Source organism: Chryseobacterium sp. GW823-FHT05E08 (assembly GCF_058795655.1).
The window spans coordinates 576,715-634,385 of record NZ_JBXAHY010000002.1 but is presented as its reverse complement, the minus strand read 5'-3'; the positions used below and the strand labels follow the sequence as shown (position 1 = coordinate 634,385).

54 protein-coding genes (2 of these 54 only partly in view) are annotated in these 57,671 nt (G+C 34.1%); 32 read left to right on the top strand and 22 right to left on the bottom strand.

Annotation, left to right across the window (positions count from 1 at the left end; translation table 11 throughout):
- Together AC1Q7L_RS08875 and AC1Q7L_RS08870 are read left to right on the top strand one after the other, a co-directional pair.
- Positions 1-716, top strand: partial view of a lipocalin/fatty acid-binding family protein gene (locus AC1Q7L_RS08875; RefSeq protein ID WP_410691516.1) — the 3' portion only. It extends 103 nt beyond the left edge of the window; the window shows 716 of its 819 coding nt (coding positions 104-819); its start codon lies off the left edge, out of view; its stop codon occupies positions 714-716.
- A 102-nt stretch (positions 717-818) separates the two neighbouring features.
- Complete coding sequence (locus AC1Q7L_RS08870) at positions 819-2,348, top strand: hypothetical protein (RefSeq protein ID WP_492305117.1); 1,530 nt, start codon at positions 819-821, stop codon at positions 2,346-2,348.
- A 126-nt stretch (positions 2,349-2,474) separates the two neighbouring features.
- On the opposite strand, the gene AC1Q7L_RS08865 is transcribed toward AC1Q7L_RS08870, so the two are convergent.
- Positions 2,475-3,773, bottom strand: coding sequence for a M48 family metalloprotease (locus AC1Q7L_RS08865; RefSeq protein ID WP_492305116.1), 1,299 nt, complete (start codon positions 3,771-3,773; stop codon positions 2,475-2,477).
- Between the two features lie 86 nt (positions 3,774-3,859).
- Here AC1Q7L_RS08865 and AC1Q7L_RS08860 point away from each other — a divergent pair, with 86 nt between their 5' ends.
- On the top strand, positions 3,860-4,999 hold the full coding sequence (locus AC1Q7L_RS08860) for a serine hydrolase domain-containing protein (protein ID WP_492305115.1): 1,140 nt from the start codon (positions 3,860-3,862) through the stop codon (positions 4,997-4,999).
- A 24-nt stretch (positions 5,000-5,023) separates the two neighbouring features.
- Here the strand turns inward: AC1Q7L_RS08860 and AC1Q7L_RS08855 are convergent, their stop codons facing one another.
- From AC1Q7L_RS08855 to AC1Q7L_RS08845, 3 genes are all read right to left on the bottom strand, one after another.
- Entirely contained in the window at positions 5,024-6,301 is a 1,278-nt protein-coding gene (locus AC1Q7L_RS08855) for a Y-family DNA polymerase (RefSeq protein WP_492305114.1), read from the bottom strand.
- A 464-nt stretch (positions 6,302-6,765) separates the two neighbouring features.
- The gene (locus tag AC1Q7L_RS08850) at positions 6,766-7,218 is read right to left on the bottom strand and encodes a hypothetical protein (RefSeq protein WP_410691521.1); all 453 of its coding nucleotides are present in this window, start codon (positions 7,216-7,218) and stop codon (positions 6,766-6,768) included.
- A gap of 31 nt (positions 7,219-7,249) precedes the next feature.
- Positions 7,250-7,495: a hypothetical protein gene (locus AC1Q7L_RS08845; RefSeq protein ID WP_492305113.1), complete on the bottom strand. Its 246-nt coding sequence runs from the start codon at positions 7,493-7,495 to the stop codon at positions 7,250-7,252.
- A gap of 741 nt (positions 7,496-8,236) precedes the next feature.
- Between AC1Q7L_RS08845 and AC1Q7L_RS08840 the strand changes: the two genes are divergently transcribed.
- The 17 genes from AC1Q7L_RS08840 (at position 8,237) to AC1Q7L_RS08760 (ending at position 23,603) form a co-directional block, all read left to right on the top strand.
- Positions 8,237-8,620, top strand: a complete 384-nt coding sequence (locus AC1Q7L_RS08840; RefSeq protein WP_492305112.1) for a hypothetical protein — start codon at positions 8,237-8,239, stop codon at positions 8,618-8,620.
- A gap of 72 nt (positions 8,621-8,692) precedes the next feature.
- Positions 8,693-9,208, top strand: a complete 516-nt coding sequence (locus AC1Q7L_RS08835; protein ID WP_492305111.1) for a hypothetical protein — start codon at positions 8,693-8,695, stop codon at positions 9,206-9,208.
- Between the two features lie 243 nt (positions 9,209-9,451).
- Entirely contained in the window at positions 9,452-9,835 is a 384-nt protein-coding gene (locus tag AC1Q7L_RS08830) for a hypothetical protein (RefSeq protein WP_492305110.1), read from the top strand.
- Between the two features lie 72 nt (positions 9,836-9,907).
- On the top strand, positions 9,908-10,414 hold the full coding sequence (locus AC1Q7L_RS08825; protein WP_492305109.1) for a hypothetical protein: 507 nt from the start codon (positions 9,908-9,910) through the stop codon (positions 10,412-10,414).
- 145 nt (positions 10,415-10,559) lie between these two features.
- On the top strand, positions 10,560-11,060 hold the full coding sequence (locus AC1Q7L_RS08820; RefSeq protein ID WP_492305108.1) for a M15 family metallopeptidase: 501 nt from the start codon (positions 10,560-10,562) through the stop codon (positions 11,058-11,060).
- Between the two features lie 189 nt (positions 11,061-11,249).
- Positions 11,250-12,287 carry a patatin-like phospholipase family protein gene (locus AC1Q7L_RS08815; RefSeq protein WP_066753659.1) on the top strand — a complete coding sequence of 346 codons (1,038 nt, stop codon included), beginning with the start codon at positions 11,250-11,252 and terminating at the stop codon, positions 12,285-12,287.
- 74 nt (positions 12,288-12,361) lie between these two features.
- The gene (locus tag AC1Q7L_RS08810; protein WP_410691545.1) at positions 12,362-12,580 is read left to right on the top strand and encodes a hypothetical protein; all 219 of its coding nucleotides are present in this window, start codon (positions 12,362-12,364) and stop codon (positions 12,578-12,580) included.
- A gap of 183 nt (positions 12,581-12,763) precedes the next feature.
- Positions 12,764-12,934 carry a hypothetical protein gene (locus AC1Q7L_RS08805; protein WP_492305107.1) on the top strand — a complete coding sequence of 57 codons (171 nt, stop codon included), beginning with the start codon at positions 12,764-12,766 and terminating at the stop codon, positions 12,932-12,934.
- Positions 12,935-13,247: 313 nt separating this feature from the next.
- Positions 13,248-16,901, top strand: coding sequence for a hypothetical protein (locus tag AC1Q7L_RS08800; RefSeq protein ID WP_492305106.1), 3,654 nt, complete (start codon positions 13,248-13,250; stop codon positions 16,899-16,901).
- Positions 16,902-16,929: 28 nt separating this feature from the next.
- Positions 16,930-17,832 carry a hypothetical protein gene (locus AC1Q7L_RS08795; protein ID WP_492305105.1) on the top strand — a complete coding sequence of 301 codons (903 nt, stop codon included), beginning with the start codon at positions 16,930-16,932 and terminating at the stop codon, positions 17,830-17,832.
- 92 nt (positions 17,833-17,924) lie between these two features.
- Entirely contained in the window at positions 17,925-18,206 is a 282-nt protein-coding gene (locus AC1Q7L_RS08790) for a hypothetical protein (RefSeq protein WP_492305104.1), read from the top strand.
- A gap of 2 nt (positions 18,207-18,208) precedes the next feature.
- Positions 18,209-20,134 (top strand): hypothetical protein, encoded by a 1,926-nt coding sequence (locus tag AC1Q7L_RS08785; protein ID WP_492305103.1) that lies wholly within the window; start codon positions 18,209-18,211, stop codon positions 20,132-20,134.
- 24 nt (positions 20,135-20,158) lie between these two features.
- Entirely contained in the window at positions 20,159-20,479 is a 321-nt protein-coding gene (locus tag AC1Q7L_RS08780; protein ID WP_492329380.1) for a hypothetical protein, read from the top strand.
- Between the two features lie 171 nt (positions 20,480-20,650).
- Positions 20,651-21,085 (top strand): hypothetical protein, encoded by a 435-nt coding sequence (locus tag AC1Q7L_RS08775; RefSeq protein ID WP_492305101.1) that lies wholly within the window; start codon positions 20,651-20,653, stop codon positions 21,083-21,085.
- A 484-nt stretch (positions 21,086-21,569) separates the two neighbouring features.
- The gene (locus tag AC1Q7L_RS08770; protein WP_410691559.1) at positions 21,570-22,490 is read left to right on the top strand and encodes a helix-turn-helix transcriptional regulator; all 921 of its coding nucleotides are present in this window, start codon (positions 21,570-21,572) and stop codon (positions 22,488-22,490) included.
- A 132-nt stretch (positions 22,491-22,622) separates the two neighbouring features.
- Positions 22,623-23,168, top strand: a complete 546-nt coding sequence (locus tag AC1Q7L_RS08765; RefSeq protein ID WP_492305100.1) for an energy transducer TonB — start codon at positions 22,623-22,625, stop codon at positions 23,166-23,168.
- 3 nt (positions 23,169-23,171) lie between these two features.
- Positions 23,172-23,603 carry a nucleoside deaminase gene (locus AC1Q7L_RS08760; protein WP_066753674.1) on the top strand — a complete coding sequence of 144 codons (432 nt, stop codon included), beginning with the start codon at positions 23,172-23,174 and terminating at the stop codon, positions 23,601-23,603.
- Here the strand turns inward: AC1Q7L_RS08760 and AC1Q7L_RS08755 are convergent.
- The 5 genes from AC1Q7L_RS08755 to AC1Q7L_RS08735 form a co-directional block, all read right to left on the bottom strand.
- Complete coding sequence (locus AC1Q7L_RS08755) at positions 23,600-24,133, bottom strand: GNAT family N-acetyltransferase (RefSeq protein ID WP_492305099.1); 534 nt, start codon at positions 24,131-24,133, stop codon at positions 23,600-23,602. The genes AC1Q7L_RS08760 and AC1Q7L_RS08755 overlap by 4 nt on opposite strands.
- Positions 24,134-24,892 (bottom strand): type III pantothenate kinase, encoded by a 759-nt coding sequence (locus AC1Q7L_RS08750; RefSeq protein ID WP_410691564.1) that lies wholly within the window; start codon positions 24,890-24,892, stop codon positions 24,134-24,136.
- Positions 24,893-24,969: 77 nt separating this feature from the next.
- A complete protein-coding gene (locus AC1Q7L_RS08745; RefSeq protein ID WP_492305098.1) occupies positions 24,970-26,808 on the bottom strand; it encodes a M1 family metallopeptidase in 1,839 nt (612 codons plus the stop codon).
- Between the two features lie 196 nt (positions 26,809-27,004).
- The gene (locus AC1Q7L_RS08740) at positions 27,005-27,481 is read right to left on the bottom strand and encodes a DUF1572 domain-containing protein (protein WP_492305097.1); all 477 of its coding nucleotides are present in this window, start codon (positions 27,479-27,481) and stop codon (positions 27,005-27,007) included.
- 222 nt (positions 27,482-27,703) lie between these two features.
- Positions 27,704-29,392 (bottom strand): DUF6909 family protein, encoded by a 1,689-nt coding sequence (locus AC1Q7L_RS08735; protein WP_492305096.1) that lies wholly within the window; start codon positions 29,390-29,392, stop codon positions 27,704-27,706.
- A gap of 215 nt (positions 29,393-29,607) precedes the next feature.
- Between AC1Q7L_RS08735 and AC1Q7L_RS08730 the strand changes: the two genes are divergently transcribed.
- Positions 29,608-31,803, top strand: a complete 2,196-nt coding sequence (locus AC1Q7L_RS08730; protein WP_410691568.1) for a glutamine synthetase III family protein — start codon at positions 29,608-29,610, stop codon at positions 31,801-31,803.
- Between the two features lie 336 nt (positions 31,804-32,139).
- Positions 32,140-32,850: a C40 family peptidase gene (locus AC1Q7L_RS08725; RefSeq protein WP_410691569.1), complete on the top strand. Its 711-nt coding sequence runs from the start codon at positions 32,140-32,142 to the stop codon at positions 32,848-32,850.
- 158 nt (positions 32,851-33,008) lie between these two features.
- Here AC1Q7L_RS08725 and AC1Q7L_RS08720 read toward each other — a convergent pair whose 3' ends face one another.
- The 6 genes from AC1Q7L_RS08720 to AC1Q7L_RS08695 form a co-directional block, all read right to left on the bottom strand.
- The gene (locus AC1Q7L_RS08720) at positions 33,009-33,590 is read right to left on the bottom strand and encodes a pentapeptide repeat-containing protein (RefSeq protein WP_492305095.1); all 582 of its coding nucleotides are present in this window, start codon (positions 33,588-33,590) and stop codon (positions 33,009-33,011) included.
- A gap of 120 nt (positions 33,591-33,710) precedes the next feature.
- Entirely contained in the window at positions 33,711-34,940 is a 1,230-nt protein-coding gene (gene rodA / locus AC1Q7L_RS08715; protein ID WP_410691571.1) for a rod shape-determining protein RodA, read from the bottom strand.
- Positions 34,937-36,967, bottom strand: a complete 2,031-nt coding sequence (locus AC1Q7L_RS08710; RefSeq protein ID WP_410691572.1) for a peptidoglycan D,D-transpeptidase FtsI family protein — start codon at positions 36,965-36,967, stop codon at positions 34,937-34,939. The genes rodA and AC1Q7L_RS08710 overlap by 4 nt, the downstream gene beginning before the upstream one ends.
- On the bottom strand, positions 36,964-37,470 hold the full coding sequence (locus tag AC1Q7L_RS08705; RefSeq protein WP_072410297.1) for a rod shape-determining protein MreD: 507 nt from the start codon (positions 37,468-37,470) through the stop codon (positions 36,964-36,966). The genes AC1Q7L_RS08710 and AC1Q7L_RS08705 overlap by 4 nt, the downstream gene beginning before the upstream one ends.
- The gene (gene mreC, locus AC1Q7L_RS08700) at positions 37,463-38,317 is read right to left on the bottom strand and encodes a rod shape-determining protein MreC (RefSeq protein WP_066753700.1); all 855 of its coding nucleotides are present in this window, start codon (positions 38,315-38,317) and stop codon (positions 37,463-37,465) included. Before mreC ends, AC1Q7L_RS08705 begins: the two co-directional genes overlap by 8 nt.
- Positions 38,318-38,344: 27 nt before the next feature.
- A complete protein-coding gene (locus tag AC1Q7L_RS08695; RefSeq protein ID WP_054512301.1) occupies positions 38,345-39,370 on the bottom strand; it encodes a rod shape-determining protein in 1,026 nt (341 codons plus the stop codon).
- A 400-nt stretch (positions 39,371-39,770) separates the two neighbouring features.
- Here AC1Q7L_RS08695 and hemA point away from each other — a divergent pair, with 400 nt between their 5' ends.
- The 6 genes from hemA to hemE are packed head-to-tail and all read left to right on the top strand — an operon-like array spanning position 39,771 to position 45,000.
- Positions 39,771-41,045, top strand: a complete 1,275-nt coding sequence (hemA, locus tag AC1Q7L_RS08690) for a glutamyl-tRNA reductase (protein ID WP_492305094.1) — start codon at positions 39,771-39,773, stop codon at positions 41,043-41,045.
- Positions 41,032-41,943: a hydroxymethylbilane synthase gene (gene hemC / locus AC1Q7L_RS08685; RefSeq protein ID WP_066753704.1), complete on the top strand. Its 912-nt coding sequence runs from the start codon at positions 41,032-41,034 to the stop codon at positions 41,941-41,943. The genes hemA and hemC overlap by 14 nt, the downstream gene beginning before the upstream one ends.
- A 46-nt stretch (positions 41,944-41,989) precedes the next feature.
- Positions 41,990-42,571 carry a DUF1287 domain-containing protein gene (locus AC1Q7L_RS08680; protein ID WP_410691575.1) on the top strand — a complete coding sequence of 194 codons (582 nt, stop codon included), beginning with the start codon at positions 41,990-41,992 and terminating at the stop codon, positions 42,569-42,571.
- Between the two features lie 9 nt (positions 42,572-42,580).
- Complete coding sequence (locus AC1Q7L_RS08675) at positions 42,581-43,237, top strand: peptidoglycan recognition protein family protein (RefSeq protein ID WP_492305093.1); 657 nt, start codon at positions 42,581-42,583, stop codon at positions 43,235-43,237.
- Complete coding sequence (locus AC1Q7L_RS08670) at positions 43,237-43,920, top strand: uroporphyrinogen-III synthase (protein WP_492305092.1); 684 nt, start codon at positions 43,237-43,239, stop codon at positions 43,918-43,920. Before AC1Q7L_RS08675 ends, AC1Q7L_RS08670 begins: the two co-directional genes overlap by 1 nt.
- Before the next feature lie 48 nt (positions 43,921-43,968).
- Positions 43,969-45,000: a uroporphyrinogen decarboxylase gene (gene hemE / locus AC1Q7L_RS08665; RefSeq protein WP_492305091.1), complete on the top strand. Its 1,032-nt coding sequence runs from the start codon at positions 43,969-43,971 to the stop codon at positions 44,998-45,000.
- A gap of 102 nt (positions 45,001-45,102) precedes the next feature.
- Here hemE and AC1Q7L_RS08660 read toward each other — a convergent pair whose 3' ends face one another.
- The 7 genes from AC1Q7L_RS08660 to AC1Q7L_RS08630 all read right to left on the bottom strand — a co-directional run bounded on the left by AC1Q7L_RS08660 (position 45,103) and on the right by AC1Q7L_RS08630 (position 52,839).
- Positions 45,103-45,735: an NAD(P)H-dependent oxidoreductase gene (locus AC1Q7L_RS08660; protein ID WP_492305090.1), complete on the bottom strand. Its 633-nt coding sequence runs from the start codon at positions 45,733-45,735 to the stop codon at positions 45,103-45,105.
- Between the two features lie 141 nt (positions 45,736-45,876).
- Positions 45,877-46,695 (bottom strand): T9SS type A sorting domain-containing protein, encoded by an 819-nt coding sequence (locus AC1Q7L_RS08655; protein WP_492305089.1) that lies wholly within the window; start codon positions 46,693-46,695, stop codon positions 45,877-45,879.
- A gap of 176 nt (positions 46,696-46,871) precedes the next feature.
- A complete protein-coding gene (locus tag AC1Q7L_RS08650; protein WP_492305088.1) occupies positions 46,872-48,092 on the bottom strand; it encodes a cysteine desulfurase in 1,221 nt (406 codons plus the stop codon).
- A gap of 244 nt (positions 48,093-48,336) precedes the next feature.
- On the bottom strand, positions 48,337-48,975 hold the full coding sequence (locus AC1Q7L_RS08645; protein WP_492305087.1) for a 50S ribosomal protein L25/general stress protein Ctc: 639 nt from the start codon (positions 48,973-48,975) through the stop codon (positions 48,337-48,339).
- A 55-nt stretch (positions 48,976-49,030) separates the two neighbouring features.
- Positions 49,031-49,969 carry a ribose-phosphate pyrophosphokinase gene (locus tag AC1Q7L_RS08640; RefSeq protein ID WP_410691583.1) on the bottom strand — a complete coding sequence of 313 codons (939 nt, stop codon included), beginning with the start codon at positions 49,967-49,969 and terminating at the stop codon, positions 49,031-49,033.
- Between the two features lie 85 nt (positions 49,970-50,054).
- A complete protein-coding gene (locus AC1Q7L_RS08635) occupies positions 50,055-51,593 on the bottom strand; it encodes a G-D-S-L family lipolytic protein (RefSeq protein WP_492305086.1) in 1,539 nt (512 codons plus the stop codon).
- A 10-nt stretch (positions 51,594-51,603) separates the two neighbouring features.
- Positions 51,604-52,839, bottom strand: coding sequence for an OmpP1/FadL family transporter (locus tag AC1Q7L_RS08630; protein ID WP_410691585.1), 1,236 nt, complete (start codon positions 52,837-52,839; stop codon positions 51,604-51,606).
- Between the two features lie 276 nt (positions 52,840-53,115).
- Here AC1Q7L_RS08630 and AC1Q7L_RS08625 point away from each other — a divergent pair, with 276 nt between their 5' ends.
- The 4 genes from AC1Q7L_RS08625 to AC1Q7L_RS08610 all read left to right on the top strand — a co-directional run.
- On the top strand, positions 53,116-54,570 hold the full coding sequence (locus AC1Q7L_RS08625) for a PSP1 domain-containing protein (RefSeq protein ID WP_410691586.1): 1,455 nt from the start codon (positions 53,116-53,118) through the stop codon (positions 54,568-54,570).
- Positions 54,563-55,027 (top strand): gliding motility lipoprotein GldH, encoded by a 465-nt coding sequence (locus AC1Q7L_RS08620; protein ID WP_492305085.1) that lies wholly within the window; start codon positions 54,563-54,565, stop codon positions 55,025-55,027. Before AC1Q7L_RS08625 ends, AC1Q7L_RS08620 begins: the two co-directional genes overlap by 8 nt.
- Positions 55,028-55,033: 6 nt before the next feature.
- Positions 55,034-57,415, top strand: a complete 2,382-nt coding sequence (locus tag AC1Q7L_RS08615) for a penicillin-binding protein 1A (RefSeq protein ID WP_410691588.1) — start codon at positions 55,034-55,036, stop codon at positions 57,413-57,415.
- Positions 57,416-57,490: 75 nt separating this feature from the next.
- Positions 57,491-57,671: the 5' portion of a protein adenylyltransferase SelO gene (locus tag AC1Q7L_RS08610; protein ID WP_492305084.1), read on the top strand. 1,361 nt of this gene lie beyond the right edge of the window; 181 of the gene's 1,542 nt are visible here — the first part of the coding sequence; its start codon is at positions 57,491-57,493; its stop codon lies off the right edge, out of view.

Here is a 57,671-nt window from a genome sequence, read left to right as displayed (position 1 = left end):
TTCTTCCAACAAAATTTACCGAAATTACTCAGGATAACCAGACTTATGTGGTTACTTTTAAATATGACGGAACAAAATTAGTAGAATCAAACGATGTTGGCACCAACGAAAAAACTGTTTATACTTACAGTGGCGACAATATCGTAAAAACTCAGGATTTTGAGGGCACTGCGATAGTTTACACAAGAGAATTCACTTATACCAACGGAAGAGTTACTGCTGAAAAAATCACCAACAAACATTCAGGAGGAACGTTAGTTTATACAAAAAACTTCGAGTATTTGAGTGATAATCATGTAAAATATAATGAATATACATCGTCTACCTACAATCCCGGAACAGGAGTACATACAGATATAAAATCTACCCAGTATGACGTTTACATTTCCAACAATGGTAATCTTATTACCGGAACATCCAACTACGAAGGACATATAAGAAACTACACGTATACTTATGACGGGCAAAACAATCCTACCAAGAATATAAAAGGGTTTTTAAAGATAAACCTTCTGCTATCACCTGAGGGAGATGTTGCCGCCAACAACCTTTTAAAAGTGAGTAGTGTTTATAGTGGTCCGACCAACGGGCAAACCAGTAATACATCAGTGCACACCTATAATGATAACAATTTCCCTACAAAAACGGTTACGACTTATACAAGCACTCTATTCCCTACAAATTCTCATACATTTCTTACTGAGTACAATAAGTAAACTATTACATTTTTTAAAATACAGCCTTGATTTTTTTCAAGGCTTTTTATTTTTCTTAAACTTTACACTTAAATTATTACTTTTGAAATTCAAATTTCAACCATGAAAAAAATAACTTTATTAGTGTTTGGCCTTATCCAGACATTTTCATATTCTCAAACACAGGATTTAGCCTCTTTAGCTTCAGGAAAAAATATCGGAATGAATGCCTTGTTTGATACAAAAGACAATCTCTATGGCTATGTTTCTCTCTATTCCTACGGAAATACAGATAAAAAAATACAAAAGTTTGAATATGTAATTTTAGATAAAAACCTTAATCCTGTTGCCAATAAAGAATTTGAAGCAGGCCCTCTTGTTTCTAATTATTACGGATATGTGGATTTTAAGGGTCAGATTATTCTTCGTCCTTCAGATTTCCATTATCTACAGGCTTTTGCAAAAGATGTGACAGCTCCAGTCTCCATGGTCATTGATCCTAAAACAAATACCGTAAAACCAAAAGTGTATTACGATTATCAGGAAGATGGTAAATTTAAGGAAATCACTCAGCCTAAAAGTTTCAAGGAAGAAAGAAAAGAGAACCGTGCGGAGAAAAAAGAAAAAGGCTACAATTACGTTTCTGCCGTTGGAGAAATTAAAGAAGGAGGTTATCTTGCTGCTGAATACAATGATTATGGGAAATATATCAACAAAAACAGCCTGATTAAATTTGATGAAAATAAAAAAGAAATCTGGAGATACAGCTACAATACAAATGGTGATAAAAAGGTATTCTCTGATCTTACCGTTCTTGAAAGAGATGAAAATCGCCTGTACGGAATTCTGAGAAAAGTAAATGACGACGATAAAACGTTCTCCCTTTTGGTCATTGATATGAAAACCGGTAAAGAGCTTTCCAATAAGCCGATCACAGGACTTTCACCGGACACTATTTATAATATTGATGTTCTAAATTCCGGTACCGGAAGTATTGATAATGATAAAACTTTTGATGATAAAATTGTTTTGCTGGGTAGAAATTATGTTCCGAAAATCGACAGAGGTTTTGCAAGATTGATGGTTGATAAAAACAATTATAATGTAGATCTCAAAACCTTAAACTACAAACCGGATCTGTCCAATCATATTCCGAAGCTAAGTGCAGACGGAGGAGTAGAAAACGGATATTATCTGCAGACAAAGGATGTCTATTTCATGAGCGACGGAAGCGTGGGGATTCTTTCTGAAAAGTTTAAACCTGCCGGACAATACAATGCGCCTAAAACCACAGATTTAGTATATATAAATACAGATAAGGATTTTAAAGTAAAAGAAGTTCAGGTTTTTGAAAAAGAAAAATCAAAGTGGGTAAATAGCGATTATCTTTTTTCTCAGTATTTAAATGACGGTAAAGATGTTGTATTTTTCTTCCGGGATTATCAGAAAGATCAGGTAACGAAAGAGAAAAAATGGAATCTTTTCATTAATACAATTATTGATGGAAAATTCAAACAGGAAGTCGTTCCTATTTCAGAGAAAGACAATTACAGTGTAACACCATATGTTGCGAAAGAAGGCTATATTTTACTTCGAGAATATAATGAAAAGGAAAAATTCAATAAAATCCGTTTAGAAAGATTAAATTATTAATTGGGCTTGAAGCCAGGAAGTAAGGAGATGGAAGTTATTGAAAACATAGTTCCAACTATTGTATTTATGATAACTAACAGTAACATTCTACTTCATTAATAAACAATAAAAAATCCTGACTGACTGTCAGGATTCTTTATTTTGATAATAATCGGCGATATTTTTTATTTCATCCAGACTCAGATTCCACATAAAATTCAAAAACTGCTGATAGCTTTCACTTTGATTTTTTGGGTCTACTCTATCCAAGTATCGGTTTAAGTTATAATTTTTCCGAGCTTCATAAATTTTAGCGAAACATTTTCCGAGCCATTTTTTATAATATTCCTCTTCTTCTCCATCTTGTAAAAACTGAAGACTTGAATAAATTCCAACCCCATAATCTTCCGAGTAATAAAAATTGGGCAAGGTTTCCATTCTCGCTATTTTTTCAAGAACAGCGTAAGATTCTGAAGGTTTTCCATCTGCATTTTCAACTTTCAGTTCCGGAAATATTTTTTTAAGCCGATCAATTCTCAGGACAATTTCTGGATGTGATTTTAACGAATCTTTATTCAGTTTTTCTTTAAAATTATTATAATTATAAAGCGAAAAATCTTCTTTTTTCAGCCACTTCTCTTTAAATTCCTGCTTGGGAAGACCAAAATATTTTTTGTATGTTTCTACTTTTAATACTCTTGGCGAAATGGTATCGAAATCTTCCAGTCTTTTTAATGTATTAACAAATTCGGTTTTCTTAAAATCACTATTTTTAAAAATCACATAGCCTAAAGAATCGGCCTGCATTTCCTGTTTTCTATTTTCAACACCCTTTCTGTAAATTCTGTTTTTCAGCACATCAAAAGCCCTTTGATTGCGGTTTTCTTTGGTTGATTTAATATTCTGAACCACTGCTTTATCCATTTGATCCTGATCAATCATATTCAGAAAAACCTTCAGCGTATGTTCCGAAATTTTGTGCCCCAACTCATGGGAAATTACCGCCGCCAGCTGATCATCATTATTTAGCCAACTGAAAAGCCCCATATTGATCACAAAAGTTCCGTCTGCAAAGCAATAAGCATTTGGTGTGTTGTCTCTGGCAATAAGAATTTTTAAGTTTTGAGGAATTTGAGGGTTATTTTTTCTTAATCTTTCTATCAGGTTTTTTACTTTAGAATCAAATTCAGCATTAAAAACAAAACTTTTCTCCTTTACCTTTTTTTCAAACTCTTTGGAGAATTCTTTATAGATTTTTGATAATTCGGATCCCTTTTTTCCTGGAAAATCAGATTTGCTTTTTTTGCTTAGATTTTCAATATCTGAAGAAAAATTTCTGAGAAAATCTTTTCTCTTTACATAATCTGCGGTATCCATAGGTTTATATACCTGTCCAAAAGTCATTATGAAAAAGTAGAAAAATAAAAAGGAAATTAGTTTTTTCATCATATTTTGCATCAAATAATCACAAAAATAAATCATTCCGTTTCATATTTTCAAATTTATTTTAAATTTGTTGAAGACCAACTCACATGAAAGCACTAAAATACATCATTGGCGGAGCAGCCATTACAGTAGCAGCAGCCTATATTTTCGGATATGATTACTTATTCAGCGGGATTTCCAAAACGTATCTAAAAGGAAAAACGAGTGCTAATATTGATGACGGAAAACTTTTTCCGAGAAATCTTATTGCAACGGAAGAACCCAAACTTTGGGAAGAAGATCCTGAATACAACCAAAAAGAACTCCCTGAAAATATAGTTGAAGATTTAAAACGATCTCACACTGCCGCTTTTGTAGTTATTAAAAACGGTAAAATTCTTCACGAGCAGTATTGGGACGGTTATAATCAGCTTTCAAAAACCAATTCTTTTTCGATGGCTAAAGCTGTTACCGTGATGCTTTTGGGGAAAGCTTTAGAAGAAGGCAAAATTGAAAATATTGATGCTCAATTCTCTGATTTTTATGATGAATTTAAAACTAAAGAATTCGGAAATCATGTAACCCTTAAAAATCTTGCCCAAATGGAAGCCGGACTTGATTGGGATGAAGATTATGCCAATCCTTTTCTTCCAAATGCCAAAGCTTATTATGGAAGAAGTCTCAAAAAAGCTGTTTTTTCAAGAAAATTTAAAGAAGAACCGGGGCAACGATATGAATATCAAAGTGGTTCGACACAATTGCTAGGTTTTGCAGTGAGAAAAGCTATTAATCAATCCTTAGCCAGTTATTTATCTGAAAAATTCTGGATTCCACTTGGAATGGAACAAAATGCAGAATGGAGCGTTGACGACAGCGGAATGGAAAAAACCTACTGCTGCATTCATTCCAACGCGAGAGATTATGCAAAATTGGGTCAGTTATTTTTGGATGACGGAAAGGTTGATGATGTTCAATTATTAAATTTAGATTTTATTAATTTAATGAGAACTCCGACTCAGAAATCTAAAGAAATTTATGGAATGGGACTTTGGATCAATTATGACAATCCTATTAAACATTATTATTTCTTAGGACTTCAGGGTCAATACATTATTATGGTTCCCGAACATGATATGGTGATCGTAAGAACAGGGAGTTACAGCAATAATCCGAAAAATGACCGAGGAAGACCGGATCAGGCGAAATTTCTTGTGAATGAAACGGTGAAATTATTTCAAACAACATAACCTCATCACTTTTAAACTAAAGTTTTAGTGGAATCTAAAATTAGCTTCCGTTAAAGTATTATTTTTTAAGAAAGCTTCGTATTCAGGGGACAATTGCGCGCGTCCGAAAGTATTTTCTCCGCTCATACTTCCCAAACGAACTTTATCTTTTCCGTATTTTTTATTCATCGCGTCCATTGCTTTCATGACCGGTAAGTGTTGATTTTGAGTATCTTCTTCGAAAAGATTAATCAACCTCTGATCTTCAGGAACAAAATCATTAACGATAACTCCGGCTTTTTTATAATGGAAACCTTCTTTAAAAATAGCTTCAAAAAGTTCATTAACGACGCGGCCGATAATAATGGAAGAATTGGTAGGATTTGGAAGAACTTTGGTCATTGCATTTCTATATTCCGGCAAATCTTTTCTGAAACGATTCGTTTGAACAAAAACGGTAACCATTTTACAGCAGGTATTTTGTTTTCGCAATCTTTCAGAGCAATACATTCCGAAAGTTTCTACGCGTTCCCGTACGTCATCTTTTTTCATCAACATTTCCATGAAGCTTCTGGTAACGGCGATTGATTTTTTCGGAGAAGGAGAATCCAGTTCAAGCTGGCGAATTCCTTTTAATTCGTTGATCATTCTCACCCCATGAATTCCCATCACTTTTCGAACCCACATTTCGGGTTTTTGGAGGAGATCCCAAGCTTTGTAAACTCCGCTGTCATTCATTTTTATGGTAAGCTTTCGCCCGATTCCCCAAACGTCTCTGATGTTAAGCCATTTTAATGCTTTCTCAATTTTTTCCGGAGTATCCATAATATAAACGCCATTAAATTTATCGGGAAAATCTTTTACAATTCTGTTCGCAACCTTGCATAAGGTTTTGGTGGGAGCAACCCCGATGCTTACAGGAATATTTACATTTTTATGAATATCATTTCTGATCTCTAGACAATAATCATAAAGGTTAATGTATTTAAAGTTTTTTAGATCTAAAAACAGTTCATCTATACTATAAACTTCAAAATCCATTTTATCAACATACGAAGTGGCTACCTCAATAACCTCCTGACTTTTAAAATTATATAATTCAAATTTTGCAGAAAAACTTTTAACATCGTATCTCTTGAAAAGCTCTTTATACTTAAATGCAGGAGCAGCCATCGGAATTCCCAAATCTTTAGCTTCCTTACTTCGAGACACAACACAACCATCGTTGTTGGAAAGCACCACAACGGGCTTGTTTTCAAGTGAAGGATCCAAAGTTCTTTCACAGGAAACAAAGAAATTATTGCAATCTACTAAAGCGTACATGACTTAATAATGAACATTTGAATACACAAAATTATAACTTTTAAAATGGAATATTATGTTTAATTGAGACTTTAACATAAGATATAAATTATTAATTTTCAAAGTATTAAAAATTTAAAACACGTCAAGTTTTGTCGTGTTTACAATCTATCTTTGCTATTTTAAAATTCCAGAATAAACGCAATGTTTATGAATTACAATTTTGGAATATCTACAATTATGGAGAATTTTATTGTTTTCAAACCTGTGAATAAAAAATAATTATGATAAAGTTGAATAGTATGAAGCTGTACTTTTATAGAAAAACATCTTCATATAAGACTCCCTATTTTAAACCATATAATTTTTAAGGATATTATACTTATTATTTAAGCCTAAAAAAGCTCGCAATTTTTGCGAGCTTTTCCCATTTATGTTTAGTACTTATTAATTTCTTTATTTGTAACAATAATTAAAATAAAATCTTATTTAAAAAAAACATCATATATTCTTAGCCCAAAAACCCCTAAAGTATCTGATTTTACTTGAGAACTCCTATTATATTCATAAAAATGAGGTTTACCACCTACCTTTACTATCCATTTCTTTAAACTATAATCCGAATACATTGTATCCTTACAATTATTTACAAATGCATATTTATAATGAAATTCTTTAAGTGAATCCCTCTTTTCAAAAGTCTTTACAGATTTTTGTATAAGCTCATAAGAATAAGGTAATTTTCTATATGAAAATTCATTTTCTTGCTTACCAAAAATCCAAAATCTTGTTTCATTAATTGCAATACTGTAATCATTATTGTACAAAAAATTATATCCCATAAGCTCATTTTTCCCATCTAGCAAACATTCTTTTACATTTTGTTTTGATTGGATATTATCTTTTAAAGGCTTATGATTGCAAGCTATTGTAAGCATTAATAACATTAATTGACACTTTATTCTCATTTTATTTTTTTGATTCTTTATTAATTGTCGGATTATCCATACGAACATTTCTTGTTGCGCTGTGATCTATTTTTGTTTCTTCTCCTAAAAGAAGATTAATTGGATTATCATCATCTACAGCGCTTTGTTCCTCAATAGCTTTCTTTTCAGAATCATTCCCAATATAAGAATTATATATCTTATTTGATTCAGCACTACCATTCGCATGTATACTATGAACAATTTCATGCCCCAAAGCTTTTCTCATAAGATGATTATAGTTTTTTGTTTATTAAAAAGAAATGTATCTCAGAGTATAGAGATATTTATAATTTGATGACTATATCAAAGCCCTTTAGAAAATAAGGTCAAATTTAAGCCTATAGTATTAATTTTCATCGTATTAAGTTTTGCATGCAAAACTAATAATTTGATTATTAAAAACAATATTTTTTTATATTTTTTTTAACAAAATTTAATATTTATTAATACATGGAAATTTAAAAAAATTAGTTAGAGAAGTTTAAGTACAAAAATATATTTAGCACGGAATAATAACTCACAAATTTAATCTTCCTATGAAGTATCAATAATATTATCCTTACAATGTTATCACAAGGTACATTGAAATTCAATATTTTACAGTGCTAAATAAATTTAACTTGCGATTACATTTAACTTTTGATAACACGAAACAAAGAAATTATTGCAATCTACTAAAGCGTACATGACTTAATAATGAACATTTGAATACACAAAATTATAACTTTTAAAATGGAATATTATGTTTAATTGAGACTTTAACACAATATCTAAAATATTGATAAATAGCAAATTAATTAATTTAAAATACGTCAAGTTTTGTCGCACCTCCTATTTATACACCTTTCGCATCATGTGTAAAAAATTTAGGTTATTAATAATTTATTTAAAAAAATAACCGCAAAATATCACCATTTGATGAAAAATATATTAATTTTAGACTTATTAAACAAAATCAAAAATAATTATGAAAAAACAAATTTTATCGTTGGTACTATGCGGATTATGCATACTTTCCTGTTCAACTGAGAATATGGCAGTGAACAATGCTGAAAGTATGAAATCTGATGAAATGGTAAACTTCGACAAAGCCATGAAAAGTCTTATGAACCCGGAAAACTTATCTACTCCGGAAGAGAAAGCCAAAAATGGGAATTCTACAGAACTTAATGACAGAAGTAAAGAGATCCTTTATTTAGCTTCAAAAAAATTAATCTCTGCAAACGGAATTTCTGAACAGGAACTTGCTTCGAGAACTTCTAACAGCAGAGAACAAGCAATTTCGTTAGCCCAAAAGATATACTTCGAAAAATATAATGAGATTCAGAAAAAAATTAAATCTGAAAATTAATTTATCAATCACATCAAGCGTTTTTACATTAATTTAGAAAGTAAAACATCACTAATTATTAAATTTATTTACATGAAAAAACTAATATATTTTGTTGCATTATTTTTAGGTTTTACAAGTTTTGCGCAAGGTCCTTTGCATATTTACAATTATTCCAGTTATGATCTTATAGGCAGATTATTTACTAATGCACCAAGTTCATCAAACTGCCTTCCAACGGTTTTTACTTCTTATAATGTTCCCGCAGGAACTTTGGTGGATATAAAATCATTTAATACAAGTAATTTAAGTTATCCGCCAATTAACGTATGGTCAGTAGGAACCTCTACAAGTGGAGGAAGTACAAATCAGACCGTACCTTCGGGATTATTTATCACAATGGGAAATCTCACACGCTGGCATTTCTATTGGTTCCAGACAAGATATGCCGGAACAAATAATGGAACTCCCGATCCTGATTTTCCGATGGGTGAAAATTTTTGCAGCTGGAGTTCTAACACCGACTACGTACATGGTGTACTGACAGAAGCCAAATGGTATTACGATCCTACAACAAATGAGACGACACTCATTGTAAAAGATATTTAATATTAATTCACACAAAAAAAGGTTGCTCGATTGAGTAACCTTTTCTTTTTAATACCATTTCAACGAAATAATATTTATAAAAAACACGTCAAGTTTTGCCTCACCTCCTATTTATACACCTTTTGCATCATGCGTAAAAATTTTAGGCTATTAATAATTTATTTAAAAAAATAATCACAAAATATCACCATTTGATGAAAAATATATTAATTTTAGACTCGTTAAACAAAATCAAAAATAATTATGAAAAAACAAATTTTATCGCTGGTACTATGCGGATTTTGTATGCTTTCTTGTTCAACTGAAAATATGGCAGTGAACAATGTTGAAAGTATGAAATCTGATGAAATGGTAAACTTCGACAAAGCCATGAAAAGTCTTATGAACCCGGAAAACCTTTCTACCCCGGAAGAGAAAGCCAAAAATGGGAATTCAACAGAGCTTAATGACAGAAGTAAAGAAATCCTTTATCTAGCTTCAAAAAAATTAATCTCCGCCAATGGAATTTCTGAGCAGGAACTAGCTTCAAGAACTTCTAACAGCAGAGAACAAGCAATTTCATTAGCCCAAAAGATATACTTCGAAAAGTATAAAGACATTCAGAAAAAAATTAAATCTGAAAATTAATTTATCAATCACATCAAGCGTTTTACATTAATTCAAAAAAGTAAAACATCAATAATTATTAAATTTATTTATATGAAAAAACTAATATATCTTATTGCATTATTTTTAGGTTTTACAAGTTTTGCGCAAGGCATTTTGCATATTTACAACCACTCCAGTTATGATATTGAAGGTAGATTATTTGCTAATAATCTTACAAACTGTACTCCTGAAGTATTTACATTTTATAAAGTTCCGGCAGGAACAATGGTGGATATAAAATCATTTAATCTTAGTAACTTAGCTAACCCACCGATCAATTCATGGGCAGTTCGAACATCTACTCCTGTAATGAATGTGCCTGTACCTTCAGGTTTACTAATAACTATGGGCAATCTTACGCGTTGGCATTTTTATTGGTTTAAAACCAAAGTTGCAGGAACTTCACTCGATACCGGTGATCCTGACTTCACTATGGGAGATCAACATTTTTGTGGCGACACAACTTCTCAGGATTACATACACGGTGTAGTTACAGAAGCTAAATGGTATTATGACTCCACAACAAATGAAACCACAATCATTGTAAAAGATATTTAATATTAATTTATACAAAAAAGGTTACTCGATTGAGTAACCTTTTCTTTTTAAGACCATCTCAATGAAATGCTATTTATAAAAAACACGTCAAGTTTTGTCGCACCTCAGGCCTACTTTTGTTTTTCAAAACCACAAAATTTATATTATGGATAAAGTGACTTTACAAAGAATAGAAAAACTTCACCCCGTCGTCCGGGAGGAAGTGAAACAAATCATTAAAGACTGCGATGAAGCCCTTACCGGAAGGGCAAAAATAAGAATCACACAAGGATTAAGAAGCTTTGAAGAACAGGAAAAACTATACGCTATCGGAAGAATTACAAGCGGAAAGAAAGTAACCAACGCCAAAGCCGGACAAAGTATTCACAATTACGGTCTTGCGGTTGATATTTGCTTAATGATCGACGGAAAAACAGCAAGCTGGGACACCGTAAAAGACTGGGATAACGACAAAGTAGCCGATTGGTACGAATGTGTGAAAATTTTCGCCAAATACGGCTGGGACTGGGGCGGGAACTGGAAAACCTTCAAAGACCTTCCCCACTTCGAAAAAAAGAGTATTCCAACAAAAAAAGGAGTGATAAAAACGAGCTGGAAAACGCTTGCTAAAATGGCTCGTGATAAATCAAATTATATCATCATTTAATTCTCTTTTATTTGAAATTTATTTTTAATACGACACATTCTGTCGCTTCCTCCGCCTACCTTTACTTTACAAGAAAAACATTAAAAGCAATGATATTTTAATGCTGAAAACCAACAGTTAATTATAAAAACTGTTGGTTTCGTTATCTAAAATCGTAAATAAGTTTAAAAAAAAACAACCAAAAGCATCATGAAAAAGACAACAATTCTTTCTTTGGACGGAGGCGGAATAAGAGGCATTATCACCTGTATTATTCTACGCTACATAGAGGAGCAGCTTCAGTATTATGATAAACCAAGCGCAAAACTTGGAGATTATTTTGATCTTGTTGCAGGAAGCAGTACAGGAGGGCTGATTGCGTCTATTATTCTTTGCCCCGATGAACACCGAAAAGCAAAATATTCTATCCAAAAAGGACTGGAATTATATGCTGAAAAAGGTGGCGACATATTTCAGGTTTCTTTTTGGGAGAAATTAATTAATCCATTTGGTTTGCTTAATGAAAAAATTTCTCAGGAAGCTCTTGAAAAAAACCTGAACGACTTTTTTGGCCATCTTGAATTAAAAGAACTAATAAAACCCTGCTTAATAACAAGTTACGACATAGAAAACCGAAGAGCCAAACTTTTCAATTCTTGGGAAGCCAATATCAGTACAGATAATTTTTATGTAAAAGACGTTTGCAGAGCGACTTCAGCGGCTCCGACTTATTTTAGTCCGGTTCAAATAAAATCGATGTACGGACAGATTTTCAGCTTAATTGATGGCGGAATGTTTGCTAATAATCCGGCACTTTGCGCTTATGCTGAAGCGAGAAAAATTCCGTTTGCAGAGGTTTTGAAAAATCATCAGAAAGCAAATCATCCGATGGTAAACGATATGATCGTTGTATCGATCGGAACAGGAATTGAAGCAAGACCTTATTCATTCAAAAAAATGGAAAAAGCCGGAAAAATTGGTTGGGTAAATCCAATTATTGATATTTTAATGTCCGCCAATGCAGAAACTGTTGATTATCAGCTTTGTCAAATGTTTCAGACTTTAGGTTTAAGAAATCAGAAAAATTATTACCGTTTAAATCCATCCTTGAAAAATGCTTCTCCGGGAATGGACAACGTAAGAAGATCCAACATCGAAAATCTTATTCAAGCAGGACTAAGCTACATTGACGACAACAGAGAAACGCTGAACCAAATCGTTCAGAAACTAATCAGAAATAAAATATAAGCTTTATTACTTATAACAGACCATTATAAGCTTTTTAAATTATATTTGATTTTAAATTAAAAATGAATAACAAAATGAAGGCAACATTCGCATCTCTTCTTATGAGTACATTATTTTTCATTTTTGGTTATGTCATTTTATATTTATTATTTGATTTTTTAAATCCTCCAATTACAGATGACGGACATAAATACATGCCGATTGGAAATGTTTTATATTCAGGAATAATTACATTTTTTATTTCAATTTTGTTTTTTATTCTGATCAGAAAATATCTAAAAAGAAAATCATAAATTTTTCTAAAATATTTTAAACACGTCAAGTTTTGTCGCTTTTGAGGACTACTTTTGAAGTATAAACAAAGACACAAAACATAATCATTTAAAAACTTTTAAAAGCCTTTGAATTCAACATTTATAAATGCTGGACAGCCAGAAACATGTTCAAATTTTAACCAAATTACTAAAACACAAGACATGGAAGCACCCAATCACAATCCAGACATAACCTTTGATAAAGAGCTCTACACCGTAGAATGGAGCGATATCGAAAATGCAGAGATAGATTATGAAAATCATCTTGATGACATTGAAAATTTTTTCAGAGAAGATTTCGAAAACGATGCTTTAGAAGAAGAAATTGATTAATAAAAAAATTAAACACATCAAGTTCTGTTGCTTTTCAACACTACTTTTGAAGTAGCAATAAAACACAACAAACAATCATTTAAAATTCGCAAAACGCCTTTGAATTCACCATTCACAAAATGTTGAACAGCCAGAACTGTGTTTAAAAAAAAACTGATGAACTAAAAATTACAATAAAGATGAAAAATTAAAAATCTGTGTGGAAAATTTCGCCAAAAACCACTTAAAAAACAAGGCACAATCTGAAGTAACTCTAATAAAAAGAGCCTTCAAATCTTAACTTTTTTAAATTAATTAAAACCAAAATTGCAGAATGGCCAATAACGAAAATCCTACTGGAGTACCAGTAGAAAACACACCTACACAAACATTATTTCGATTTGTGAGCTTAAGAAGTCCTCAACTTTCAGACGAAAAAGGACAAGACAAAAGATTTGTACTTATTCCTGAAGAGCTAAAAGATGATACCAAATTCTACAAACCTGTTACAGAAGGAACCGGAACCAAGAGAAAACTCTTACAGGAACGCGCAACCGCTTACGAACCTACAACAGAATGTATTTCTAAGGACAAACCAACCAATGACTTAGATTCATTTAAAAGATCTTATAAAGTTATCTATGATTTCGCATCATGGCTGGCTCGAAATAAAAGCACTTGCACGTATCAGGAATTTGTAAGCAAAAGAGATGGAGTACTTGCAGCTCAATATACCGCTCCAAGTGATATATTATTATGGAATAACCTTATTTATCAGGTTGTTACTCAAAAAGACTTCTACATTAAAGAAGTCATGATGCAGGTGATCTTAGCTTTGCATACGCTTCGCAACCCTTCAACTAATGAAGATGAAACCAAAATCTTATTAAACGCAAGAGTTGTTCTTCCTAAAGAATTAATGTTGGATGAAGAAACGCTTCCTGTTTCTCAGTCAGTTGCAAGAATGGCTTCAAACGAGACTAAAGAAAGCTATCCGAGCGAAGAAATGAAACAACAGCAGGAAATTTCTTCTGCAAAAACGAAATTGAGCAGAATTGAAAGCTTAAAAAAGAACTTATCTGCTACGGAAAAAAAGTATAATAAAGAATATCAGGCAGAATATCAGTCTCAGGATGAAGCTTATCAAAGAGTAATTGCTCCGATTATCAGTGCATACAATGAAGCTGTTGAAGCTGCTAAGGATGAATATTGCGGAGTAAGACCTCCCGGAACAGAATACGATCCAAAAGATCCATGCCAGCAACCTAAGGCCGTTCCTTATCCGTCATTGCCTAAGTTTGATTTTACTTTCAGAGATGAAGTAAGCGCAGAAAATCTTGTTTCATCTTTAAAACCAGAGAGCGTTGAAACACTTCTTGATGTTTTAGGATATAAATTTGATTCCCAAAACATTGCAGGACGTTCTGCAGGAGATGACACAAGCGATCTAGACGATCTATTGGAAGGCAAAAATACATTTTTAGAATTAACATCTATTATTAACGAAAATGTAGAAAAGCTAAATAATATTATTGTTGAAAATACACCAGCTAATGAAGAAAGCTATACGAGTATTGGAGGAATAATTATACCTACAGCAAAAACTGTAACCTTCCCATTTATGTATCAGATCTGTACGAGACCGTTCTACAAATCGTACGTCCTTGATTTATCATTAACGATTCCGGATGCATCTTGGGATATTAGCTATGTTTCGTATGCTTTAACACCAAATAATACAAATACAGAGATTTTTGGAGATTATTATGTAAAATCCAAAACAGGCAATACGATCTTTTTAAAAGATATGTATAATCAGGGCTTAGATTTTAGTACTATTCAGGATTCAACGATTCGAATTAAAGTTGCCTTTACAAATGGTCAAGTTACGGAGTTTGGCACGTCTGGAATTAGTACTAGATATTGTGTATCCGGAGATTTTGCCCTTCAAGTTGACGAAAATGAAAACCCTGAAATCATTGATGATGAAAAAAACTTCATCCCTTCAGGATTTGGTTTTAAAAATATTGGTGTTGCCGATTATTTAAAAGTAGAACAGAGCACTCATGCCTATGTGGAAGGTGAAGTAGCTCACATCGAAAATATAATGGCTAGAGAATATCGCGAGAAATCTACAAGAAGATTGAGAAGAAGCGAAAATACTTCAACAACCTCTTCTGATACTGAAAGAGAGCAAATTAATGATACAACGACCGCCAATCGTTTTGAAATGCAGAGTGAGATTTCTAAAATGATGCAGGAAGCATCTGATAGTAGCACTCAGTTTAGTATAAGTGCTGGCTACAGTGGCAATGGATTTAATGTTAATACCAGTTTAGGTTTAAGTAATGCTAATCACAATTCAAAAGAAGAAAGTACAAGACAAGCAACAACCCAAGCTCAAGATATTACTTCAAGAGCAATGGATAGGATTGTAAATAAGGTACACGAAGAAAGAATTGAGAAAATCATTGAAGAATTTGAAGAAACAAATTCTCATGGTTTAGACAATAGAAAAGGTGATAAACATGTTGTCGGAGTTTACAGATGGGTTGATAAATTGATGAAAAATCAGATCTACAACTATGGCAAACGTATGATGTTTGAATTCATGATTCCTGAGCCAGCAAAACTTCACATTTTAGGAATGACATTAAACCCAAGCGCAACAACATTAGTAAAGCCTGAAGATCCAAGAACATCTAAAACAATGCAAATGGCAGATTTTACAGCACTTTCTAATGATTCTATTTTTAAATATTGGGTCAGCAGATATAATGTGGAATTTGATGGACGACCAAAAGAAACTATTAAAGTAACGAAAGGCTTTGCATATGGTAAAGATAAAGTTCCCGATGCTGGTAGTGCTTCTAGTAATACAAGTGCTATTGGTTTGCAAGATGTTGTGAAGATTCCTGAAGGATATATCACTACTTATTATGCCATCAGTGGTGGTGGAAAAGAATATGAAAAGTCATTACTAAACATTAATATTGCCGATAAACGTGTTGCTTCAAATTTAACAGGATCTGGATTTAGCTTTCAAGGAGATTTTATTGGATATAGTGATGATGTAGCAGTAAGTATTTCAACTGATAGATTTTATTCTTTTGAAACTTCACTTTCAATTAATTGTACGCTAACTGATGATGCTAAAAAACAATGGCAACAAAAAACATTTAAAGCTATTATTGATGCTTATGAAGAGGCTGTAATTGAATACAACAATGCTACAGCAGAAGAACAAAACAAAGCAGTAGTAATCAAAGATTCAAACCCTAATTTCTACAGACAGATTGAAAACACAGTATTGCGTAAAAACTGTATTTCTTATATGGCCGACAGAGCAACCGATTCTACTCATGGATATGGACTTACAGGATTAACTCAAGGAAGTACATTTAGAGATTATGAAACCAATCTTACTGCTAAGCTTGATAAATACACTGCTTTTGTAAAATTCATGGAACAGGCATTTGAATGGGAAAATCTTTCTTATTATCTGTACCCATATTATTGGGGAAATAAACAAAACTGGACAGAGCTATATCAATCTGAAAATACAGATCCTTTATTCAGAGCTTTCCTACAAAGTGGTATGGCAAGAGTGGTAGCAACCGTTCGACCAGGTTTTGAAGATGCTGTACAGTTCTATCTGGCAACAGGTAAAATCTGGAATGGCGGTGAAGTTCCTGTAATTGGCGATGAGCTATATCTATCTATTGTTGATGAAATGAAAGAACCAAAAGGTATTAAACAAGGAAAAGCTTGGATCACAAGACTTCCAACGACTTTAAATATTCTTCAGGCAGAAAGTATCGGATTAAAAGTAGCTCATGCACTGCCGTTTACAACAGAAAATCCTGACGATTTTGAAGTTCCTTCTGAAGTTATCACTGAAGATAAATTCAATTTTGAACCAAACAGTAATCTTTTGGGAGTTCAAGATAATACAACAGAAAAAATCATTACAGGAGACTGGGTTTAAATCAATTATTAACTAAAAAATCACAAAAATGTCCAACATAGGAAAAATTATAAGGGTAAATGCATTACCTCCTGTTGAATCAAGAGAAAAGAATGTAATTTACCAAGTAGCTGCACTTGGTGCAGCTACTTACACAGACTATGCGATTGATGAAAATGGAGATCTGAAAACATCAGCCGTCTTTGAAGATCAAGTAAACATTTCGAATGTCTATCTAATTGCAGAAGGAATGACAAATCAGGCAAATTTTAATACTAATATAAGACAGAAACTAAACAACAAACTAGATAGGCCTTTTATTGATGGAAATGTTCAGGATTATAATAAAATTGTTGCTGTTAACATGTATGGAGAGGCTGCTACGCTTCCTATTGAAAATTTAGGAAAAAACATAGCCAACTCTTCTTTAACATCTGTTCTAGGAGCAGGTCTTACATTAGGGGCTGACTGGACGGTGAATACATCCGGATTTAATTATTCCATTGCAGGATTATCAGATGTCTCAGGAGATAGTTCATTTACTAAAAATGTAGTTGCAAGACCCGATGGTACAATAGGATGGGAAGATACATCGAATTCAGTTATAGATAAGGATATCGTTTCATTAAATACAACATCCTATCCGAACATTTATGCCTACAAAAACATGCTATCCAAGAAAAGTTCATTTATTGCATTATATCTAGATTTATCGATAGGTAGTCTAAGCAGCAGTTCGGCTTATATGTTAGGAATTATACCTTCGGAATACAGACCCAAAGATAATACCCTCATTATGGGGCAAATAAGATATATTGAAAATTCCCAATGGGTTAGCAAACTTACATCATTTTTTTTAGAAGCATCCAATGGGCAAATTAGTTTAATGGATTCTCTCCCGGCTAGCACTAATGTTAGTGTTTTTATAAGTACTCAGTATGTAAAATTGTAAATCTATGATATTGTCATAAAGGTTAATTCATTAAATAGTAATGGCAGAGCCTAAAAAACTCTGCCTTTTATCTAACACCAAAAAATCACACAATGAGTTTAGAAATATTAAATAATCCTCTTCTTGGAAATTCTTTTGATAAAGTTTTAAAGGGAAACTACCCAAACTCTAAATTATCAGATAAAAACAAATATGCACTGGAATCTCCCTTTGGAAAAGAAAGTGTTTTTTATAAAGCAGTAGAAGGATCATTCAGAAGTTTTTTAGAAAAAAAGGGCAAATACATCGCTGTCAAAAAAAACTTTAATGATGTAGATCTTGAAAAAATTGGATTCACTGAAGTCTATGATAAAATTAACATTAAATATCAATAATCATGGATAAAATGTGCGGAGTCAAACGAACAAAAATAATAGAAACAACATATACTTCCTGGCAGAATTTGATAAATTACAGTTATAATGAGCTTAAAAATACTTTAAATAATTCCTATTGGTTTCTGGAAGGAGAAGATGCTAATTTAATGACTTTTCATTTATTTTCTAATCCTGATAAAAAAGAAGTAGAATTTGTAGTATGCAATCTTGGAAGCGATATTTTTGATTGCTTAAAACTTAACAATGAAAATTTAATTTCTACAGGAGGATATGTAATAAAAGATAAGGCAGGAAAGGAAATTATAAATCCTGTTTTGGATGTCTTTAAACAAGACTTAGCTAATAGCATCTCGGAACTTTATCTCAGTAAAGGTGATTTTAATCGATATGGTTTGTCAAAAGCGAAAATAATCAATGCCATTGATAAAGAAATTTTCACAGAATATAATTACCAAAAAGTTGTAGGTTTCCTTTTTGATGAAATGGGAGCCCCGTTAAAATTCTTTATAGATCAGTTCCGTAATGAGTTTAAAGACATTGAAGAATACAGACTTTCTGAAAAATCTTATTTACCGGATGTCAATGGATTTGATCCTATTTTGAACGGTGCATTGCTTAAAGCATTAGGTGTAAACACGACCATTCCCATAGAAAAATATACCTATTCAAAAGAAGATCTTGAATATTACCAAATAAAAGAAAAACAAGTTGATTGGGTATATGCCATAAATGCCGAATTCTGTGGTTTCTGGAATGCGTTAGTAGATACTGTAGATGGGCTTGCGATGCTTTTACCCAGTATGTATCAAATACTTTCAGACAGAGCTACATTTAAACAGTTTTTTAGAGTCATCTTAGATTTTCTTATGATGACACCTCAAAATGTACTAGACATGCTTAACGAATATGACTTTGAAAATAGCAAAGGTTCTATCTACAGACTTTCCTATCAACAATGTTATGAAGTAAGTATGATTCTATCTCTCTTTCTGCCCTCTCCTAAAATAGGAAAAGTGGGAAAAGCAACAGAAGCAATTGAAGAGATATCCGCTTGGCTTGCAAATTTTTCTACGAAAAACGAACTAATTCTACTAGCTTATAAATTAGGATTGCGAGTAGAAAGAACAGCCGGAGAATGGCAGCTTGTTTTTGGAAAATATAAGCTTCTAAAAGGCTCAAGAGAAAAAGTTCTTAAAATGGTTGAAGACATTGGTGAAATGTCTAAATTTGAAGGCAACCAGAATCTTTCCAACTTAGAAAAACAGCTTGATGGAGTGGTTATAGAAGAAAACGGAAAAACCAGAAAGCTTACAAAAGAAGAGAAAGAGGAAGTCTTACAACAATTTAGGTATCAAGGAGGAAACTTTGGTGAATCAATAATAGAAACACAAGTTAAAGAAAAGGTAGTTGCGTTTGAAGAAGGAGCAAAACAATTCTCAGAAATAATTGCAAAACCCTTTGAAAAAATGAAAGAAGCGATGCCACATTTTAACCATAAATCTATAGGGGATGAAGTTATTCAAATAGGTAAATCAAATTGCGGGAATACAGCAAAGGTGATAGCAGAATATCTAAGAACAGGAAACTTACAATTAGCTGAACCATCGCTTATGCAAGGATTAGAGGAAGTCGCAGAAAAATGTGGAGCAGGTAGATTTGGTGATATTACAGGAATTGATCGATTAGAATTTTTACTGAGAGATGATGAAATTGCTATTATTTATGGTGCTACACATTATAATCCAAGCGGATCAGTAGATGGACATTATTTTGTAGCAGTGAAAGTGGATAAGAAAGTGTATTTTTTGGATGGACAATCAGGAGAATTCATTTTATATGATAAAGCTTCCAAAGAATCGAAAAATTTTATTGAAAGACGTTATAGACAATTTAAGTATACTAAAGCAGGTAAAATAAAAAAATAATAAATTATGTTAACAGACCAGGAAATGCTAGCCATAGCAGAACGTTTTATAAGAAGAATAGTAGATAAACATATTGAACCTATAATATTATTGGAGGAAATAATTAAAAAAAACTATGGTAATATTTATCGCTATCAGTCCAAAGAATTTCTTTTGACAAGAGATTTTAATAAAGCATTGGGAGGTAATGCTCCATTTTTAGTAGAGAAAAAGACAGGAAGGGTAGTTACTTTTGCTTCGGCAATGAGATTAGAGGATAGTGTAAAAGCCTATGAAAATGGAACTATGGGGAAGAGTTTAGATCTTTATTGGTATCCTGATGAAGACAGATTTGATTATAAATAATACCTATATAATCTTTAATCAAATACAGCAGTAAGTTTACTGCTGCATTTTGGTGTTTTTTAATAACCAAAAATATAAAAGGTAAAAGATTGGATGAATAAGATGAAAGTATTAAAGTAGTTATAGATAGTATTATCAAAAAATCATATAGCATTATTTAAAAGTTGTACAATGAGCACTGTCATTAAAAAATTATTATTAGAGATCTTGTCGTTTTTATATACAAGAAAATTTAAAAAAGATGATATTTATGTAAAAAAAGGAGAGGAAAAATTAGGAGAGGAAATTATAGTCAACAGATTATATGATTTAATAGGTTGGATAGATCCAGTACATCACTTAAAAGATACAGATTTAGAAAAATATGTTTATTACGAGGATGAATTTATGACAGAGGATATTATTCAAAATATTTATAATGAATTTGAACTACTGTTTAAGTATTTACCAGAATTAAAAGATATTTTTGTATTAAAAGAAAAACATATAGAATTTAATCAATCTCTCAGTAAAGATGAAATAAAAGAAATTTATCAATTTGTATTAGATTTCTATAAAGTCCATCCTAGAAAAACTACTTTTTTAAAAAAACCGTATGAAAAATAGATTTATTCCAAAACACAAATTATTGTAATCACTTTTATAATAATTTATCTATTAATAAACTATGTTAACAGACCAAGAAATGCTAGCAATAGCAGATCGTTATTTGAAAAGCAAAGCAGAACATTTTGGAGGATCGGACATTGAAGTAGTAATCTTGACCGAAGAGACTATCAAAAACCGTATGGTAATATTTATGATTATCAGTCCAAAGAATATATATTAACCGGAAATTTTAATAAATCTTTGGTAGGAAACTCCCAGTTCTTAGTAGAAAAAAAAATCCGGAAGGGTAGTTGGTTTTGGCACTGCAGGTAGCATAGAAAGCTATATACAAGACTATGAAAATTGAACAATGACACCAAGTTTAGATCTTTATTGGCACCCTGATGAGGATAAATTTGATTACAAATAATTTCCACAAAAAAATAAAACACGACACCTTTTGTCGCATTAACCCCATATATTTGTCTTATAAAATTCATTCATGAAAAAAGACTTTTACCTGACAAGATATGCCTTAATTATAAAAAGATTAGAAAGTTCTCCGGCAACGTATTCGCAGCTGGAGGACTATCTTTTAAACTCTTTTGAATTTCAGGATGCAGATATTAAGAGCTACTCTATCCGTACCTTGCAGAGGGATATTCGTGAGATTTTAGGTCTTTTCAACCTTTCCATTCATAACAAAAAGAAAGGTGATAATCGATATTATATCGAGAGCCGACCGATCATGGAAGTGGATGAATACAACCAAAAACTATTAGAATCTTTTCAGGTAAGCAACGCGCTGAATCTTCATCCCGATTTCTCCAATTTCATCTTTTTTGAATCTCGAAAACCGACCGGAGTAGAACATTTTTATGATCTTTTCTTCGCCATTCGTAATAAAAGAGTCGTGACTTTTGAGCATTACAACTATAAAAACAAACTGATGACTTCCCGAAAAGTTCATCCTTTGGCGTTGAAAGAATCCAAAGACAGATGGTATCTTATTGCGATCGACACTAAGGATAAAGCGTTGAAATCTTTCGGTTTAGACAGAATTAATTATCTTGATGTTGATAAAAATAAGTTCCGTGAAAAGTATAGTTATAATTTCAGAGAACATTTTAAAAATGCTTTCGGAGTGATGAATTTAACGGAGCAAAATCCTCAGAAAATTGTTCTTAAATGTACTAAACATCAGGGAGAATATATTAAAAGTTTTCCGCTTCATCAGTCACAACAAGAGACAAAAGCAACCCTTGAAGAAACGTTTTTTGAGTTTTTCTTACACCCAACTTACGACTTTATGCAGGAAATTCTGTCTTACGGAAAAGAAGTTACTGTTTTAGAACCTAAAACCTTAGTTGACGACATCCGCAATCATTTGCAGGAGTCTTTAAACAGATACTCAGAGCTCTAAAAATATTTATTATTTTTAATCTTTTTTTGATTATTTTTACATAAATATATCAATTTGAAAGCATTATTTCTTTACCTGTTTTGCCTCATTTCTTCCTTTTGTTTTTCGCAACAGACGGAGGATTTTAAACAAGTGAAGAACTATTACAACAATCACCGAAGCATGTTGGGAACCGAGTTTAAGAAAAAGTTCGACGCCGAAACCAATGTTTTTAACAAATCTGCCATAAAAAATGACTTCCGTTTTTTCATGAAGAAAATGGACAGTATTGAAAATGTAGCCTTGATCGGAGCTTTATTAAAAGTGAAAAATATTGAAGATCTTGCCAGAATTCAGAAGAAAAATACCAATCCTCAAGATCCTTCCGAACTCAAAGCAACGACAGATAAAACGGCAGCCTATCCGGGTGGAGTTGATGCTTTAAGAAAGGAAGTTGTCGATCTTTTTTATTCAGATGGCGTTCATTCAGATTTAAAAATAATTAAAACCAATGTTGCTTTTATTGTTGAAAAAGACGGAAGTATTAGCAATGTTCAGGCTCAGGGTGATAATTTCACTTTCAACAGACAGGCCGAGATCGCTTTATATTCTATTTCATCGAAGTTTTCGCCTGCAACAATTAATGGGGATGCGGTAAGATTTCGTTTTAAACTTCCTCTAACTTTGAATATCGAATAATTAATGTTTACCGACGAATATTATATGAAAATGGCTTTCCAGGAAGCTGAAATTGCATTGGAAAAAGATGAGGTTCCTATCGGCTGTGTCATAGTTTCTAATAATCGAGTGATCGCGAGGGCTCACAACCTTACAGAAACTCTGAATGATGTTACGGCTCATGCCGAAATGCAGGCCATAACCTCAGCCGCGAACTTTCTTGGCGGAAAATATTTAAAAAACTGTACGCTTTATGTGACACTGGAGCCCTGTGTGATGTGTTCGGGAGCGCTTTCCTGGTCGCAGATCTCAAAAGTTGTAATTGGAGCTCGAGATGAGCAAAGAGGATTTATCAACAAACATCTTTCGCTTCATCCAAAAACAGAAATGGTTGTTGGAGTTATGGAAAATGAGTGTTCTTCAATCGTTAAGGAGTTTTTTAAATCTAAGCGTTAATCTTTATTTCTAAAAACAGAATACATCGGAATATCAAAGTACTCTCCGTTTTTCTTTAAATGTTGTTTCAATAAGGCTTCTTTTTCCATTCCTATTTTTTCCAAGACCTTTCCTGATGCTGGATTGTGTAGTAAATGGGTGGCGTAGATCTTGTTTAAATTCAATTCATTAAATCCAAAATCTATAATCGCTTTTCCGGCTTCTGTAATATAACCTTTGTTCCAAAACGAAGCTCCAAGCCAATATCCGAGTTCTGCCTTGTCGTCTCCTCTATCGTGAAGTCCGATTGCTCCAATAATTTGATCGTCTTGATTTCGGATCGCGAAAGTAAATCCTGATCCGCTTTCGAAAGCCTGTTGAGAATTTTTCAACCAAAATTGAGCATCTTCTTCTGTATATGGAGAAGGAATATTTGAGGTAAGATCAGAAAAAATTTTCGATTGGAGATATTCAACCACCAAAGGAAGATCTTCCTCTTTCAATTGAGAGAGAATCAGTCGTTCTGTTTCTATTCTTGGAAATTCTTTCATTTATAAATCTTTTCCTAAAAAGTATAATCCTTTCAAGGTATGAAGTCTGTCTGTGATGTGTATTTTATTCGTCAAAGGCTTGTAGACGTGCGAAACACCGCCGGTTGCGATCACAAAACAATCGTCATTCACCTCATCGTTAATTCTGTCGATAAAACCTTCTACCATTCCTAAAAACCCATAAACCATCCCGCTTTGCATGCAGGTTACTGTGTCTAATCCTAAAACGGTTTTTGGCTTTTTTAATTCAATTTCAGGAAGCTGGGCAGTTTGACTGATTAAAGAATTCAATGCTGTGATAATTCCCGGAGCGATAATTACGCCCAAAGTTTCACCCGTTTCCGTTACGCAACTTGCTGTAAGAGCAGTTCCAAAATCTATAATGATTTTCTTTCTGTCAGGATACAAATTGTGTGCAGCGACAAGATTGGCATAAATATCCGTTCCCATCTGCTTAGATTTTGCCACAACTCCTGAAGGCGTACTTCTGTCAACAATCACAGGAAGAATTCCGTGGATCTTTTTTATCGCCGAACTCACCACTTTAGTAAGCTGAGGAACCACCGATCCTATAATAACTTTAGTGATGTCTTTTGGCTCTACTTTATAGGTCTGATACAGCATCAACATCTGAACATAAAGCTCGTCCGCCGTTCTGTAAGGTTTTGTATTGATCACCCACGAAATATCACAATTGTCATCATCAAAAAGACCAAATCTGATATTGCTGTTTCCTACGTTGATTACGATTGAATTCATTTATTTAAAAATAATTTCAAATTTATAAAAAATAAAAGGAGTATTTTCCAACACTCCTTTATATATTTTATTTTCTACTATTTCACTTCTAAAAAGTTATCTTCCATATTCACATCTGCAATTCTCTGACTGAAATCTATTCCCAGAACAGATAATTGAGCCTTCGTGTAAGGAATTGTTAACGTATATTCCTTCTGTGTAAAAGGCCAATACGCTACTGTTTTGAAATCACCATAAGCATCTTTCGACTTCCACGTGTGAGTAAGATTTGTTGGAATTTGATATGTAACAATCTTTTTATCCGTAGTCATTACACTGAAATCGATCGGCATCGGAACCTGTCCGTTATTAACCAACGTAATCGTTGTAGATTTTGCGTCGTATTTTACATCCTTAATTCCGTAATCGATCGTTTTTGTGGTATTGATCCAGTAATGATGGAACCATTTCAAATCCATACCTGAAACTTTCTGAGCAATGTGAAGAAAATCTCTGTCTGTAGGATGTTTCATGCTCCATTGATCGTAGTATTGCTTCAAGGTTTCGGCTAGATTCTGCTCACCAATAATGTAGCCTAATTCAACCAAATATAATTCTCCTTTCACATAAGTCGAATAGGTATAAGAGGTTCCGTTATCGTGATGATCACCTAACCAAACTGCAGGTTCTTCAATCTTTTTTTGTAGGAATTTTCTGTAAGCATCCAATGTTTTAGCAAAAGGATTCGGCAACTCTTCCGGAAATAACTGATACATGGTGTACCCTTCCGCGTAGCTTGTAAATCCTTCATCCATCCACGGACGCATCGATTCGTTGGTCGCCAACATCTGCTGATACCATGAGTGAGAGCCTTCGTGAGCCATTAATCCCATTAAATCTTTGATATTTTTAGCTTCACCCAAGATCATTGTACACATTCCATACTCCATTCCGCCGTCTCCACCTTGGATGAAAGCGTAAGTCGGATATACATATTTCCCGAAATGAGCATTCATAATCTGGAAATATTTTGTAAGATAAGCCGGAGCTTCTTCCCAAGCTTTTGTTTTATCATTGTTTTGATAAACCAAGAAAACTTTTGGTCCTTCCGGAACATCAAAACTTTTTACAACATAATCTCTGTCTGCACTCCAAGCGAAATCCAGCATATTTTTAGCGGTCCATCTCCAAGTTGCTTTTTTATCTTTTTCGGTTTTGATCTTTGCATTGGCATCGTAACCTTTTACTTCTGTAGGATTTTCAAGGATTCCCCCTGCCCCGATCACATAATCTTTATTGATTTTAATCGTTACATCAAAGTCAGAGAATGGTGCATGAAATTCTCTTCCTAAATAATCGAAAGTAGCCCATCCGTCATAATCGTATTCTGAAATTTTAGGGTACCATTGCGTCATGGTCATATCAACACCCTCTTTGTTATTTCTTCCGCTTCGTCTGATCTGTTGAGGTATCACGGCATCCCATTCCATTGTGAAATTGGTTGTAGAATTTGGCTTGATAGGTTCTGCCAAATATACCTTCATGATCGTTTCCTGAATTTCAAACTTCAGGTTTTGTCCGTTTTGTTTGATCCAGTGAATATTTTGAGCGCCCTCTTCATTTTTCGGAATAGAAGCCAATCTTGAAATTCCATCTTTTTGCAATCTTGAATCCCCATTTTTACCTTGGCTAGCCACTCTTTGATCCATCATTGAATTAGGTTTAAAAGCATTCCAGTATAAATGGAAATACACAACGTTCAGCTCGTCCGGAGAGTTGTTGGTGTATTCTAAAGTTTGATTTCCCTGATAAGTAAATTTTTCCGCATTAACATCAATATCCATCTTGTACTTCGCAGCCTGCTGATAATAAGGCGTCTGCTGTGCCTGAAATTGAGAAATGATAAATGCAAATAGGATTGCAACCGATTTTTTCATTTAAAATTTTATTTTTTTAAAGATAAGTAATTAAAATAAGACCTAAAAAATGGAGTTATGTTGAGGTTTTATTCTGTTTGATCTAGTTTTAGATGAATTTTAATTGGATTTGTTAAATACTTAAACACGAATATCACAAATGAATTCACAATTTTAAACACAAATAATATTCGTGTTATTCGTGAGAAAATTAGTGCTATTTGTGTTTAAACAAAATCAATTTTTTAATCAAAGTAATCTGTCCTAGATGATAATAAGAATGTTCAATCATTCCATCAATATTCCTGAGATAAGTTCCGTATTTTTCATCTACAAAAATTTCATCCATTTTAGAATCAGGCATTTGTTCTAATAATGTTACAAATTTTTCAGAATCGATCCATAATTGATTTAATAATTCGTCCCATTGTTCCTGAGATTTAATTGGAGGAAGATCAAAACTGTATTTATCTTTAATTTCAAGATCGCCGCCTTCAAACACATTAATAAGTCCTGAAATATAATAATGAATATGAAAAGTAAGCATTGCAATCGTATTCAGAGAACTTACTTTTGTTATGGCCTGTTCCCAGGTCACATCTTTAAGCTGGTCTTTAAAATTGGTATTTGCAATCCAGAAACCATCAAGCAAAACTTCTCTGAATCTTTTTGATAATTGTAAAACTGAACTCATTATTTTTAATTTTTTTAAAGATAATTATTTTTTCTCTCATTGATTCTTTTTGAATTTCTCCAACAGATCGCACAGATTTTCACAGATGTTTATGTTATATTTTAACTCTGAATTAAAAGATATGCGCAATCATCTGTGAAAATCTGTGCGATCTGTGGGAAATAAAAAATCCTTCAAGGTTTTAAAAACCTTGAAGGATAATTCTTAATTAAAATAACCAAATTATTTTTTAGCAGGTAATTTCTTTCCGCTTTCTAAAATCTTTTCTAAAATTTTCAATGTAATCAGATATGTTGGTTTTACACCTGTAAGTCCTAAACCTCCTGAAGATAGTGTACTTCCCGTTTCCAAAGGATTATCCGAAGCATAGTAAGCATAGCAAACAAAAAGATCCGGCGCAATGTGATGTCTGATTTTTGACGCCACCTGAATTGCTTTCTGGTAATGCGCACCTTCCATTTCAAGTCCGATTGCCTTCCATGAAGTATGCATAAAATAGGATAAAATATCTCTGTTTTGAAGTGATGTTCCTAAAACAGTGATCATCGTTCCTTCAAAAGCTTTTAATTCATCATCTTTAAAATCATCCAGTTTTAAAGCATTTTCAAAAGGATAGTTATCTGCTGTACCTTCAAAAATATGAGAAGTTGGAATCATGATGTCTCCTTTTGCACCTTCTAAAATTCCGGCTTTACCCATGATAGAAACAGATTTAACTTTCATCATATAAACCTCTCCTTTTTGTTCGAAAGGTCTCAATAATTCATCCATCACCTCAAAAGCCTGTTCTCCGAAAGCGTAATCGAAAACCATAATTACATCGTCTCCGCCATATTTAATATGACCGAACGGTGTATTTTTAAGTTCTGTTTTGCTTAAATCAATGATCTGAACATCGATATTACTTCCACTTTTATCATCAATATAAATTAAACCTTGATCTAATGCATATTTTGAAACCTTATCACGAAGATCTTTCTTGTCGGAAATATCTCCGTACATTTTATAGTCTACTTCTTTGTGATCTTTTTTCTTTAAGGCATCATTTCCGTACAGCATATTTTTAACTGAGTGCATGTTCGCAGAAATAATATGTAGCGGGCGCATGTGAAGATCATTTTCAAATAAAACTTCTTTCACTTTATTGGCCCATTTTTCACCAAAATAATGATGACCTACTCTTTCCTTTAATATAGCACTGAAATGAATTTCTCTTTCTCTGCTTTGTTTAGCATCTTCCAAACTTACTTTTCCTAAGTTGTAAATGATCTTAAACAAACGGTCTGGATTATTATCGTCTCCGAAAGTATTATAAGCTCTTAATGTTTCATCAAAAGTTCTTCCTATTAAAGATGATAGGTGAATAAGAGCAACCTCTTTTTCTCTTCTGCTGAATTGTTTTTCACCTTTTACTACTTCTTCGATAATTTTGAAAGCACGTGTCGGCTTCCAGTTTTCGTCCTGAATGAACGCCAGATTACGGATTTTGTCCGCTTCTATAAATAAGAATGTTAAGTGAGTAAGAATGTCATAGATTTCTGAACGTCCCAAAAGAACTTCGATGTTCATCTGGTGTTCGTCTATTCTGTAACAGTTTCTTCTTCTTTTTTTAGGTACAATTGGTTCGAAACTTCCTTTATCAAAACCCTCATCTGATGTAAGATGAATAAAAGCACATTCCTCAATTCCCTCCGGAAGTCTGTCTAAAACATACATCAAACCATCTAGCTCCAATTTGTTTGGAACATTCATGGTACCATAAATTTCAGGATTGATTGTTTTCAACAAACTTCTAATACTTTCTCCAGAAACACCCGCCGGCTTGAAAAATCCTCTATAAAATAAATGTCTCATAGAGATGTATAGTCTTTCAATTGCCTCTGTTGTTTCTCTTGCTCTAGAATTTGTCATAAAATAAATTTCACACAAATATACGAAATCTCCCCTCAACTTATTTTAAGTATCTTTTAACAAACGACTTAACATAATAAGGATTTGATGAGGTTTAAAAATTAAATTATTGTTTAAATTTTTATAAATTTCACAGACACCCCTAAAAATATTAGGGTAAAAATATTTTGAATCTATTTTTTTTGTAAATTTGCCCCACAAAATACAACCTTAATATGTCAACTTTAAGATTTAAAGCATTAGAAACATTACCATTCAAGGACTTTAGAAAAGATAATTCAGTAGAAATTCCTGCGAAATTGTCAGAATTATTTTGTGAAAATGTATTCTCTGAAAACACAATGAGAGAATATTTAACAAAAGAAGCATTCCAATCTATTATGGATGCTATTAAAAAAGGAAGTAAAATCCAGAGATTAATTGCAGATCAGGTAGCAGTAGCTATGAAAGATTGGGCAATGAGCAAAGGAGTAACACATTACACGCACTGGTTTCAGCCTTTAACAGGAAGTACTGCAGAAAAGCACGATTCATTCTTCACACCAATCGAAGGTGGTAGAGCGATCGAAAGATTCAGCGGCGGAATGTTGATCCAACAAGAGCCTGATGCATCTTCTTTCCCGAACGGAGGAATCAGAAATACTTTCGAAGCTAGAGGATATACTGCTTGGGATCCTACATCTCCTGCTTTTATTATGGGAACTACTCTTTGTATTCCTTCAATCTTCATCTCTTATACAGGAGAAACTTTAGATTATAAAGCACCTCTTTTAAGAGCTTTGAACGCTGTGGATGAAGCTGCAACAAACGTAATGCAGTATTTCGACAAAAACGTAACAAAAGTAACTCCTACTTTAGGTTGGGAGCAAGAATATTTCTTGGTTGACTCTGCATTATACCAATCTCGTCCTGACTTGGTATTAACAGGAAAAACTTTATTAGGACACTCTCCTGCAAAAGGACAACAGCTAGATGACCATTATTTCGGTTCAATTCCTACAAGAGTAATGAACTTCATGAAAGAATTGGAAATCGAATGTATGAAGTTAGGTATTCCTGTAACAACAAGACACAACGAGGTAGCTCCAAACCAATTTGAGCTGGCTCCAATGTTTGAGGAAGTAAACGTTGCTGTAGACCACAACTCTTTGTTGATGGATGTTATGGCAAGAATTGCTCACAGACACCATTTCCATATTTTATTCCACGAAAAACCATTCGCAGGAGTAAACGGAAGTGGAAAACACAACAACTGGTCTTTAGCTACTGATACAGGTGAAAACCTATTAAGCCCAGGAAAAAACCCTAAGAAAAACTTACAGTTCTTAACATTCTTCGTTAATGCAATTAAAGCTGTTCACGAATATGCTGATCTTTTAAGAGCAAGTATCGCTTCTGCAAGCAATGACCACAGATTAGGTGCTAACGAAGCTCCACCGGCAATTATTTCTGTATTTATCGGAAGTCAGTTGTTCAGAGTGTTAGAAGAATTGGAAAAAGTAACGGAAGGTAAACTTTCTCCGGACGAAAAAACAGATTTAAAACTAAATGTAGTTGGAAAAATTCCTGAAATTCTATTAGATAATACTGACAGAAACAGAACGTCTCCATTTGCATTTACAGGAAATAAATTCGAGATCAGAGCGGTAGGTTCTTCTGCAAACTGCGCAGAATCGATGACGGTAATGAACACCATTGCTGCAAAACAATTAAACGATTTCAAAAAAGAAGTTGATGCTTTAATTGAAACAGGATTGAAGAAAGACGAAGCTATTTTCAACGTACTAAGAGAATATATCAAGCAATCTAAAAACATTATGTTTGAAGGTGATGGATATTCTGACGACTGGGCAAAAGAAGCTGAGAAAAGAGGCTTGAACAATTTAAAAACTACTCCAGAAGCTTTAAAGCAAGAAATGGATCAGAAGTTTGTAGATCTTTACGAGGAAATGGGAATTTTCACTCACAGAGAAGTTGAAGCAAGAAACGAGATCAAATTAGAAAAATATTCTACAGTTATTGATATTGAAGCAAGAGTTTTAAGCGATATCGCAAGAAACCACATTATTCCTTCAGCTTTAAATTATCAAAACAGATTAATTGAGAACGTAAAAGGTCTTAAGGAAATTTTTGAAGACAAAGAATTCAAAAAATTAGCAAAAGAACAAATGAGTTTAATTACTCAGATTTCTGAAAACATTTCTAAAATCAAGTTAGGTGTTGAAGATCTTATGAAAGCGAGAGAAGCTGCAAAAGCAACGTCTGACAGCCAAAAGCAAGCAGAAGTATACTGCACGAATGTAATTCCATTATTTGATCCGATCAGAGAAGCGTCTGACGATCTTGAAATGATGGTTGATGATGAGCTTTGGCCAATGACGAAATATAGAGAAATGTTATTTACAAGATAACATCTGTAAAGTTCCATATTAGTTAAACTCCTCGGTTTTTTCCGGGGAGTTTTTTTTGATTTATTAACAGTCTGAAAATTGGAGCTTTAAAAACTCAACTATGATTAATAGAGGAAATATCAATTATTATGTTAAAGAATCATAATAAAAAAAACCGCTCATTCACCAAAAATGGGACGTAGCGGTTTGTTTTTCTTTAACATACTTAAAGTATATGTTAAAATATGTTAAATACAGAACCTGATAATAATCATATCGGGCTCGTTTTACTCGGAATCTCTACTTTTGTAAGGCTTTTGAAATAAATATCCCTTTAACACGGTAATAAATATGTATATGAAGAAAAGAGTTTTGTCTTATTTAGTAGCTTTAGTTTCTACAGTCTCACTACAATCTTGCGTTACAAATTATGTAGTTTCAAAACCAGCAACTTACTCTAAAGAATACAAAACAGATGCCAAACTAGCTTCACTAGATACAAACAAAATGGAGCAGGATAAGCAAAGACTTATTAACTCTTTTCTAGCAGAAAAAGCGGCATCTATAGCAAATGCAAAAAATTCTATTAAAAATGCAGGCATTGCTAAAGTAGTAAAATACAACAAAACAATAGACAATATCCTAACGGAAGCTGAAACATACCTGGGAACTCCTTACAGATACGGAGGAATGACGAGAAACGGTATAGACTGTTCAGCTTTTGTGCTTTCTGTATTCGGAGCAGCAGCAGGGCTTAGCTTACCAAGAGTAGCAGCTTCTCAGGCTCAGGAAGGAGAAAAGATAGAGAAAGAGAACCTACAGAAAGGAGATTTGATTTTCTTTTCTCACGGTAGAAGAATTTCTCACGTAGGTATTGTAGAAAGTGTTTCTGAAGAAGGTGAAATCAAATTCATCCATGCAGCCACTTCAAAAGGTGTTATGATTTCTTCTCTTAATGATTCTTATTGGGGACCTAAGTTCAGATTCGCAAAAAGAGTGATCAACGAAAACGGAGAAGCTTACAACAACCTAGCTGCAACAACAGCGACAGCCGCAACAAGTTTTTAATTTTAAATAATTGATTTAAATAATGAAACCATCAAAATTTTTGATGGTTTTTTTATTGTTGATGAGGTTTTCGTTGATTTGAAATCTATCCTTTCAGAGAAGGGAAATTTTAGTATCTCTAATACTAACTTCTAATTTCTAGTATCTAGCTTCTAAAACTAACTATTTCTCTCTATTTGTATATCGAGCTTATATAATAAACCATGCACCTCAGAAAGTGAGAATTTAGCCTTTTTAAGCTTATTAATGTTCGGATCTATGGAATAACTGATAGAAGTTCTGAAATCTGTTTTCTCAAGGTTTGAATTCACAAATACAGCGCCTGCAAGATCACAGTTTGTAAATATTGAGTTTGAAAGATCACATTCTTCAAAATCAACTTCAATTAATTTTGAATTTTTAAAAAGCGTCTTTTTAATCGTTGTTTTATAGAAGGTGGAATTATTCAGAGAGCATTCATCAAACTTAAATGATAATCCAAATTCGTTGCAATCACTAAACTGAAGTCCGAACATTTTACATCCTTTAAAAATTACATCACGAAAAGCTGTGTTTGAAAGCTTTACCATACTTAAATTGCATCCGATGAATTCACAGTCGGTAAATTTAAATTCGGATAGATTTACATATTCAAAATTACAATTAAGGAAAGTACAATTTTCATATTCGCCTTTTTCCAATGGAGATTTTCCAAAATCGGTGTTTTCGAAATTTTGGTCAAGAATGTATGCTTCTTTCATAAAGCGTATTGATTTTATTAATGATTTATTCTCCGCAGATTCTGCAGATATCGTAGATTTTAAATTTAAAAACTAACGGAATATTTGTAAACTTCCATCACCCAACTTCAAACTTCCCTCTTAAACCAAGCTATTCTTATCAGCATAATTTAATTTAAAGAAAATAAAAGTCATGATCGAAAAGGCTAAAAGAGAACTTCCACCATAACTAAAGTACGGCAACGGAATCCCAACGGTCGGGAAAAGCCCCATAACCATGCCTAAATTGATCGTAAAGTGCATTAAAAGAATCGAGGCAAAACAATACCCGAAAACTCGATTAAATATAGATTTCTGCTGTTCTGCGAGATAATAGATCCTCCCAATGTAAACCATGTAGCAAAGCACAAGAACTGCACTGCCTACAAAGCCCCATTCTTCACCAACTGTACAGAAAATATAATCGGTTTCCTGCTCGGGAACGAATTTTCCTTGGGTAACAGAACCTTCACGATATCCTTTCCCTAAAATTCCTCCGGAGCCTATAGCTGTTTTAGAATATAACAAGTTGTAACCGGAAGTATCTCTAAATGCTTTTTCACCTTTAAAAAGAACTTCAATCCTTTCTCTCTGGTGTTTTGGAAGTTTTTCTAAAATATATGGTGAACCAAAAGCCAATCCACATAATAAAACAATAGACCCAATAATACTCGCGATGGAAATTACATCCCAAGACATTTTATAGTAGTTCATGGCAATCCATCCCGCTGCAATCACTAAAATAGCAACAACAACGTAAATAGGATTTATAGCTAAGGACACTAAGAAAACTCCCGCAAAAAGGAATCCGATACCGAAAAGCAAACCACTTAATCCTTCTCTATATAAAGCAATAAAAAATGCTGTAAAAACCAATAAGGAACCTACATCGGGAATTGCCAAAACAACAACCGCAGGAATAGCAATAATCGCCAATATCGTTAAAAGAGATCTTCTGTTACTTAAATTAAAATCCGGTCCGGAAACATAATTGGCCACCATAAGCGTCGTCCCGATTTTAGCAAACTCTACAGGCTGCATGGTAAAACTTCCGAATTTATACCAGTTTTTTTGCCCTAAAATCTCTTTACCAAAAGGAAAAAGACCGATAAGCAGCAAGACTCCGCCGATGTAAAAAATACCCGCCATATTTTCGAAAAACTTACTTCTTCCGAAAAAAATGATAAGTCCCACAAATACCGAAATACCAAAAAAAATCAATTGTTTTTCGCCTAATTTCTGGTCAACACTGTAAATATTCGCGATGGCAAAAATGCAAAGCATGAAGTATAAACCAAGACCCAACTTATCTATTCCCTCTGTCCATTTCATTGCTTCGTGGTTTTGATGTTTTTGGTTTCTTCGTCTATCTTTTTCTGCAGTTTCGCTTTCTGTTCTTTAATAAAATTAAGACTGTCCTGAATTTTTTTCAGTTTTACAGAATCCGGTTTTGGATCTACATATAATCCTTTACGTTTTAAATCTGCGATCCATTGTCTTTTATATTCAGGCATAAAGCTTGAAGTAATCATCTTTTTGTAAAGATTTTCTCTTTTCAGATCTCCTGTAATATATTTTTCAGCAATTACGGTACAAGCCGGACCCGCCCAAGTTGCTCCAAAACCAGCATGTTCCATTACGGCAACAACAACTATTTTAGGTTTATCAGCCGGAGCGATCAACACGAAAATGGAGTTATCTTTTCCCTGAGGAACCTGTGCGGTACCTGTTTTTGCTAATTGTGTAAAGTCGTTTGATTTTAATCCTCTTGCTGTTCCCCTTAAAACTACGGCTTCCATTCCTTTTAGAACAGGCTCAAAGTGTTTTGGATCAACAAGTGTTTTATGTTTAGTTTTAAATCTTTTATCTGGATTTGGTTTTCCATCAATTGCTTTTACGATGTGAGGTGTGTAATACCAACCTTTATTGGCAATAGCTCCAACATAATTGGCCAATTGTAAAGGTGTTACCAAAACATCTCCCTGCCCCATTCCGTTGAAAACAGCTCCGGTAGCCAAAGCATCCCAGTTTTTAGGATCTTTTTTGGCTCCACTTGCTTTATAGATGGACTGCATTCTTTTTTCATAAAATTCCCCGGAAGGAATTCTGCCTTTAGCTCCAACAGCTAAGTCATTGTTTAGGAATTCTCCTACTCCAAAGCTATTCAGGATTTTTTTCCATTCATCAACTCCTTTTGACGGATTTCCCGGATATTTATTCATAATAGCTAAATAAGCATATGAAAAATAACAGTTACTTGAAATCTGTATCGCCGGTATCAAAGGATCTGCACCCCCGTGACCTTTAATTCTTAATCCTCTATAATTAAATCCTCCTCCACACGGAAAAATAGTATTTTCATCCATTACTCCCATCTGCATTGCAGAAAGGGCAGTCAATAATTTGAATGTTGAACCTGGTGGATAAGCCGCCTGAAGCGATCTGTCAAAAGTTGGTTTATTTTCGTAAAGGGTATCTTTTGATAAAGCGTATAAATTTCTAGACTTATTCGGGCCTGTGAAAACATTGGGATCAATATCCGGTCCGGTTGCCAAGGTTAAAATTTCACCGTTATTCGGATCGATGGCAACGATGGCTCCGTGTTTATTCACAAGCATTTCTTCGGCCATTCTTTGAAGGTCGTAATCAATGGTAAGCGTAATATCTTTACCTGTTACTACATCTTTATCTAAAGTTCCATCTTTGTAAGAACCAATATTTCTAAGTCTGATATCCTTTTGAATATATTTAATTCCCTTTATTCCACGAAGTTCTTTTTCGTATGATTTTTCAACTCCTGATTTTCCTGCGAAATCTCCAGGCAAATAATAGGTAGAATCTTTTTTAATATCTCTTTCATTCACCTCACTCGTATAACCCAAAAGGTTTCCGGAAGTAGAAACTTCATATTGTCGCTGAGGTCTTGAAACGATACTGAACGCAGGATATTTAAATATAATTTCCTGTACTCTGGCAATATCTTCTCTGCTGAGATCCTTCAAAAAAGTCATCGGAGTCAGCTTAGAATAATATTTTTCTTTTTTAATGATATTAATTCTTTTAATGAAATCATTCTTATCGATTTTCATTAAGCTGCAAAAAGCCAATGTATCAAAATCAGGTTTCATTAAGGCTTGAGTAAACGAAATCTCATAAGCCGGCTGGTTGCCCACCATGATTTTACCGTTTCTGTCGAAAATTACGCCTCGTTGAGGAATAACGTACTCCGTTTTAATGGAAGTATTGGCCGCATTAAGTGCATAGCGATCGGTAAATAACTGCAAATAAGCAAGTCTCGCCACAAAAATAAGAGCGATGACAGCAAGGGCGGAAAAGATTTTTAAATAACGTGTGTTCAAACTTTTTGTTTGATTTTAAATATTAATGCGTAAATAACGATAAATATAAATGAAATTATGCTTGTTACCAACACATTAAGTAATATTTCAAAAATTCTGCTAAACTTAAAGAATTCAATATATTGTACAAAAAGTTGGTGCAAGAATATACTTGAAAACAGAAACACTAAAAACTGCGCCCATTGAAGGGACTGAAAAGAGAAAAAGTCTGTAGATGTATCTGTAGATGTCCTGAAAATCAAGGTTCTGTAATAAGCGATCAAAGTAGTTGCAAATGCATTGATTCCCCATGTGGACAAGAATGCATCAACAGAAAGCCCGATTAAGAAACTTAAAGCTAAAAATTGATATTTATTTCTGAAAAAAGGATAAAACATAACGAACACAGGATATAACACCGGAGTATATTTTCCGAAAATAACAATCCTGTTCAATACAAAGATCTGTAATGCAACAAGAAATATCATGATTAATATGTCCGTAAATAAAGTCCTGCTAATCATTTTCCTTTTTTATTACAGCTTGCATTGTATCCTGAATCTTTTGAACTTCAGCTTTCTTAAGGTTTTTAACAACAAAAATCTTATTCAGAGCGCCCATTTTTTCACTAAGCTCAACCGAAATATCCCAAAAACCTGTTTTATTATCAACGGAGTAACCCGCAATTGTACCAATCATCACTCCTTTAGGGAAAATTGCCGACTTGCCGTCTGTTACAACGCTGTCCCCAATTTTTAAAGCAACATATTTAGGAACGTCTGCCAAGTGCATTACTCGGGAGTTATCACCACTCCAAGTTAATGTTCCAAAATATCCTGAGTTTTTAAGAGCAGCATTAATTCTGATTGTGTTTACACTTAAAACAGACTGAACCAACGCATAACTATCTGTAGAATTAATAACGATTCCCGCAATACCTCTCGGAGCCATAACTCCCATTTGAGGATAAACGCCGTCTCTTCTACCACGGTTAATGGTAAAATAGTTGTTTCTTCTATTAATACTGTTGAAAACTATTTCTCCGTCTACAAATGTATAGATTTGTCCTCCTCCTAAAGTATCATGAACTTTTCTGAATACCGGATTCTTGGCGCCCTCTTTTCCGTACAGTTCTACCATCAGGGCCTTATTTTGAGCTACAAGATCTTCGTTAACCTGTTTTAGCTTAAGATAAGTAACTCCCTCATCAATATATCCGGAAACCCTAGAGTTTAACGCAGCCGACTGGCCGGCAACCCAAGATCTCTGCATGGCATTCTTAGAGAATATCAGAACCAGAGCAATGATTTGCAAGAAAATAAAGAAGACAAAAAGAGAGTTCTTCGAAAATAATCTCAGCAAAAATCCCATTCAGATAAAGTGTCGTAAAAGTTAAAATTATTTAATTAAGAAATTGAATTTATCCATATTCTTAAGCGCAATACCCGTTCCGCGAACTACAGCTCTTAACGGATCTTCTGCCACGAAAACAGGAAGACCAGTCTTTTTGTGTAGTCTGTCTGCCAAACCTCTCAATAAAGCACCACCACCAGCAAGATAAATACCTGTTTTATAGATATCGGCTGCCAATTCCGGAGGTGTTAAAGAAAGAGTTTCCATTACAGAATCTTCAATTCTTATGATAGATTTGTCCAGCGCACGAGCAATTTCTTTATAGCCAACCATAATTTCTTTTGGCTTACCCGTGATAAGGTCTCTACCTTGTACCGGGATATCTTCAATATCAACATCAAGATCTTCAACAGCAGAACCAACTTCAATTTTCACTCTTTCAGCTGTTCTTTCTCCGATGTAAAGATTATGGTGCGTTCTTAGGAAATAAGCAATGTCATTTGTAAATACATCACCTGCAATTTTCACAGATTTATCACAAACAATACCTCCTAAAGCTACCACAGCAATTTCTGTAGTACCGCCACCTATGTCGATGATCATATTTCCTTCAGGTTTCTGAACATCAATCCCAACTCCTATTGCAGCTGCCATTGGTTCGTAGATCAACCTTACTTCTTTTGCATTTACTTTTTGAGCAGAATCTCTTACCGCTCTTTTTTCAACCTCCGTAATTCCGGAAGGAATACAGATAACGATTCTCAAAGCAGGCTGAATAAATCTACCCTTGATCCCAGGAATTTTTTTGATAAACTCCTTAATCATGTGCTCAGAAGCGTGAAAATCTGCAATAACACCGTCTTTCAAAGGACGGATCGTCTTAATATCTTCGTGAGTTTTCCCCTGCATATGCTTCGCCTGTTCACCTACCGCGATCGGTTTACCGGTAGAACGCTCAATTGCAACAATTGAAGGCTGATCTATAACAATTTTATTATTATGGATGATAAGCGTGTTGGCAGTTCCTAGGTCTATCGCAATTTCTTGCGTAAACATATCGAATAAACTCATATTTTTCTTCTGATTTTAAGATTACAAAGATATAAATTTAACGTCACTAACGAAATTCCATAAGCATATAATTTGGTTAAAATTTTATTAAATTTTTCAATATTCTATTAACTTTTGCATTAATCAATTACAGACTTTAAGTGAATTAAGGTTTAAGATACTTTTGGATAGAAGTCAGAACCCGGAAATTGGGGATTTTTTGACAACAAAAAGGCAATTTTGCTCATTAAAAAATCATCAAATTAAATTTTGAAATTATTTTAGCACAAAACCTGAAATTTTCATTTTTCATACCAATTCAAAGCTTATTTAGAAGCATCCCAAAATAGTTTTTTACGATAATTATCATATACATTATCAGAAAGGGGTTAACAAAAAAAGCGTTAAATTTGCAACGCTTATGTTACAATATTCCAATATAAATCAAACTTCAAATTTTGCGGTTCTTTCTATAAGCTATGAAAAGGCTGATGGAGAAACTCGAGGGAAATTTGCATTTTTTGATGAAAATATTAAAAATTTTGTCTCCCGAATTCATGATGAAAATTTAGGCGATGCTTTTGTGGTTTCCACTTGTAACAGAACCGAAATTTACACTACTTCTCCGAATTACCTTTTGGTAGCCGAAGAATACTGTAAAACGATCGGGGTAAACATTACAGATTTTCTTCAGTTTGCCAATATTTTAACCAAAGAAGAAGCTTTAACACATTTGTTCAGAGTTGCTGCAGGTTTGGAAAGCCAGATTATTGGTGATTTTGAGATAATCGGACAAATCAAAAAAGCCTACAACCGTTTTAAAAAAGAAAGACAGAATTCTAATCCTTATTTGGAAAGAGCTATCAACTCGGCGATCCAGATTTCAAAAAGAATTAAAAACGAAACCGGAATCTCCAATGGAGCTGCTTCCGTTTCTTACGCTGCCGTTCACTATATTTTAAACAGTCAAAAAAGAATTACCGAGAAAAACATTCTTTTACTTGGAGTTGGAGAAATTGGGCAAAACACGGTTGAAAATCTTGTAAAACATGTTTTCCAGCCTAAAATAAAAATAGCAAACAGAACTCAGGAGAAAGCTGAAAAGATATCTGAAAAATATAATATTCCTCATGTTGACTATTCTGATTTTGACAACGAGTTGAAAAATACAGATATCCTTATCGTTGCTACCGGAGCAAAAAAACCTATCATCAACGCTTCTCACTTCCCGAACGGAAAAGAAACATTAATTATCGACCTTTCCATTCCTCATAATGTAGATAAAGATGTTACGACGAATGAAAATGTAACTTTAGTTGATGTTGATGAGCTTTCAAAACAGATTCAGGAAACTATTCAGCAGAGAGAAAAAGAGATCCCAAAAGCCGAATCTATTATCAAAGAAATGGCAAAAGAGTTTCTTGAGTGGGAAAAAAAGAGAAAACTAGCACCAAATATTCACCATTTCAAAGCCGTTCTTAAGAATATGGAACGCAACGAGATGCATAATTTTTACAGAAAAAATAAATATATAAACATCACAGATATGGAGCTTTCTGAGAAAATGATCCAGAAAATCACCAATCGTTTTGCAAAATATATCATCGATAATCCTTGGAAAGCCGAAGAAATTAGTAAATTAATGCACGAAATATTAGTTGAACAACCAAACAACGAATTCAATGAAAAGCATTAGAATCGGAACGAGAAATTCCGCCCTTGCACTTTGGCAGGCAAGAGAGGTTGCCAGGCACCTACAAAACAATAATTACTTAACCGAGATTGTACCTATCGTTTCTTCTGGCGATAAAAATCTTAATCAACCCCTTTATTCTTTAGGAATCACAGGTGTTTTCACAAGAGATCTGGATATTGCATTATTAAATGATGAGATCGACATCGCCGTTCACTCTTTAAAAGATGTACCTACACTTCTTCCGGAAAATGTTGAGCTTATCGCTTATCTGGAAAGAGATTTTCCTCAAGATGTTTTAATAAGAAAGGAAGCATCCAGAACGAAAGAGTTTCACGAGTTGAAATTGGCAACAAGCAGCTTAAGAAGAAGAGCTTTTTGGTTAAGAAATTATCCTCACGCTGAGTTTTCAGACATTCGCGGAAATATCCAGACTCGTCTACAAAAATTAGAAGATCAGGATTTTGACGCTACCATTTTATCATTAGCAGGAATCAAAAGAATGAAAATGGACATTGATTATGAAATGCTTCCATTAATGATCCCCGCTGCGTCGCAAGGTGTAATTGCTGTTGCAGGACATTCTGACAAGAAAGAAATCAACGAAATTTTAAGCAAAGTAACCAATCATAAACCAACGCAGATCTGTGTTGAGATCGAAAGAAATTTCCTAAGCACTCTGGAAGGAGGCTGTACAGCACCAATCGGAGCTTTTGCTGAATTTTTTGGAGACCAAATTCGTTTTAAAGCTGCACTTTGTTCATTAGACGGAAAAAACTGCATTGCTACAGACGAAAACTTCGAATACAACGAATCTGAAAATTTTGGAGAAAAATTTGCAAAAATCGTTCTCGAAAACGGAGGAAAAGAATTGATGGCCGAAATTAAAGCTTCTTATTAAGAACTTTTAAGCATATTTGTACCTTTATATTTTAACGTACAAAATAATGAAAAAGGCTCTGTTTTTATTGCTCCTCGCATTCTGTGTGTTTACTGCAAATGCACAGAATAAATTTGCGCTTCAATTATCTAACGCCGCTTTGGGGATTATAGACAAGACGATCACCTACGACCCTACTTATTTTATCCTTACCTATCCCAATGGAGATGTTCCTTCGGATAAAGGCGTATGCACGGATGTTATTATCAGAGCCTACAGAAAAGTTGGTATTGATCTCCAAAAAGAAGTTCATGAGGATATGGCGAAAAACTTTTCAAAATACCCAAAGACCTGGAAGTTGAAAAAGCCTGACACTAATATTGATCACAGAAGGGTTCCTAATTTGATGGTCTTCTTTTCTAAATTTGGAAAAGTAAAATCAATCGAAACCAATCCTACCCTTTATATTCCGGGTGACATTGTCACTTGGATCTTACCCGGCAACCTAACCCATATTGGAATTGTTGTGAATAAAAAATCTGCCGACGGAAAAAGATTTTTGATCGTACATAATATAGGAAGCGGACAGGTTATGGAAGACGTACTATTTAAATATACTATTACAGGACATTATCAATACTCTAAATAAGCTACTTTTATGAAAAATCTTTTTTATGCTTTATTCGTATTGATAATTTGCTCTACGAAGGCTCAAACCAATGAATTTAAAATAATTAATAAACCTATTGATTATTCTACTGAAAGAGTACGCCTAAGTTTGGAGTATCTTAAGGATCATTATCAGATTGTTCAAAAGTCTCCAACTATTTCACCTAAAATAATTGTATTGCATTATACCGCAGGTGGAACCGTTGAAACCAATTATAAGTATTTCAATAAAACCCATCTGGAATCTGCCCGAAATGTTTTGAAAAAACAAAGTACATTAAATGTTTCTTCCCAGTTTATCGTAGACAGAGACGGCACCATTTATCAACTCATGGAGCCCAATATGTTTGCAAGACACACGATTGGTCTTAATTATTGCGCAATAGGCATTGAAAATATCGGAAGTAAACAGCAACCGCTTACCGAGAAGCAAATTGCATCGAATGCTCAGTTAATTAGATTTTTAACCAAAAAATACGATATAGAATATTTAATCGGGCATTCAGAATATGGTATCTTTAGAAATTCTAAACTTTGGAAAGAAACTGACCCGAATTATTTTACAATAAAAGACGATCCGGGGAAAGATTTCATGAAAAAAGTAAGACTGTTAGTTACTGATTTACATTTAAAAGACAGACCTTAATGAAAATTTTATTCACCAAAAACATAGATCAATCAATTTTATCCCAGCAATTAGGAGAGGATATTTTGGCGGATTGTGTTGAGGTTATTAAGACCAACCCTATTCGGACCAATTCTTTTGATTTAAAAAATTCTTCTCTTATTTTCACAAGTGTGAACGGTGTAATTTCCTTTTTCAAAAATCAATTTAAGCCCAACGAAGATTTTACAGCCAAAAACTACAATAAAATATATTGTGTGGGCGAAAAAACAAAAAGAGAATTAAGAAAAAATGGTTTTGGAACTTTTAAGGTGTTGAAAAATGCTGAAACACTTTCAAAATTTATCATCACCCATTGTCAGCATGAAAAGTTTCTTCATTTCTGTGGCAACTTAGCTATTGATGTTCTCGACAAAGAACTTCCGTTGCAAAATATCAAATACAATAAAGTTACAGTTTATAATACCGAAGAAATCAATCCTTTGGTACCTGAAAAATATCATGCTATAGTTTTTTTTAGTCCAAGTGGAGTTCGTAGTTTTGCAAATCAGAACTCTTTGGAAGGAATGACGCTTTTTTCGATCGGCGAAACCACTTCCAACGAACTTAGAAAATACACCCAAGAGAAGATTTATACTTCCGCGGGCAACAGTCTCGTATCTATCTTTGAATTAATACGAAAGACCGTTAAAAACAATCTTTAAAATGTGATTGCCCGAAGGTAACGAACGGCAGTAATAGTCTAATAAATTATGATTAAAAACGACCTATATTTAAAAGCACTTCGCGGAGAAACCGTAGAAAGACCGCCAGTTTGGATGATGAGACAAGCCGGAAGATATTTGCCGGAATTCATTGCTCTTCGTGACAAATATGACTTCTTCACGAGATGTCAGACTCCCGAATTAGCTTCTGAAATCACAGTACAACCGATTCGCAGATTTCCTTTGGATGCTGCTATTTTGTTTTCTGATATTTTGGTAGTTCCTCAAGCGATGGGAATTGATTTTAAGATGAAGGAAAATGTTGGTCCGTGGTTAGACAACCCGATCAGAACAATGGAAGATGTTCAGAATGTTATCGTTCCTGATGTGAACGATACCCTAGGATACGTTTTTGATGCCATTGAATTAACTTTGATAAAACTAGACAATCAGATTCCATTGATCGGTTTTGCAGGCTCTCCTTGGACGATTCTTTGCTACTGTGTGGAAGGAAAAGGAAGTAAAGCTTTTGATATTGCGAAGTCTTTCTGTTTCCAACAACCGGAAGCTGCTCATTTATTGCTTCAAAAGATCACAGATACTACGATTGCTTATCTTAAAAGAAAAGTAGAAAAAGGAGTTTCTGCTGTACAAATTTTCGATTCTTGGGGTGGAATGCTTTCTCCAGCAGATTATCAGGAATTCTCTTGGCAATATATTAATCAGATTGTTGAAGCTTTAAGTCCGCTTTCTCATGTTGTGGTATTTGGAAAAGGATGTTGGTTCGCTTTGGAAGATATGACAATGTCTAAAGTTTCTGCTTTGGGTGTTGACTGGACGATTAAGCCTGAACTTGCAAGAACATTGACGAATCATACAATGACACTTCAAGGAAACTTTGATCCTGCAAGATTACATTCTACACCTGAAACCATCAAGAAAATGGTGACTGAAATGATCAACCGTTTCGGAAAAGACAGATATATCGCGAATCTTGGTCACGGAATTTTACCTAATATTCCAGTGGAAAATGCAGAAGCTTTTATTAGAGCTGTTGTAGATTGGAAACCGAATAATTAAACTTTACATTATTATTGAAACCTTCAAGGTTTAATTCTCATAAAACAAAATCCCTTTCAAAATAATTGAAAGGGATTTTTCTATGAATAAAATATATAATAATTAGTTAATCTCTGTAATGAAATCTTCTTTAGACTTTCTTACTTTCGCAAGATTCACCAACCAGTCGTTGGATGCTTCTCTGTAACCGATTGGCAACAATAAAACACTTTTTAGTCCTTTTTCTTTTAAATTTAAAACCTCATCAACAGCTTCAGGAGAAAAACCTTCCATTGGCGTTGAATCTACTTCTTCAAAAGCTGCTGCAATAATTGCTGCTCCGAAAGAAATATAAGCTTGTTTTGCCGCATGAGTGAAGTTTTCTTCAGCAGATCTTTGAGGATATGTTCCCAACAACATTTGTCTGTAATTTTCCCAACCTTCATTTTTGAAACCTCTGATTTCATTCGTAAGATCGAACATATTATTGATTCTTTCTTCCGTATAATTATCCCAAGCTGCGAAAACTAGAAGGTGCGAACAATCCGTGATTTGTGGTTGGTTCCACGCGTGAGGCTTTATTTGCTCTTTCACTTCCTGATTCGTGATCACAATAATCTCGAAAGGCTGTAATCCGCTGGAAGTTGGTGCTAATCTTGCCGCTTCCAATATTTTATCTACCTTTTCCTGAGGTACTTTTTGACCATTCATTGCTTTGGTCGCAAATCTCCAGTTTAATTTTTCTATTAATTCCATTAAATAAATTTTACGCAACAAAATTAATAGGAATTAGTATAAGCTCAGAGTCGAAAATCAAATTTGATGTATTGTTAAAATCTATTATTTAGAATGAGTTTAATTGTATAAAAAAAGCCTCCAAATTGAAGGCTTTATTTTTTATTTTTTAAGAATTTTCTTTGTGATGACTTCTTTTCCATTATCAATTAAGATCATGTAAGTTCCGTTTGGCAGATCAGAAAGATTATATTTTTCAGATTTTCCCTCGAAAGTTTTCACTTTTTTACCGGACATATCCATTACGCTTACTTTAGCATTTTTTAAATCATCAGACTTAATGAAAAGATCATCTTTTACAGGATTTGGATATACTTTAACCTTATCAGAAGCAGAAACTTCCGAAGTCCCCAATGTAGTTGTTGCCGAAATAACAATATCATCCACCGCTATTCCATACGAATAATCTCCTACATCATCATATACAAATCTAAGGCGAAAATTGGGATTAACGTAAGGTGTTAGATCAATATTTGTGGCATCCGCATAAGTAGTAAGAACATAAGTAAGTGTACTAAAATCTATACTCCAAACTCCCGCATCACCTGAAAAAGTAAATATCTGAACCCAAGAAGTTCCGTTAAAAGCCTCAACTTTCAGAGTTGTATCGTCCTCGTAAATCATATTGGCATATTTAAAGGATAATTTAGGGCTGGAGCCTGCTGTAAGATTAATAATAGGCGAAACTAATCTGGCATTGGTATTTACACCCGATGGCCCGGCATCGTCATCATCAAAAAACGCCGCTCCTGATGGAAATGAAGCAAACCCAGCTTGAGTTCCTACTCCCCAATTATAGACAGTATCGGGGTTATTCACTGTCCACCCTGTAGGTAAAGCTCCCGTATTAAAGTTCTCAGAAAACAATTGAGCATTGGCCATCCCGCAAGCCAAGACTAAAGGAAGTAATATTTTTTTCATGGTAATCGTTTTAATATAGCATCAAATTTATAAAATAATTATTTAAAATTAATTATAACAACCAGATAATCAATAATAATTAATTACAAACAAAATAATTCACTTTTACAAAACAAAAAAATCACCCCTCAAAAATGAAGGGTGATCGTATTTTAATTAAAATAATGTAAAGTATTTTAAGAAAGCATTCTTTGTGCTTTTTTCACCCCTTCCACCAGAGAATCAATCTCTTGGAAAGTATTGTAAATCGCAAAACTCGCTCTCACAGTCCCTGCAATATTGAAGAAATCCATGATAGGCTGTGTACAATGATGTCCTGTTCTCACAGCAATGCCCATTTTATCAAGAATCATCCCAACATCGGAAGAAATTCCTGTTCCTTCCAGATTAAAGGAAACAACCCCCGTTCTGTTGGCTTTTTCACCATAAACTTTTAGGTTTTCTATCTCCAATAATTGTCTTTGAGCATATTCCAACAAAGCATTTTCATGATTTTGGATGGTCGATTGGCCTACTCTTTCAATAAAATCAATCGCAGCACCAAGAGCAATATTTCCTCCTACATTTGGTGTTCCGGCTTCATATTTAAAAGGTAAGCCAGCGTAAGTAGTTCCGTCAAAAGAACACGTTGCGATCATCTCTCCTCCTCCATGAAACGGTGGTAAATCTTCTAAGATCTCTTGTTTTCCATATAAAATACCTGTTCCCATCGGAGCGTACATTTTATGACCTGAAAACACAAAGAAATCACAGTCCATTTTCTGAACATCAATCGTGAAATGCGGGGCCGACTGAGCACCATCAATTACAATATAGGCATCAGAATTTTTTCTTGTTTTAGCAATAATTTCTTCAATCGGATTTACAATTCCTAATGCATTCGAAACCTGATTTACAGAAACAACTTTTGTTTTTTCGCTTAAATATTCATCCAAATAATCAAGTTGAAGAATACCATTTTCATCAATTGGAATGACACGCAGTTTTGCTCCTGTTCTTTCGCAAAGCAATTGCCAAGGAACGATATTTGAGTGATGCTCAAGGTAAGAAATGATAATTTCATCATCCTTTTTAAGCTTCTGAGTTAAAATATAAGCGATGAGGTTTAACCCTTCCGTTGTTCCTTTTGTAAAAATTACTTCAAAATCATGTTTAGCATTGATAAATTTCTGAACTTTTCTTCTTGAAAGCTCCATTTCTTCGGTTGCTAACTGACTTAATGTATGAATTCCTCTATGTACATTGGCATTAAGCTCGGTGTAATATTTATTCCAAACTTCTAAAACTGAATTTGGTTTTTGAGATGTTGCCGCATTATCTAAGTAAACTAATGGCTTACCGTTCACCTGCTGGTTTAATATAGTAAACTGACTTCTTATTTCTTGAATGTCAAACATTTATTAAAATTTTAAATTAAAATGCTCTTATTTAGAACACTTCAAATTTACGGCTTTTTTTTCGAAAGAAAGTTTTTAGGAGAGGGTTGATTGTTGTTGGTTGATAGAAAGATTCGATAAATAAATTATATTTTGTTAATAGCTTATTCGAAAATTAGATCATCAATCATAAATTTTGATTTTTTACATAAAAAAAACCTGCCAAAATACATTGACAGGTCTTATATTGTGATTAAGAAATTTCTTATTCAGTTGCTGCTTCTTCAGTTGCAGGAGCATCTCCTTCAGCTACAACTTCTTCTTCATCGTCATCATCAGCTACTGCACCACCTTTCGCTGCATTTCTAGACATCTTAACAGCTACTACAACTGCATTGTCTGGGTGTACGAAAGAATAACCTTCAGCTTTGATAGATCCAACATAAAGTTTGTTACCAATTTTAAGAGAAGTAATATCTACTACGATCTCGTCTGGCAAGTTTGCAGGAATAGCTTTTACTTTCAATTTTCTGAAAGACTGACGTAAAACACCACCAGCTACAACACCTTTAGAACGACCAGTGATTCTTACAGGAACTTCCATAACAACTGGCTTATCGTCAGATAATCTGTAGAAGTCTGCGTGAATAATTCTGTCCGTAATTGGGTGGAACTGAATATCTTGAAGAACAGCAGGAATTACCTGTCCGTCAACTTCAATAGATACCGTGTGTGCTTCAGGAGTATATACCAAACCTTTGAACGATTTCTCTGTTGCAGAGAAGTTCAATGGCTCGCCACCTCCGTAAACAACACAAGGAACTAATTCAGCATCACGTAAAGCTTTTGTCGACTTTTTGCCCACGCTTTCTCTTTTTGTACCTTGAATTGTAATTGATTTCATTTATAAAAATTTAAAAATTTGTTTAAAGTTTAATTTGCAAACAACTAACTACCAATTAAATAACAAATTTACTGCTAATTGATTGATGCTCGTGAACCATCTTCATAACGTCCGCAAATAGAGGGGCGCAAGATAGCACTTTTATTTTAGTTGTCAAATTATTTTTCACAGGAATTGAGTCAGTTACAATAACTTCCAATAATTTTGAGTTCTCAATATTATCATAAGCCTTGCCTGAAAGTACTCCGTGAGTTGCCATTGCTCTTACAGATTTTGCTCCTTTTTCCATTAAGATATCTGCAGCTTTACAAAGTGTTCCCGCAGTATCGATCATGTCATCAATAAGGATAACATTTTTGCCTACAACATCTCCGATAAGGAACATTTCTTCTACAACATTCGCTTTTTTTCTTTCCTTATAAGCAATTACTACATCAGCACCTAGGTGACCTGCGTAGTTTTTCGCTCTTTTAGCACCTCCCATATCTGGAGAAGCAATCGTAAGATTATCTAAGTTTAGATCTCTAATATAATCCACGAAAATACTTGAAGCATACAAATGATCCACAGGAATTTCAAAGAACCCTTGAATTTGGTCTGCATGCAGATCCATTGTCATAATTCTTGTTGCTCCCGCAGCAGTTAAAAGATTTGCAACCAATTTTGCACCTATCGGCGCTCTTGGCTTGTCTTTTCTGTCTTGTCTTGCAAGTCCGAAATACGGAAGTACAACCGTAATGCTTTTCGCAGAAGCTCTTTTTGCAGCATCAATCATTAGAAGAAGTTCTAAAAGATTGTCTGCTGGAGGGAACGTAGATCCGATTAGGAAAACTCTTCCACCTCTTACAGATTCGTCTAAAACAGGTTCAAATTCACCATCGCTGAACTCCTGAATGATGATTTTCCCTAATTCTTTCCCATAATGTTGGGCAATTTTTTCTGCCAAGACCTTACTCGTTCTTGTAGAAAACAGATAACTTAACTGATCGGCCATTTTTACTTTTTAAAAGATTTTGCAAATTTATAAAAAAACCACAAGAATTACTCCTTGTGGTTCATATGTTTTTATTTTCCTTTTATTAAGGGAATTTCACGCCCGAATATTTATTCGGATCTACCCATGGCAGTGTAGATTTATAAGTAGCATTGATTGACTTAATGAATTCATTAGCAATAATTGCATATCCTCTACCCGTAAGATGCACTCCGTCTAAAGAAAAAGCTCCTCCTATAACGAATTTAGCAGTATACTTCACCCCATCCCAAGAAACTCCTGACTGAGATCCCAGCTCATTCATTTTCTTATTAGCATCAACAAAAGCATACCCTTTTGAAGCTGCTGCAGCTTTAATTGTTACGTTGTAAGCATCAATAGCTGTATTAATTTCTGTAATTTCAGATGGAATCAAAATATATTTATCTGCAAAAGGGAAAGCAATACCTCTAGCCGATAAAGAAGCAGGAACACTTGGTTCCGGTTTACCAATTTCAGCTTTCGTAGTTAAAGGCACTAAATCTCCAGCTTTTGCCTGTCTTGCCTGACCGTAAGTATTCCCAAGATAAGTTGCCAAAGCAACCAACTGAGCATTTCCTGAAGCCGCCGCAGCCGCTGTAATTTGAACCTTTAGATCAGTTAAGCTTTCATCCTTAATAAGTAAAGGATTTGCAGCAGTTTTAGAAAGAGGTTTAATTCTGTCTCCAGCTCCAAATGCAGTTAGGATCTGATTTAATGGTCCGTAAAGGTTTGTATTTAAATTATCAATATTCGCTTCACCAGCAGCAACATTTCCATTTCCTAAAACAGCAGATGTAAGAGGATTTGTAGGAATCGTTGTTAATGAAGGAATAGATGTTACACTAGGAATATTTGCAACAACTCCTTTAGCATTTGTTGTAGCAATCTCAGCGATCAATGCATTATAATATGTAGCAAACTGAGCTGGAGGTGTTAAAGTCTCCACAGAAGAATCTGCACCAGCTAAGGCGTACAATAAAGCATCATTATTACCAATCCATAAAGAAAAGAATGTAGGATTTTGAGCTTTAAAATCAGCAATAACCGAAGTTGTTGGACTTGAAGCAAATCTTACAAAATAAGGATTAGCCGTTTTTAATAAAACTCCTGAAACGTTTCCGTAACCCGGAGCTAATAAATGAGCCACTTTTGCTCCCGGAACTCCCATATTATTGAAAGGACCAGCTAAAACAGTATTTGTTACAGTTGTTGCAACGTTATTATTAGCATTTTTAATGTCCGGAGCACCTGCAATAAAGCTATCAATATAAAGTTTTGTACTGGCAATCTGTACATTTGCACCAACATTCAGAAGAAGACCCCCATTATTATCAGCCATTAGAGGCTGTTTGAAATCTCCTCCGCCAACAAGCTTCATTTGCTGAGCAATCATTGAAGGATAAGATTCGTTTTGGCCATCAATATAAAGAGCGCCGTCTCTATAACCAGAGGTTAATGAGTTTCCTAAAGAAACATACTTAGTAAAATCGGCTTCACCTTTAGAAACCTGAACATCCTTTACGTCTGTATCAAATTCATTTTCGCAACTCGTTGTAAAAAGTAACGCGGAAATAGCGATTGTAGAAATTATAATTTTTTTCATAGTCTTTCAATTAAAAAGGATTATAAGATAAACCTAGACCTACATAAAATGCCGTAGCTGTGGATTGTCCGTAGAAACCAAGATTAGCATTTTTCACGTCTCTTGCCTGAGGCATTGCGTATCCTCCAGAAACATCAACTCCGAATTGTTTTAGTTTAAATCCAACCCCACCCGTTACAACATATGTATTGTATGAAGGTGTTTCAGGGATAAAGTTTTCGTCTCCATAAGGAGATTCATCATAATAAGCACCAAGACGACCAAAGATCTTATCTGTAAATGCATATTGAGTTCCTAACCTAAATGTTTTAGTATTGTGGAAGTTTTTAGGAGAAACAGAAACTGTAGGATCTGATGGCTGATTTCCAACCGGAGCACTGCCAAAATCCAACGTCAATTTACTGTATCTTTCCCATCCATGGTAGTTGAAATCTGCTGAAATCAACCATTTTGGAGTAATTTTATAGGTTAAACCAATAGTGTACTCTTCCACCAAAGGTAAAGTTGCAGTGAAGCTATCTTTCCCTGATGCATCAAGACCTAATAACGGATAGATAGAAGCTGTCGGGAATTTGAAAGTAGCCTTTCCTTCCTTAGCTTTCATATCAACTGGCGAACGGTAAGCGATACTTACATCAAGCTTTGGATCTGGTCTGAAATAGAAACCAAAACCATATCCATGTCCGCTTGCTTTACTGTCAAGATTAAGCTCACCTCCAAATTGTGTAATAGCTTTATCCCATTTCACATCTCCTTTTGCATAGATATAACTTGCACCAAAAGCAAACCAATCATTAAATTTATATGAAATCATTGGCTGAAAATAGAATGCTTTCAGCTCAAGTCTCTGAACCATTTCTTTTCCTTCCCAATCACTTGGGTACTCAATCGTACTCCCGAAAGGAGTAGAAAAACTGAAACCAACTGATAATTTCTCAATCGGTCTATAAGCAATTGCTGCATAAAGAGGAGTTCCGATAGGATTATCTGTTTCTGTACTTTGCAGAGTATTCGTATTCTGGAAGGTAACTTTATTACCTGCAGCAAAAGCTCCCACTGAGATACTCAGTCTTGAAGGAATGAACGACATACCCGCCGGGTTAAAGAATGCCACACTTGCATCCTCAGCATGCGCACTAGTATGTGCCATTGCCAATTGCTTTACCCCCTGCAGAGACACTCTGAAGCCTCCTGCGTAAGATAGAACACCCGCCAATAAAGCAGTTGATACTAATATTTTTTTCATAGACTATTATTATATAACCCAAATATAAAATTATTTTGGCTACAACTGTTAATAAATCTTAAAATTTTAAACAATATGCTAAAAGAAAATTATGTTTAAAATAACACTTTGCCGAAAACAAGCCTTAAACACATAACTATTAAGCATTTAATAATGTTTTACTGACTAATCAAGTTTTTCGTTTAATATTAAACAATGATGTTGACGAATATTTGAATTTTTTAGAATTACATAAAGATAAAAATATATAAATTTGCAAGAACAAATAAAAGTTATATGAGTTGTGGATGTAAAACATCCGGCGATTCTGCACATTCTTGCGGACCCAAGAAAACCGCGAATGGCTGTGAAAGTGTAAATACCTGTGGTAATAGTTATAAATTAAGTGTTTTCGACTGGCTGTCTAACATCAATAATCCTGCATCTAACAGGTGTGATTATGTTGAAGTTAGATTTAAAAATGACAGAAAATTATTTTATAAAAATGTAAATAATGTTCCTTTACATATAGGTAGCGTAGTAACAGTAGAATCAAGTCCCGGACATGATGTAGGTGTGGTAAGTCTCACCGGAGAATTAGTGAAAATTCAGATGAAGAAGAAAAGAGCTTCTGAAGAATCAGCACTTAAAATATACAGATTAGCGAACCAAAAAGACATTGAAGTCTGGCAGGAAGTTAGAAAAAAAGAAGACAGCGTAAAAATAGAAGCCCGAAAAATTGCTCACAAAATTGGCCTTGAAATGAAGGTTACAGATGTTGAGTATCAAGGAGATGCTTCTAAAGTTACATTTTATTACACTGCTGATAACCGAATAGATTTCAGACAGTTAATTAAAGAGTACGCCTCAACTTTCAGAACTAAAATCGATATGAAACAGATCGGTTTCAGACAGGAAGCTGCAAAAGTTGGAGGAATCGGATCGTGTGGAAGAGAATTGTGTTGTTCAACTTGGTTAACGGATTTCAGATCGGTAAACACCAACGTTGCAAGATATCAGCAATTGAGTATCAACCCTCAAAAACTGGCTGGACAGTGCGGTAAGCTAAAATGTTGTCTTAATTATGAATTAGACAGCTACCTTGATGCTTTAAGCAACTTCCCTTCTTCTTCTACTGTGTTAGACACCGAAAAAGGAAGAGCTTTTTGTATTAAAATCGATGTTTTCAAAAAGAAAATGTGGTTTGCGTATGTAGACAGTTCAATGGCTTGGTATGATTTTGATATTGATTTGGTTAAAAAATTAATCGCACAAAATAAAAAAGGCGAAAGAACTCCACCTCTTGAAGATCTTAAACAACCTGATGTGCCTTTGCATACAATTGACCTTATTCAGGAGAACAGTGTTGACAGATTTGAGAAGAAAAACAAGAGTTTTAACAAAAACAGACCTCAAAATCAGAATCAAAACAGACCGAACAACAATCAAAACGGTCCAAATCAAGGTCCTAGAAAACCAAGACCAGAAAGATCATCAGACAGACCTCAAAATGCTGAAAAATCTGATCGTCCGGAAAGAACTGAAAGACCAGCAAGGTCAGAAAACCCGAACCCGAACGCCAACGCTAATTCTAACAAACCGAGACCTCAAAAGCCTCAGCAACAACAGCCAAAAGCTCAGTTAGAAAAAGCAGACGCAACGGCAGCTGATCCTGAAAAAAGTGCTCAACCAAACCCAAATAAGAAAAAATTCAAGAAGAAATTTCCTCCAAAAAAAGATAACAATGCGTAAAATTTTAGGGTTATTAACTCTTATCCTTTTCTTTAGCTGCAACTCTTCTTCGGAAGGGGACGTTACTATGAATTCTGTTGATAATAAATGGAATAAGAAAAGTGAACAAAAATTTAATCTAGAAATTTCAGATCCGCAAAATCCTAAAAATATTATATTTGTTGTAAGAAATAACAATGATTATCCTTACAGCAATATAAGATTTATTGTAAATTTCACCAATCTTCAAAACAAGAAAAAGGAAACCGATACCTTGAATTATGTATTGGCAAAACCAAACGGAGAATGGCTTGGTACAGGTTTTGGTGAGACGAAGGAGACGCTTTTTCAATATAAATTGAATTACAAATTTCCTGCGAAAGGCAAGTATGAAATCGGCGTGGTGCAAGCCATGAGAAACGATGCCCTTCCCGGAATTGAAGATATTGGAGTAAAAATAGAAACGGCTAAACCGTAATCATAAATGGAAGTAAACAAACAAAACGCAGGAAGCAAAGGAAAAACATTCCCCCTTCCTCCCAAAAAAAATGGCAAAAAAACCGGTTGGAAAAAATGGGTTAGCTTTATTTGGATTGGACTCATTGCAGTCGTTTTAGGAATTTCAGGACTTTTCTTTGCCGTTTCTCAAGGTTTTCTTGGAGAAATGCCCGATGTAAAAGAGCTTGAAAACCCAGATATTTACGTTGCATCTGAAATTTATTCATCTGATGGTTTATTATTAGGCAAGTTTGAGAAAGAAAAAACTCAGCCTATTACCTATAAAGATCTTCCGCCTTACCTTGTTTATGCTTTGCAGGCTAAAGAAGATGAGCGTTTCAAAGAACACTCAGGAATTGATTTACAGTCAGTTGCCAGAGCCGTTGTTTATGGTGGTGGACGAGGTGGAGGTTCTACCATTACTCAACAGCTTGCAAAATTACTTTTCACTAATGGAGCTTCTCAAAATAAAGTTGCAAGAGCATTCCAGAAATTAAAAGAATGGGTTGTTGCTGTAAGTCTTGAAAAAAGATATACCAAAGAAGAAATTGTTACTTTATATTTCAACAAATTCGACTTTTTATACAATGCAAACGGTGTTGAAATGGCTTCAAGAATCTATTTCAATAAAAAAACTTCTCAACTTACCCTTCCGGAAGCTGCAATGTTCGTAGCAATGCTGGAAAATCCGGTAAAAAATAACCCTATGAGAAATATCGACAGGGCTAAAACGAGAAGAGATGTTGTGTTGGAGCAAATGCAGAAAACGGGTTATATCGATCAGGCAACTTATGATAAAGCTGTTAGCACGCCAATTACTTTAGATTATCATCCAATTAAAAACATTAGTGACGATTATTCTGCTTACTATAAGTTTTATTTGAAAAAGGAAATTGATAATTATCTTAAAGACTACGAAAAGCAGACAGGTAAGAAATTAAACCTTTATAAAGATGGTTTAAAAATATATGTTACTCTTGATTCTAAAATGCAAAAGTATGCGGAAGATGCAATCAGAGAACACTTAACAGATCTTCAAAAAAGATTTGATGCTGAGCAAAGAGGTAGAAAAAACAGACCTTTCTATTACTTAACAAATACTCAGGTTAATAGTGTAATGCTTCAGGCGATGAAAAGAACCGGACGTTACAAGCAATTGAAGGCTGCGGGAGTTTCTGAAGATTCAATCATGATGGAATTCCACAAACCAATCAAAACTTCACGTTTCACTTGGGCAGGAGAAGAAGAAGTTGAGATGTCTCCTTGGGATTCTATCAGATATCACAAACAAATTGCTCAGGCAGGTTTAATGTCTATGGTCCCTGGAACTGGTGAAATTAAAGCTTGGGTTGGAGGTATCGATTGGCAACATTTCCAGTATGATCACATCAAACAAGGAAAAAGACAGGTTGGTTCAACATTCAAACCTTTCGTATATGCAACTGCTATTATGAAATTGGGAATGACACCTTGCTCAACAGTATCTAACGGGACTTACGATCATAAAGGATGGCACGTACCGGGAAGAGGAGGAATGCTAACACTTAAAGATGCATTGGCACACTCTCAAAACCCCGTAGCTGCAAGACTTATTGAAATGACAGGTGTTGATGCTGTAATTCAAACGGCAAGAGATTTGGGTGTAACGGAAGAAATTCCAAGAAATAATACAATTGCTTTAGGTTCATCAGATATTACAATCTATGAAATGCTTGGAGCCTACAGTACTTTCGCCAACTACGGAAATCACAACAAACCGGAAATGATTTGGAGAATTGAAGATGCCAACGGTAGAGTAATCAAAGAAGTAAATGTAGAACCAAAAGAAGTAATGAACCCGCTTTATGCTTACACCATGATTGAATTAATGAAAGGTGTTGCACAATACGGAACCGCTTCAGGTGAACTAGGAAGAAGAGGAATCTCAAAAGCTGTGGAAATTGCTGCTAAAACAGGTACAACGCAAAATAACTCCGATGGTTGGTTTATGGGAATTACACCAAAACTGGCAACAGGAGCTTGGGTTGGATGGGAAGACAGAGCAACCCACTTCTTAGGAACAGGAGAAGGTCAGGGAGCAAAAATGGCTTTACCAATCTGGGCGATCTTTATGAAGAAAGTCTGGGCTGATAAAACATTAGGAATTTCCCCTGATGACAAATTCACAAAACCTTCCGATTGGAAAGACGGGTGTTCCGGCTTAAAAGGTATTGGCGGAGGTTATGGTGATGACGGAGGTCTTCAAACGATTGACGAGATCAAAAACCCGAAACCGGTGGATAATACCCCGAAAAACAATTCACAAAAGAAAGATGAAAATGTTAATGAAAACCTACATTCAGCAGATGAGGTAGATTTCAATAAATAATTTCTCTTTTAGAAATACACAAGACCTTTCAATTATTTGGAAGGTCTTTTCTTTTATTATTAATAACTTTGATTCATGAATATCGAAAACATCAAACAACCTCTTATAAAAATTTTTCCTGGAGATTTTTCTGGAAATACCATTCAAAGAAATACTCCAAAAGTTTTATTTTCAACTATAAATCCTGTCGGTTTTGAAAATCCTGAATTGATTGTTTTTAATGAAAAACTTTCGGAAGAAATAGGATTAGGAAAAT

Bases quoted from the DNA above. Each gene is read 5' to 3' on its own strand.
- AC1Q7L_RS08625 (WP_410691586.1), top strand. From the start codon at position 53,116: ATGAGTTGTGGATGTAAAACATCCGGCGATTCTGCACATTCTTGCGGA.
- AC1Q7L_RS08655 (WP_492305089.1), bottom strand. From the start codon at position 46,695: ATGAAAAAAATATTACTTCCTTTAGTCTTGGCTTGCGGGATGGCCAAT.
- AC1Q7L_RS08620 (WP_492305085.1), top strand. From the start codon at position 54,563: ATGCGTAAAATTTTAGGGTTATTAACTCTTATCCTTTTCTTTAGCTGC.
- AC1Q7L_RS08660 (WP_492305090.1), bottom strand. From the start codon at position 45,735: ATGGAATTAATAGAAAAATTAAACTGGAGATTTGCGACCAAAGCAATG.
- AC1Q7L_RS08630 (WP_410691585.1), bottom strand. From the start codon at position 52,839: ATGAAAAAAATATTAGTATCAACTGCTTTATTGGCGGGTGTTCTATCT.
- AC1Q7L_RS08775 (WP_492305101.1), top strand. From the start codon at position 20,651: ATGAGCACTGTCATTAAAAAATTATTATTAGAGATCTTGTCGTTTTTA.
- AC1Q7L_RS08640 (WP_410691583.1), bottom strand. From the start codon at position 49,969: ATGGCCGATCAGTTAAGTTATCTGTTTTCTACAAGAACGAGTAAGGTC.
- AC1Q7L_RS08855 (WP_492305114.1), bottom strand. From the start codon at position 6,301: ATGTACGCTTTAGTAGATTGCAATAATTTCTTTGTTTCCTGTGAAAGA.
- AC1Q7L_RS08820 (WP_492305108.1), top strand. From the start codon at position 10,560: ATGGATAAAGTGACTTTACAAAGAATAGAAAAACTTCACCCCGTCGTC.
- AC1Q7L_RS08835 (WP_492305111.1), top strand. From the start codon at position 8,693: ATGAAAAAACTAATATATTTTGTTGCATTATTTTTAGGTTTTACAAGT.
- AC1Q7L_RS08770 (WP_410691559.1), top strand. From the start codon at position 21,570: ATGAAAAAAGACTTTTACCTGACAAGATATGCCTTAATTATAAAAAGA.
- AC1Q7L_RS08670 (WP_492305092.1), top strand. From the start codon at position 43,237: ATGAAAATTTTATTCACCAAAAACATAGATCAATCAATTTTATCCCAG.
- AC1Q7L_RS08755 (WP_492305099.1), bottom strand. From the start codon at position 24,133: ATGAAAGAATTTCCAAGAATAGAAACAGAACGACTGATTCTCTCTCAA.
- AC1Q7L_RS08615 (WP_410691588.1), top strand. From the start codon at position 55,034: ATGGAAGTAAACAAACAAAACGCAGGAAGCAAAGGAAAAACATTCCCC.
- AC1Q7L_RS08805 (WP_492305107.1), top strand. From the start codon at position 12,764: ATGGAAGCACCCAATCACAATCCAGACATAACCTTTGATAAAGAGCTC.
- AC1Q7L_RS08825 (WP_492305109.1), top strand. From the start codon at position 9,908: ATGAAAAAACTAATATATCTTATTGCATTATTTTTAGGTTTTACAAGT.
- AC1Q7L_RS08735 (WP_492305096.1), bottom strand. From the start codon at position 29,392: ATGACAAATTCTAGAGCAAGAGAAACAACAGAGGCAATTGAAAGACTA.
- mreC (WP_066753700.1), bottom strand. From the start codon at position 38,317: ATGGGATTTTTGCTGAGATTATTTTCGAAGAACTCTCTTTTTGTCTTC.
- AC1Q7L_RS08815 (WP_066753659.1), top strand. From the start codon at position 11,250: ATGAAAAAGACAACAATTCTTTCTTTGGACGGAGGCGGAATAAGAGGC.
- AC1Q7L_RS08705 (WP_072410297.1), bottom strand. From the start codon at position 37,470: ATGATTAGCAGGACTTTATTTACGGACATATTAATCATGATATTTCTT.
- hemE (WP_492305091.1), top strand. From the start codon at position 43,969: ATGATTAAAAACGACCTATATTTAAAAGCACTTCGCGGAGAAACCGTA.
- AC1Q7L_RS08790 (WP_492305104.1), top strand. From the start codon at position 17,925: ATGAGTTTAGAAATATTAAATAATCCTCTTCTTGGAAATTCTTTTGAT.
- AC1Q7L_RS08730 (WP_410691568.1), top strand. From the start codon at position 29,608: ATGTCAACTTTAAGATTTAAAGCATTAGAAACATTACCATTCAAGGAC.
- AC1Q7L_RS08795 (WP_492305105.1), top strand. From the start codon at position 16,930: ATGTCCAACATAGGAAAAATTATAAGGGTAAATGCATTACCTCCTGTT.
- hemA (WP_492305094.1), top strand. From the start codon at position 39,771: ATGTTACAATATTCCAATATAAATCAAACTTCAAATTTTGCGGTTCTT.
- AC1Q7L_RS08650 (WP_492305088.1), bottom strand. From the start codon at position 48,092: ATGTTTGACATTCAAGAAATAAGAAGTCAGTTTACTATATTAAACCAG.
- AC1Q7L_RS08720 (WP_492305095.1), bottom strand. From the start codon at position 33,590: ATGAAAGAAGCATACATTCTTGACCAAAATTTCGAAAACACCGATTTT.
- AC1Q7L_RS08645 (WP_492305087.1), bottom strand. From the start codon at position 48,975: ATGAAATCAATTACAATTCAAGGTACAAAAAGAGAAAGCGTGGGCAAA.
- AC1Q7L_RS08845 (WP_492305113.1), bottom strand. From the start codon at position 7,495: ATGAGAAAAGCTTTGGGGCATGAAATTGTTCATAGTATACATGCGAAT.
- AC1Q7L_RS08865 (WP_492305116.1), bottom strand. From the start codon at position 3,773: ATGAAAAAACTAATTTCCTTTTTATTTTTCTACTTTTTCATAATGACT.
- AC1Q7L_RS08635 (WP_492305086.1), bottom strand. From the start codon at position 51,593: ATGAAAAAAATTATAATTTCTACAATCGCTATTTCCGCGTTACTTTTT.
- AC1Q7L_RS08760 (WP_066753674.1), top strand. From the start codon at position 23,172: ATGTTTACCGACGAATATTATATGAAAATGGCTTTCCAGGAAGCTGAA.
- AC1Q7L_RS08750 (WP_410691564.1), bottom strand. From the start codon at position 24,892: ATGAATTCAATCGTAATCAACGTAGGAAACAGCAATATCAGATTTGGT.
- AC1Q7L_RS08725 (WP_410691569.1), top strand. From the start codon at position 32,140: ATGAAGAAAAGAGTTTTGTCTTATTTAGTAGCTTTAGTTTCTACAGTC.
- hemC (WP_066753704.1), top strand. From the start codon at position 41,032: ATGAAAAGCATTAGAATCGGAACGAGAAATTCCGCCCTTGCACTTTGG.
- AC1Q7L_RS08840 (WP_492305112.1), top strand. From the start codon at position 8,237: ATGAAAAAACAAATTTTATCGTTGGTACTATGCGGATTATGCATACTT.
- AC1Q7L_RS08850 (WP_410691521.1), bottom strand. From the start codon at position 7,218: ATGCTTACAATAGCTTGCAATCATAAGCCTTTAAAAGATAATATCCAA.
- AC1Q7L_RS08860 (WP_492305115.1), top strand. From the start codon at position 3,860: ATGAAAGCACTAAAATACATCATTGGCGGAGCAGCCATTACAGTAGCA.
- AC1Q7L_RS08675 (WP_492305093.1), top strand. From the start codon at position 42,581: ATGAAAAATCTTTTTTATGCTTTATTCGTATTGATAATTTGCTCTACG.
- AC1Q7L_RS08800 (WP_492305106.1), top strand. From the start codon at position 13,248: ATGGCCAATAACGAAAATCCTACTGGAGTACCAGTAGAAAACACACCT.
- AC1Q7L_RS08830 (WP_492305110.1), top strand. From the start codon at position 9,452: ATGAAAAAACAAATTTTATCGCTGGTACTATGCGGATTTTGTATGCTT.
- AC1Q7L_RS08680 (WP_410691575.1), top strand. From the start codon at position 41,990: ATGAAAAAGGCTCTGTTTTTATTGCTCCTCGCATTCTGTGTGTTTACT.
- rodA (WP_410691571.1), bottom strand. From the start codon at position 34,940: ATGAAATGGACAGAGGGAATAGATAAGTTGGGTCTTGGTTTATACTTC.
- AC1Q7L_RS08870 (WP_492305117.1), top strand. From the start codon at position 819: ATGAAAAAAATAACTTTATTAGTGTTTGGCCTTATCCAGACATTTTCA.
- AC1Q7L_RS08740 (WP_492305097.1), bottom strand. From the start codon at position 27,481: ATGAGTTCAGTTTTACAATTATCAAAAAGATTCAGAGAAGTTTTGCTT.
- AC1Q7L_RS08780 (WP_492329380.1), top strand. From the start codon at position 20,159: ATGCTAGCCATAGCAGAACGTTTTATAAGAAGAATAGTAGATAAACAT.
- AC1Q7L_RS08810 (WP_410691545.1), top strand. From the start codon at position 12,362: ATGAAGGCAACATTCGCATCTCTTCTTATGAGTACATTATTTTTCATT.
- AC1Q7L_RS08695 (WP_054512301.1), bottom strand. From the start codon at position 39,370: ATGAGTTTATTCGATATGTTTACGCAAGAAATTGCGATAGACCTAGGA.
- AC1Q7L_RS08745 (WP_492305098.1), bottom strand. From the start codon at position 26,808: ATGAAAAAATCGGTTGCAATCCTATTTGCATTTATCATTTCTCAATTT.
- AC1Q7L_RS08785 (WP_492305103.1), top strand. From the start codon at position 18,209: ATGGATAAAATGTGCGGAGTCAAACGAACAAAAATAATAGAAACAACA.